At 71.3% G+C, this 57671-nt stretch carries 51 protein-coding genes and 1 pseudogene (1 of these 52 running past the window's edge); 34 read left to right on the top strand and 18 right to left on the bottom strand.

The features are described from left to right. Positions 1–384 precede the first annotated feature (384 nt). Complete coding sequence (rpsT, locus tag ACFRCG_RS36875) at positions 385–651, bottom strand: 30S ribosomal protein S20 (RefSeq protein WP_380039692.1); 267 nt, start codon at positions 649–651, stop codon at positions 385–387. Positions 652–1037: 386 nt separating this feature from the next. Here rpsT and lepA point away from each other — a divergent pair, with 386 nt between their 5' ends. The 3 genes from lepA (at position 1038) to hemW (ending at position 6472) form a co-directional block, all read left to right on the top strand. Next, positions 1038–2891 (top strand): translation elongation factor 4, encoded by a 1854-nt coding sequence (gene lepA, locus ACFRCG_RS36880; protein ID WP_126638507.1) that lies wholly within the window; start codon positions 1038–1040, stop codon positions 2889–2891. Between the two features lie 442 nt (positions 2892–3333). Continuing rightward, entirely contained in the window at positions 3334–5202 is a 1869-nt protein-coding gene (locus ACFRCG_RS36885; RefSeq protein ID WP_380039694.1) for an AMP-dependent synthetase/ligase, read from the top strand. Between the two features lie 49 nt (positions 5203–5251). Continuing rightward, the gene (gene hemW, locus ACFRCG_RS36890; RefSeq protein WP_380039696.1) at positions 5252–6472 is read left to right on the top strand and encodes a radical SAM family heme chaperone HemW; all 1221 of its coding nucleotides are present in this window, start codon (positions 5252–5254) and stop codon (positions 6470–6472) included. 300 nt (positions 6473–6772) lie between these two features. Here hemW and ACFRCG_RS36895 read toward each other — a convergent pair whose 3' ends face one another. The 4 genes from ACFRCG_RS36895 to ACFRCG_RS36910 form a co-directional block, all read right to left on the bottom strand. Then, positions 6773–8746 carry a dynamin family protein gene (locus ACFRCG_RS36895; protein ID WP_380039698.1) on the bottom strand — a complete coding sequence of 658 codons (1974 nt, stop codon included), beginning with the start codon at positions 8744–8746 and terminating at the stop codon, positions 6773–6775. A 70-nt stretch (positions 8747–8816) separates the two neighbouring features. Beyond that, positions 8817–11486, bottom strand: coding sequence for a dynamin family protein (locus ACFRCG_RS36900; RefSeq protein WP_380039701.1), 2670 nt, complete (start codon positions 11484–11486; stop codon positions 8817–8819). 43 nt (positions 11487–11529) lie between these two features. Then, positions 11530–12642: a hypothetical protein gene (locus ACFRCG_RS36905; RefSeq protein ID WP_380039703.1), complete on the bottom strand. Its 1113-nt coding sequence runs from the start codon at positions 12640–12642 to the stop codon at positions 11530–11532. Next, positions 12639–14684: a dynamin family protein gene (locus ACFRCG_RS36910; RefSeq protein WP_380039705.1), complete on the bottom strand. Its 2046-nt coding sequence runs from the start codon at positions 14682–14684 to the stop codon at positions 12639–12641. Before ACFRCG_RS36910 ends, ACFRCG_RS36905 begins: the two co-directional genes overlap by 4 nt. A gap of 295 nt (positions 14685–14979) precedes the next feature. On the opposite strand from ACFRCG_RS36910, the gene ACFRCG_RS36915 reads away from it, so the two are divergent. Next, positions 14980–15873, top strand: a complete 894-nt coding sequence (locus tag ACFRCG_RS36915; protein ID WP_380039707.1) for a phenylalanine 4-monooxygenase — start codon at positions 14980–14982, stop codon at positions 15871–15873. A 116-nt stretch (positions 15874–15989) separates the two neighbouring features. After that, positions 15990–16559 (top strand): Uma2 family endonuclease, encoded by a 570-nt coding sequence (locus ACFRCG_RS36920; protein WP_380039709.1) that lies wholly within the window; start codon positions 15990–15992, stop codon positions 16557–16559. Positions 16560–16639: 80 nt separating this feature from the next. Here the strand turns inward: ACFRCG_RS36920 and ACFRCG_RS36925 are convergent, their stop codons facing one another. The 3 genes from ACFRCG_RS36925 to ACFRCG_RS36935 are packed head-to-tail and all read right to left on the bottom strand — an operon-like array spanning position 16640 to position 19520. Beyond that, positions 16640–17845, bottom strand: a complete 1206-nt coding sequence (locus ACFRCG_RS36925; RefSeq protein WP_380039711.1) for a WD40 repeat domain-containing protein — start codon at positions 17843–17845, stop codon at positions 16640–16642. Between the two features lie 59 nt (positions 17846–17904). After that, entirely contained in the window at positions 17905–18735 is an 831-nt protein-coding gene (locus tag ACFRCG_RS36930; RefSeq protein WP_380039714.1) for a DUF3097 domain-containing protein, read from the bottom strand. Positions 18736–18764: 29 nt separating this feature from the next. Continuing rightward, positions 18765–19520, bottom strand: a complete 756-nt coding sequence (locus ACFRCG_RS36935; RefSeq protein WP_380039716.1) for an MBL fold metallo-hydrolase — start codon at positions 19518–19520, stop codon at positions 18765–18767. Between the two features lie 150 nt (positions 19521–19670). On the opposite strand from ACFRCG_RS36935, the gene hrcA reads away from it, so the two are divergent. The 11 genes from hrcA to era all read left to right on the top strand — a co-directional run bounded on the left by hrcA (position 19671) and on the right by era (position 30405). Further along, complete coding sequence (hrcA, locus tag ACFRCG_RS36940; RefSeq protein ID WP_026218791.1) at positions 19671–20687, top strand: heat-inducible transcriptional repressor HrcA; 1017 nt, start codon at positions 19671–19673, stop codon at positions 20685–20687. Positions 20688–20689: 2 nt separating this feature from the next. Further along, positions 20690–21823 (top strand): molecular chaperone DnaJ, encoded by a 1134-nt coding sequence (gene dnaJ, locus ACFRCG_RS36945; protein WP_126638496.1) that lies wholly within the window; start codon positions 20690–20692, stop codon positions 21821–21823. A 741-nt stretch (positions 21824–22564) separates the two neighbouring features. After that, positions 22565–23635 carry an NAD(P)H-dependent flavin oxidoreductase gene (locus tag ACFRCG_RS36950; protein WP_380039719.1) on the top strand — a complete coding sequence of 357 codons (1071 nt, stop codon included), beginning with the start codon at positions 22565–22567 and terminating at the stop codon, positions 23633–23635. After that, on the top strand, positions 23632–24372 hold the full coding sequence (locus ACFRCG_RS36955; RefSeq protein WP_380039721.1) for a 16S rRNA (uracil(1498)-N(3))-methyltransferase: 741 nt from the start codon (positions 23632–23634) through the stop codon (positions 24370–24372). The genes ACFRCG_RS36950 and ACFRCG_RS36955 overlap by 4 nt, the downstream gene beginning before the upstream one ends. 91 nt (positions 24373–24463) lie before the next feature. Next, positions 24464–24826: a histidine triad nucleotide-binding protein gene (locus tag ACFRCG_RS36960; RefSeq protein ID WP_380039723.1), complete on the top strand. Its 363-nt coding sequence runs from the start codon at positions 24464–24466 to the stop codon at positions 24824–24826. Positions 24827–24832: 6 nt separating this feature from the next. Continuing rightward, on the top strand, positions 24833–25744 hold the full coding sequence (locus ACFRCG_RS36965; protein WP_380039725.1) for a ribonuclease Z: 912 nt from the start codon (positions 24833–24835) through the stop codon (positions 25742–25744). A 214-nt stretch (positions 25745–25958) separates the two neighbouring features. After that, positions 25959–27011 (top strand): PhoH family protein, encoded by a 1053-nt coding sequence (locus ACFRCG_RS36970; protein ID WP_380039781.1) that lies wholly within the window; start codon positions 25959–25961, stop codon positions 27009–27011. Positions 27012–27016: 5 nt separating this feature from the next. After that, positions 27017–27490, top strand: coding sequence for an rRNA maturation RNase YbeY (gene ybeY / locus ACFRCG_RS36975; protein ID WP_380039727.1), 474 nt, complete (start codon positions 27017–27019; stop codon positions 27488–27490). Between the two features lie 51 nt (positions 27491–27541). After that, positions 27542–28870 carry a hemolysin family protein gene (locus tag ACFRCG_RS36980; protein ID WP_380039729.1) on the top strand — a complete coding sequence of 443 codons (1329 nt, stop codon included), beginning with the start codon at positions 27542–27544 and terminating at the stop codon, positions 28868–28870. Between the two features lie 142 nt (positions 28871–29012). Beyond that, positions 29013–29372, top strand: a complete 360-nt coding sequence (locus ACFRCG_RS36985; protein WP_380039731.1) for a cytidine deaminase — start codon at positions 29013–29015, stop codon at positions 29370–29372. An 82-nt stretch (positions 29373–29454) separates the two neighbouring features. Further along, complete coding sequence (gene era, locus ACFRCG_RS36990) at positions 29455–30405, top strand: GTPase Era (RefSeq protein WP_380039733.1); 951 nt, start codon at positions 29455–29457, stop codon at positions 30403–30405. Between the two features lie 39 nt (positions 30406–30444). On the opposite strand, the gene ACFRCG_RS36995 is transcribed toward era, so the two are convergent. Then, on the bottom strand, positions 30445–31152 hold the full coding sequence (locus ACFRCG_RS36995) for a hypothetical protein (protein WP_380039735.1): 708 nt from the start codon (positions 31150–31152) through the stop codon (positions 30445–30447). A 313-nt stretch (positions 31153–31465) separates the two neighbouring features. Between ACFRCG_RS36995 and leuA the strand changes: the two genes are divergently transcribed. From leuA to ACFRCG_RS37035, 8 genes are all read left to right on the top strand, one after another. Further along, positions 31466–33223: a 2-isopropylmalate synthase gene (gene leuA / locus ACFRCG_RS37000; protein ID WP_380039737.1), complete on the top strand. Its 1758-nt coding sequence runs from the start codon at positions 31466–31468 to the stop codon at positions 33221–33223. A 142-nt stretch (positions 33224–33365) separates the two neighbouring features. Then, complete coding sequence (locus ACFRCG_RS37005; protein ID WP_380039739.1) at positions 33366–34313, top strand: TauD/TfdA dioxygenase family protein; 948 nt, start codon at positions 33366–33368, stop codon at positions 34311–34313. A gap of 125 nt (positions 34314–34438) precedes the next feature. Further along, on the top strand, positions 34439–35110 hold the full coding sequence (locus ACFRCG_RS37010) for a TerB family tellurite resistance protein (RefSeq protein ID WP_380003025.1): 672 nt from the start codon (positions 34439–34441) through the stop codon (positions 35108–35110). A gap of 63 nt (positions 35111–35173) precedes the next feature. Further along, positions 35174–35926: a DNA repair protein RecO gene (recO, locus tag ACFRCG_RS37015; RefSeq protein ID WP_380003026.1), complete on the top strand. Its 753-nt coding sequence runs from the start codon at positions 35174–35176 to the stop codon at positions 35924–35926. A gap of 23 nt (positions 35927–35949) precedes the next feature. Next, complete coding sequence (locus ACFRCG_RS37020) at positions 35950–36810, top strand: isoprenyl transferase (protein WP_380003161.1); 861 nt, start codon at positions 35950–35952, stop codon at positions 36808–36810. 171 nt (positions 36811–36981) lie between these two features. Then, the gene (locus ACFRCG_RS37025) at positions 36982–38070 is read left to right on the top strand and encodes a permease (RefSeq protein WP_380039741.1); all 1089 of its coding nucleotides are present in this window, start codon (positions 36982–36984) and stop codon (positions 38068–38070) included. Beyond that, complete coding sequence (locus ACFRCG_RS37030; RefSeq protein ID WP_380039743.1) at positions 38067–38843, top strand: TIGR03943 family putative permease subunit; 777 nt, start codon at positions 38067–38069, stop codon at positions 38841–38843. Before ACFRCG_RS37025 ends, ACFRCG_RS37030 begins: the two co-directional genes overlap by 4 nt. 169 nt (positions 38844–39012) lie before the next feature. Beyond that, positions 39013–39564 (top strand): hypothetical protein, encoded by a 552-nt coding sequence (locus tag ACFRCG_RS37035; RefSeq protein WP_380039745.1) that lies wholly within the window; start codon positions 39013–39015, stop codon positions 39562–39564. Between the two features lie 27 nt (positions 39565–39591). On the opposite strand, the gene ACFRCG_RS37040 is transcribed toward ACFRCG_RS37035, so the two are convergent. The 4 genes from ACFRCG_RS37040 to ACFRCG_RS37055 are packed head-to-tail and all read right to left on the bottom strand — an operon-like array spanning position 39592 to position 42699. Further along, the gene (locus ACFRCG_RS37040; protein WP_380039747.1) at positions 39592–40011 is read right to left on the bottom strand and encodes a Fur family transcriptional regulator; all 420 of its coding nucleotides are present in this window, start codon (positions 40009–40011) and stop codon (positions 39592–39594) included. Next, a complete protein-coding gene (locus ACFRCG_RS37045) occupies positions 40008–40970 on the bottom strand; it encodes a metal ABC transporter permease (protein ID WP_380039749.1) in 963 nt (320 codons plus the stop codon). The genes ACFRCG_RS37040 and ACFRCG_RS37045 overlap by 4 nt, the downstream gene beginning before the upstream one ends. Further along, positions 40967–41743: a metal ABC transporter ATP-binding protein gene (locus ACFRCG_RS37050; RefSeq protein WP_380039751.1), complete on the bottom strand. Its 777-nt coding sequence runs from the start codon at positions 41741–41743 to the stop codon at positions 40967–40969. Before ACFRCG_RS37050 ends, ACFRCG_RS37045 begins: the two co-directional genes overlap by 4 nt. Continuing rightward, the gene (locus ACFRCG_RS37055) at positions 41740–42699 is read right to left on the bottom strand and encodes a metal ABC transporter substrate-binding protein (RefSeq protein ID WP_380039753.1); all 960 of its coding nucleotides are present in this window, start codon (positions 42697–42699) and stop codon (positions 41740–41742) included. The genes ACFRCG_RS37050 and ACFRCG_RS37055 overlap by 4 nt, the downstream gene beginning before the upstream one ends. Before the next feature lie 163 nt (positions 42700–42862). Here ACFRCG_RS37055 and ACFRCG_RS37060 point away from each other — a divergent pair, with 163 nt between their 5' ends. Beyond that, the gene (locus ACFRCG_RS37060; RefSeq protein ID WP_380003034.1) at positions 42863–44245 is read left to right on the top strand and encodes a glycine--tRNA ligase; all 1383 of its coding nucleotides are present in this window, start codon (positions 42863–42865) and stop codon (positions 44243–44245) included. A 113-nt stretch (positions 44246–44358) separates the two neighbouring features. Here the strand turns inward: ACFRCG_RS37060 and ACFRCG_RS37065 are convergent, their stop codons facing one another. Both ACFRCG_RS37065 and ACFRCG_RS37070 read right to left on the bottom strand, forming a co-directional pair. Continuing rightward, complete coding sequence (locus ACFRCG_RS37065; RefSeq protein ID WP_380039756.1) at positions 44359–45345, bottom strand: hypothetical protein; 987 nt, start codon at positions 45343–45345, stop codon at positions 44359–44361. Positions 45346–45359: 14 nt separating this feature from the next. Then, positions 45360–46070 carry an NADAR family protein gene (locus ACFRCG_RS37070; protein ID WP_380039759.1) on the bottom strand — a complete coding sequence of 237 codons (711 nt, stop codon included), beginning with the start codon at positions 46068–46070 and terminating at the stop codon, positions 45360–45362. Between the two features lie 101 nt (positions 46071–46171). Here ACFRCG_RS37070 and dusB point away from each other — a divergent pair, with 101 nt between their 5' ends. Continuing rightward, on the top strand, positions 46172–47368 hold the full coding sequence (gene dusB / locus ACFRCG_RS37075; RefSeq protein ID WP_380039761.1) for a tRNA dihydrouridine synthase DusB: 1197 nt from the start codon (positions 46172–46174) through the stop codon (positions 47366–47368). A gap of 57 nt (positions 47369–47425) precedes the next feature. Then, positions 47426–48007 (top strand): TetR/AcrR family transcriptional regulator, encoded by a 582-nt coding sequence (locus ACFRCG_RS37080; protein WP_380039763.1) that lies wholly within the window; start codon positions 47426–47428, stop codon positions 48005–48007. Positions 48008–48117: 110 nt separating this feature from the next. Here the strand turns inward: ACFRCG_RS37080 and ACFRCG_RS37085 are convergent. Continuing rightward, positions 48118–49029: pseudogene (locus ACFRCG_RS37085) on the bottom strand (M23 family metallopeptidase); the annotation flags it as partial. Between ACFRCG_RS37085 and rpsB the strand changes: the two are divergent. From rpsB to rlmN, 6 genes are all read left to right on the top strand, one after another. Beyond that, complete coding sequence (gene rpsB / locus ACFRCG_RS37090) at positions 49028–49945, top strand: 30S ribosomal protein S2 (protein WP_380039765.1); 918 nt, start codon at positions 49028–49030, stop codon at positions 49943–49945. The pseudogene ACFRCG_RS37085 and the gene rpsB sit on opposite strands and share 2 nt — an antisense overlap. Positions 49946–50148: 203 nt before the next feature. Beyond that, complete coding sequence (tsf, locus tag ACFRCG_RS37095; protein WP_380003040.1) at positions 50149–50982, top strand: translation elongation factor Ts; 834 nt, start codon at positions 50149–50151, stop codon at positions 50980–50982. Between the two features lie 80 nt (positions 50983–51062). After that, on the top strand, positions 51063–51872 hold the full coding sequence (gene pyrH, locus ACFRCG_RS37100; protein WP_078977400.1) for a UMP kinase: 810 nt from the start codon (positions 51063–51065) through the stop codon (positions 51870–51872). A 32-nt stretch (positions 51873–51904) separates the two neighbouring features. Next, positions 51905–52462 (top strand): ribosome recycling factor, encoded by a 558-nt coding sequence (frr, locus tag ACFRCG_RS37105; protein WP_380003041.1) that lies wholly within the window; start codon positions 51905–51907, stop codon positions 52460–52462. Then, positions 52462–53727 carry a phosphatidate cytidylyltransferase gene (locus ACFRCG_RS37110; RefSeq protein WP_380039767.1) on the top strand — a complete coding sequence of 422 codons (1266 nt, stop codon included), beginning with the start codon at positions 52462–52464 and terminating at the stop codon, positions 53725–53727. Before frr ends, ACFRCG_RS37110 begins: the two co-directional genes overlap by 1 nt. 119 nt (positions 53728–53846) lie before the next feature. Further along, positions 53847–54953 carry a 23S rRNA (adenine(2503)-C(2))-methyltransferase RlmN gene (gene rlmN, locus ACFRCG_RS37115; RefSeq protein ID WP_380003043.1) on the top strand — a complete coding sequence of 369 codons (1107 nt, stop codon included), beginning with the start codon at positions 53847–53849 and terminating at the stop codon, positions 54951–54953. A 393-nt stretch (positions 54954–55346) separates the two neighbouring features. Here rlmN and ACFRCG_RS37120 read toward each other — a convergent pair whose 3' ends face one another. After that, on the bottom strand, positions 55347–56681 hold the full coding sequence (locus ACFRCG_RS37120; protein WP_380039769.1) for a hypothetical protein: 1335 nt from the start codon (positions 56679–56681) through the stop codon (positions 55347–55349). A gap of 4 nt (positions 56682–56685) precedes the next feature. After that, complete coding sequence (locus ACFRCG_RS37125; protein WP_380039771.1) at positions 56686–57435, bottom strand: ABC transporter ATP-binding protein; 750 nt, start codon at positions 57433–57435, stop codon at positions 56686–56688. 177 nt (positions 57436–57612) lie between these two features. On the opposite strand from ACFRCG_RS37125, the gene ACFRCG_RS37130 reads away from it, so the two are divergent. Beyond that, positions 57613–57671 carry the beginning of a tyrosine-protein phosphatase gene (locus ACFRCG_RS37130; RefSeq protein ID WP_380039774.1) on the top strand. Its footprint extends 748 nt past the window's final position, so only the first 59 of its 807 coding nucleotides appear in the window; it begins with the start codon at positions 57613–57615; its stop codon lies off the right edge, out of view.

Raw genomic sequence — 57671 nt, forward strand, 5'->3', positions numbered from 1 at the left:
CCACCCTCCCCGCCCCCCGCAGCGCCCACCCCCGCCCCGCCCCCCCCCCCCCCCCCGACGGAGCGAAGCGGAGGAGAAACCACTCCACCACCACCCCGGCCCGGCGGCGCATCCGCCCCACCCCGGCCCGCCCCCCCTTCCGCCCCACCCCGGCCCGGCGGCGCACCCGCCCCCACCCCCACCCGCCGGCGCACCCACCCCCACCCCCACCGATCACCCCACGCGCCACCCATGCTCCACGCCCCGACGGCCAACACCCCATCACCGCCTCCCCCCTCCCCATACACAACAAAAGCGCCGCCCCCCAAGTGGGGAGCGGCGCCCTTGTAGGTGTGCTGAGCGCGGTGCGCTCGGGTGTCACGCCAGGGTGACCGGTGTTGCGAGTCAGCCCTTGGCCGTCGCGACACGCTTCGCCAGGGCCGACTTCTTGTTGGCGGCCTGGTTCTTGTGGATGACACCCTTGCTGACGGCCTTGTCGAGCTTGCGGGCCGCGAGGCGGGTCAGCGCCTCGGCCTGCTCGACATTGCCGGCCTCGGCGGCCTCGCGCGCCTTGCGCACGAAGGTCTTCAGCTCCGACTTGACGGCCTTGTTGCGCTGGCGCGCAATCTCGTTCGTCTTGTTGCGCTTGATCTGGGACTTGATGTTCGCCACGAAAGAGCCTTCTGAGTACTAGGTCGGGATCCGATCCAGGGAGAGGGCCCGTCCGGACGTTGACTTGCGTGGCAGAGACACGTACGCCACACGCGATCCATCAGATTACCAGCAGCCGGCGGTCGGCAAGGACACGGCCCACATTCCGACCCCGCCCGGCCCCGGCCCCGACCCGCCGAACACCCCCGACCCCCGCCGCCAACGCGGCGTACCCATGCCGCATGGGACGATATGGAGGACACCTGTGCTCCGGCGCGTGATCCGATCACGATCACCCGCGGCCCGCACAGGGCACTCGCGACATCCGAGCTTGACCTTTGCTTGACCTTCGCCCGACCCTCGTCCGACCCTCGCCAGTCCACCCGATCGAGAATCTGGAAGCCCGCGTGCCCGCGACCCCGCCAGTGAACGTGCCGGAGCCCAGCCGTACCGACCCGGCGCTGATCCGGAACTTCTGCATCATCGCCCACATCGACCACGGCAAGTCGACGCTTGCCGACCGGATGCTTCAGATCACCGGCGTGGTCGATGCGCGGCAGATGCGCGCGCAATACCTCGACCGCATGGACATCGAGCGTGAGCGCGGCATCACCATCAAGTCGCAGGCGGTGCGGCTGCCGTGGACGGCCCCCGACGGGCAGATCCACATCCTCAACATGATCGACACCCCCGGCCACGTGGACTTCACGTACGAGGTGTCCCGCTCGCTCGCGGCCTGTGAGGGCGCGATCCTGCTGGTCGACGCGGCTCAGGGGATCGAGGCGCAGACGCTCGCCAACCTCTACCTGGCCCTGGAGAACGACCTCCAGATCATCCCGGTGCTGAACAAGATCGACCTCCCGGCCGCCCAGCCCGAGAAGTACGCGGCGGAACTCGCGCACATCATCGGCTGCGACCCGGAGGACGTGCTCAAGGTCTCCGGCAAGACCGGCGTGGGTGTGCCCGAGCTGCTGGACGAGTGCGTACGCCTGGTGCCGCCGCCGATCGGGGTCAAGGACGCGCCGGCCCGCGCGATGATCTTCGACTCGGTCTACGACTCGTACCGCGGCGTGGTCACCTACGTCCGCGTGGTCGACGGCGACCTGAAGAAGCGCGAGCGCATCCAGATGATGTCGACGGGGGTGACCCACGAGCTCCTGGAGATCGGCGTCATCTCGCCCGAGCCCAAGCCGTCCGACGGTCTGAGCGTCGGTGAGGTCGGCTACATCATCACCGGCGTGAAGGACGTTCGGCAGTCCCGCGTCGGTGACACCATCACCTCCCTGCACAACGGCGCCACCGAGGCCCTCGGCGGGTACAAGGACCCGAAGCCGATGGTGTTCTCCGGCCTGTATCCGCTGGACGGCTCCGACTACCCCGAGCTGCGCGACGCGCTGGACAAGCTCCAGCTCAACGACGCCGCGCTGGTGTACGAGCCGGAGACCTCGGTCGCGCTCGGCTTCGGCTTCCGCTGCGGCTTCCTCGGGCTGCTGCACCTGGAGATCGTCCGGGAGCGGCTGGAGCGCGAGTTCAACCTGGAACTCATCTCGACCGCGCCCAGCGTGGTGTACCGGGTCGTCATGGAGGACGGCACCGAGCACACCGTGACCAACCCGAGCGAGTTCCCCGGCGGCAAGATCGCCGAGGTGCACGAGCCGGTGGTGCGGGCCACCATCCTGGCCCCGAGCGAGTACATCGGCACGATCATGGAGCTGTGCCAGACCCGGCGCGGCGTCCAGATCGGGATGGACTACCTCTCCGAGGACCGGGTCGAGCTGCGCTACACGCTGCCGCTCGCGGAGATCGTGTTCGACTTCTTCGACGCGCTCAAGTCCAAGACGCGCGGTTACGCGTCGCTCGACTACGAGACCACGGGCGAGCAGCAGTCCGCGCTGGTCAAGGTCGACATCCTGCTCCAAGGCGAGGCCGTCGACGCGTTCAGCGCGATCGTGCACAAGGACAAGGCGTACAACTACGGCGTCGAGATGACCAAGAAGCTGCGCGAGTTGATTCCGCGTCAGCAGTTCGAGGTGCCGATCCAGGCCGCCGTCGGGGCGCGGGTGATCGCCCGCGAGAACATCCGCGCGATCCGCAAGGACGTGCTCGCCAAGTGCTACGGCGGTGACATCAGCCGTAAGCGCAAGCTGCTCGAGAAGCAGAAGGAAGGCAAGAAGCGGATGAAGATGGTCGGCCGGGTGGAGGTGCCGCAGGAGGCCTTCATCGCGGCGCTGTCCACCGACGACAGCGGCGGGCGGAAGTAGGGCCTGCGGTAGGGCTGCGGACCGGGGTTTGGTCAGGGTTGCGGTTGTGGCCGCGGTCAGGACCGAGACAGGGCTGAAATAGGACATCCGGGCGACGTCGGTCGCCCGGAAGGAGAATCGATTACTCGATTCAGCAACTGATCCGAAAAAGCTACTACCGCGTAGCCCTCGAGCAGCGTACGTTGCGGGTGCATCGGGCAGAATCGATGCACCCGCTTCGTGTTTTGTCCGCGCTGTACCCCGAACCTGTCGGCCGAGCCGCGCACCGAACCAACCATGCTCCATCGTCTGATTCCCGCATCGCCGTCTTCCGCAGACCGGTTGGTCGGTTTCGATGCTCACCCCGGGCACGCGCATACCGGTACCGATACGGGTATGCGATCGCGACACCGCTCGGCACCACCACCACACCCCGGAAACCGCCCTGGACACGGAGGCCGAAGTGAGTTCAGAGTCCGCCGCCATCGAGAACCGTTCGCCGTCCATCGCGGTGGACTTCCTGGAACGGATTCGGGCCACGCCCGACAACGAGGCGTACCGCCACCCGGTCGCGGTGGGCGACGGCGACCGCGAGGAGTGGCGTTCGGTCACCTGGGGGCAGGCGGGCGAGCGGGCCAAGGCGATCGCCGCCGGGCTGGTGGCGCTCGGGGTCGAGGCCGAGGACCGGGTCGCGATCGTGGCCGAGACCCGGCTGGAATGGGTGCTGGCCGACTTCGGGGTGATCTGCGCCGGCGCGGCCACCACCACCGTCTACCCGACCACCAACGCCGACGAGGCCGCCTTCATCCTGACCGACTCCGGCAGCGTGATGGCGTTCGTGGCCGACGACGCCCAACTCGCCAAGCTGCGCGGCGCGCGGGCCGACCTCGCCGGGATACGCAAGGTGATCGTCTTCGACCCGCCGAAACCCGGGCCCGAGGGCGAGCCCGCCGACGACTGGGTGATCACCCTCGCCGAACTGGAGGACCTCGGCCGCGCCCGGCTGGTCGAGGAGCCCGACCTCGTGGAGACCCGCGTCGCCGCGATCACCCGGGACCGGCTCGCGACCCTCATCTACACCTCCGGCACCACCGGTCGGCCCAAGGGCGTCCGGCTCTCGCACGACACCTGGGCGTATCAGGCCGCCGCGCAGGTCGCGATCGGGGACAACGACGCCGACGAACTCCAGTACCTGTGGCTGCCGCTCGCGCACTGCTACGGCAAGGTGATGGTCTGCGGACAGATCCGGATCGGCTATCCGACCGCCATCGACGGCCGGATCCCCAAGCTGATCACCAACCTCCCGATCGTGCGGCCGACGTTCATGGCCGCCGCGCCGCGCGTGTTCGAGAAGGTGTACAACTCCGTGCACATGACGGTGCGCGCCGAGGGCGGCCTCAAGTACCGCGTCTTCCGCTGGGCGATCGGTGTCGGCCGGGAGATGTCGCAGGTCAGGCAGGCCGGCCGGACCCCGTCCGCGGTGCTCGACGCGAAGTATCGGGTGGCCGACCGGCTCGTCTTCGACAAGCTGCGCGCGTTGTTCGGCGGTCGGCTCAAGGGTTGTATCTCCGGCAGCGCGGCGCTCTCGCCCGACGTCGCCGAGTTCTTCGACGCGATCGGCATACCGATCCTGGAGGGGTACGGTCTCACCGAGGCCAGCGCGGGCAGCTCGGTCAACCGCTTCGACCGGCACCGGATCGGTACCGTCGGCCCCGCGCTGCCCGGCTCGGAGATGCGCATCGCCGAGGACGGCGAACTGCTGGTGCGCAGCCCGGCGGTGATGCAGGGCTATCACAACAACCCCGAGGCGACCGCCGACGTGCTCACCGAGGACGGGTGGCTGCGCACCGGCGACATCGCCGTGATCGAGGACGGCTATCTGCGGATCACCGACCGCAAGAAGGACCTGATCAAGACCTCGGGCGGCAAGTACGTCGCGCCCAGCGAGATCGAGGGCCGGTTCAAGGGCCTGTGCCCGTTCGTGAGCAACATCCTCGTGCACGGCGAGGGCCGCAATTTCTGCTCCGCGCTGATCACGTTGGACCCGGACGCGCTGCTGGGCTGGGCCGCGGGGCAGCCGGCGCTGCGGGGCAGGTCGTACGAGGAGCTGGTCGGCACCGAGGAGGTCCGGGTGCTCGTCGCGGACTATCTCGACCGGCTCAACGCCGACCTCCAGCGGTGGCAGACGGTGAAGAAGTTCGCCGTCCTGCCGCGCGACCTGAGCGTCGAACGCGGTGAGCTGACGCCCAGCCTGAAGGTGAAGCGGCGGGTGGTGGAGGAGGAGTACGCGGCGGTCCTGGACGACATGTACAAGGGCACGCTGGTCACCTGAGGGCGGTTGCCGTCGGCGGGTCGGTCGTGTGCTCGTGGACAATGGGGAGATGCCCTCCGCACCCCCCGACGGTCTGCCCGTGCCCGAAGACGGCTCGCTGCCCGCGTCCGCGCTCGCCGAGTTCGCCGGCGCGAGCCGTCCGTTCGGCTTCTATGTGCACGTGCCCTACTGCGCGTCGCGCTGCGGCTACTGCGACTTCAACACCTACACCGCGACCGAACTGGGCGGATCGGCCTCGCAGGGGTCCTACGCGGACGACGCGATCGCCGAGATCCGGCTGGCCCGGCGGCTGCTGGGGGATGTGGACCGGCCGGTGGAGACGGTGTTCTTCGGCGGCGGTACACCCACGCTGCTGCCGGCCGCCGACCTGGCCCGGATCCTGGGGGCGATCCGGGACGAGTTCGGGCTCGCGGCGGGGGCGGAGGTGACCACCGAGGCCAATCCCGAGTCGGTGGATCCGGCCTACCTGGACACGCTGCTCGCGGGCGGGTTCAACCGGCTGTCGTTCGGCATGCAGAGTGCGCGCGAGCACGTATTGCGGGTCCTGGACCGGCGGCACACCCCGGGGCGGCCCGAGCGGTGTGTGGCCGAGGCGCGCGCGGCCGGGTTCGAGCACGTGAACCTGGACCTGATCTACGGCACGCCGGGGGAGTCGGACGACGACTGGCGGGCCTCGCTGGACGCGGTGCTCGGCGCGGGGCCGGACCATGTCTCGGCGTACGCGCTGATCGTCGAGGACGGTACGCGCATGGCCGGGCGGGTGCGGCGGGGCGAACTGCCGATGCCGGACGACGACGTGCTCGCCGACCGCTACCTGATGGCGGACGAGGCGTTCGGGGCGGCGGGGCTCGGGTGGTACGAGGTGTCCAACTGGGCGACCGACGCGGCGGCGCGGTGCCGGCACAACGAGCTGTACTGGACCGGGGCCGACTGGTGGGGGGCGGGGCCGGGGGCGCACAGCCACGTGGGGGGTGTGCGGTGGTGGAACGTGCGGCATCCCGCCGCGTATGCGCAGCGGTTGGCGGCGGGTTCGTCCCCCGGGCAGGGGCGCGAGTTGCTTGGCGCGGAGGATCGGCGGGTCGAGCGGATCCTGCTGGAGCTGCGGCTGGTGGAGGGGGTTCCGCGCTCGCTCCTCACGGAGGTGGGGAAAAAGGCGGCGGATCGGGCGGTGGCGGATGGTCTGCTTGTCCGCGACGCGGGGGATCGGGTCGTGTTGACCTTGCGGGGGCGGCTGTTGGCCGACGCGGTCGTGCGGGATTTGGTCGACTAGCGCCGTTCGCCTCAAGCGCCGGCGGGGCTGGGTGGCCTCAAGCGCCGGCCGGGCTGTTTCGCCTCAGGCGCCGGCGGGGCTGGGTGGCCTCAAGCGCTGGCCGGGCTGTTTCGCCTCAGGCGCCGGCGGGGCTGGGTGGCCTCAAGCGCCGGCCGGGCTGGTTGGCCTCATGTGCCCGGCCGGGCGTTTTGCCTTGAGTGTTGGTCCGGTTGCTTGGGCTGAAGGGTTCTTGTGGGTGCTTGGTTCCGAGCGCCGGCCCGGTTGGGGTTTGCTCGGCCGGGGCTCGGAGGGGGTTTGCGTTTACATGGCTACGTCCATGATCAAGTCGGCCAAGGACTCGTCGACTCGGTTCAGTTCCTGGGCGTAGCGGCGCATTTCGGTGCTTTCGCGCTTTGCATCGGATTCGCCCTGTTCCTTCGTGCGCAGGGCCGCGCCGACCTCGTCGCGGATGGACTTGATTTCCGCGTCCAGGCCCTGGGCGATCGCGTCGCGCATCTTGCGGAGTTGTTTGACGACCTCTTCGCCCAGGTTGGTGACGTCGGTGTCGGCCTGCTTGCGCAGTTCCAGCTGCACCTGTTCGGCCACCTGCTCCTTGAGCCGGCGGTTGGCCTTGTTCAGTTGCAGCGCGCCCTTGAACACGGTCGAGCCGAGCACCGCGCCCAGGATCACGAACGGTCCGAGGCCGACCAGGAACGCCGCCGTGCCGACCGCGATCTGCGGGAGCAGCGCGGTGAGCATCGAGCGCAGGTTGAACTTGCCGCCGGAGACCGCCGTCGCCGGGTCGAGCACGAAGCTGACCGCGTCGGCGAGCAGTCGCTCGATCGGCGTCGAGGGTTTGCCGTCCTCCTCCGTGCCGACCGGTCCGGCGGTGAGCGAGGCCCGGATCTCGTCGATGCGCGTGACGAACTGCTTCACGTCGTCGTCGATCATCCGCTCCATGTCCTCGACACGGCGCGCGACGAGCGGTTTGAGTTCGTTCTCCTGCCACTGCGCGAACTCGACCTGGACCCGCCCGGAGAGGTGGTCGGTGATCTCCTTGACCGCCGCCTCCATCTTCTCCCTGGCGTTGAACGGGTTGGCGCCGATGGTGTTGCTCGGGTCGTATTCCTGCGCCCAGGTCGGGATGTTCGCGGCGACCCGGTCCATGAACCGTCGGGTCGCGCCCTCGACCTCGCCGCGGGTCTCGCGCAGGTGTTCCTCCATCTGCGCGACGATCACCCGCCGGTTCTGCTCCAGGCGGGTCAACGGACCCTGGACCCGCTCGTAGGTGGCGCGCAACTCCTCCACGTCCTGGGTGAGCAGCGCCTCCTTGCGGTCGATCTGCTCGCGCGCCTCGATCAGCAGGTACTTGAGCTCCCGGGCGGGGGACAGGATCTTGGCCCGGCCGCGCTCGCGGGTCAGGAACTCCTCCAGGCCGCGTTCGAGTTCGGGCATCCCGGACCCTGCCAGCAGGTCCGGGTCGCCCTTTTGCCGACCGGTCAGCGCGGCCCGGGCGTTGACGAAGAAGACCCGGTCCGGGCGGGAGAGGTAGGGCGAGAGGCGCTTGCGGATCTCCCGCCGCACGTCCTCGCGTTCCTCCTCCTCGACCAGGTTGATCTTGTTGCCGACGTAGAAGACGTCCTCGTGGCCGCGCGCCTTGACGTGCACGTCGAGGAACAGCTGCTCGCTGCGCGACATCGCGGCCTGACAGTCCACCACGAACACCAGCACGTCGGCCTGTTCGAGGTAGTTCAGGGTGACCTTCTCCCGCTCCGGTGCCTCGTTCAGGCCGGGGGAGTCGACCACCACCACGCCGTTGCGGCACAGTTCGAGCGGCCAGCGCACCACCGCCCGCTCGTAGGGGTTCGGGGTGTTGTCGTCGTCCGCGCCGATGGTGACGTAGTCGGCGATCTCGTCCACGCCGACGGTCAGCGGCTCACCGGCGCTGCCGTCCGCCTCCAGCGGGTAGATCAGCGCCGAGCGGGTGTCGCCCCACGTCACCTCGTTGATGATCGCGGTGCACGGTCGGGCGAAGGAGGGCAGTACCTTCTCGCCGAGCATCGAGTTGATCACGGTGCTCTTGCCGCGCTTGAACTCGCCGACGATCATCACCTTGAACGCCTCGGACGCGGCCCGCTGCTTCAGCGAGTCCAGCTTCTTGACGCCCGCGCCGATGCGCAGTCCGGCCACGATCGGCGTGAGCCGATCGATCAGGCCGACCAGGGTCTCCTGCCGTGCCCGCCACGCGCCGTACCCCGCGTAGGCCCCATCGGCCGCCCCGTGACCCGTGTCCACCTGACCGCTCCCCTCCTCGACGGCTGCCCGAGGCCGGGACCTGTTCCGGTCCCGGCATCGGCGTCCGGCACTAGCCTCTGGCGCCCAGCATGGTGTTGAGCTGAACCCCCAGCTGCTCGCTGCGCGAGACCAGATCCTGCCATGCGGGTCCATCGGCGCCGACCTTGGCCAGCGCGGTCTGCCGATCGGTGCGCCAGGCCCGCTGGCCGCGCACCGCCTCGTCCATCACTCCGGCGTACAGCGTGTGCAGCCGCTTGGAGACCTCCTCGGAGAAGCCGCCGAGGACTTCCTCGACCATCGGCTCCAGGGCCTTCATCGCCTGTGCGCGCTGTGCCTCGGTCAGCGAGGTCGACTTGACCTCGCCGAGCACCATGCCGCCGGCCGACGCCGCCATGCTCGCGCCCATCGGCAGCGCGGCGACGCCGCCGGTGAGCGGGATCAGCAGCGCGCCGAGCACGGCGAGACCGGTCGGGCCGATCCGCCAGGCGAGCTTGCGGCTCTTGAGGTCCTTCAGGCCCAGCGACTCCGCCTCGCCGAGTTCGAACTCGGTGGACAACTGCTCGACCTTCTCCAGGCGGTAGCCGCTGCCGCGCCCGAAGTGCAACTTCATCTTCGCGTCCAGCCACTGCACGTCGGCCTGCACGCTGGAGTGCAGCTGGGCCTCGAACTTCTTGGCCAGCGCGGTCAGTTCGCGGCGCAGTCGGAACGGCAGGTCGCGCTCCCACCAGGTCCGGGCGTCGGGCGCGCGCTCGAGTTCGTAGCGCAGCGTGTCCAACAGGTCCCCGCGCGAGAGCTGCAGGTGCTCGCGGAACTTCTCCGACGTCTGCGTGCGGCGCTGCTGGAGCTCGACCCGGACCCGGCCCCATTCGCCGGCCATGCGGTCGATCTCCACCTCGGACTCCTCGACGGCGCGCCGCCGTTCCGCCTCGCCGAGCGCCGCGGTGGCCAGTCCGTCCCGACCCAGGCCCGCCATCTCGTCGAGCAGCGCGAGCAGTTGGCCCGCCGTCTGGCGCGAGCGCATGCTGCGCCGGCCGCCGGAGGTGGTGTATTCGGTGATCCGCGCGTACACGCCGGCCGCGGGCGAGGCGTCCTCGCGATGCGGGCCGGCCAGTACCCGCAGGGTCGGCGAGATGCGTCGCACCCGGCCGCCGAGGTAGTCGACGATGTCCTCGCGCTCGTCCTCGTCGACGGTGTCCAGCTTGGACACCACCACGGTGATCCGCGGCACGTGCCGGGCGATCACCTCCTCCTCCAGGAACGCGGTCTCGGACAGGCCGAGCGGCGCGCTCGCGGAGACCACCATCAGCACCGCGTCGCTGGCCGCGACCGTACGCCGGACCAGGTCCTCGGTCCGGCGGTCCAGATCCTCCGCGTCCTCGCCCTTGCCCCGACCCGCGTTGACCCCGGGGGTGTCCACCAACTCGACGTCCAGGCGGGCCAGTTCGGGTTCGGCCACGAGCACGCGCACGCCGACCAGGCGGGGTGCGTCCGCGTCGTGGTCCTCGCTCAGCCGATACACCTCGTCCCAGGCCGCGGCCACCGCCGGACGCGGCTCGGCGCGCCCGTCGGCGAACTGCAGCTCCAGGCGCGGCTCGGGTCCGGCGACGACCACCAGGGGCACCGGGGTGTGCCGGCCCTCGGGCAGCACGGGGGCGCCGAGCAGCCGGTTGATCAGCGACGTCTTGCCGCGGCCGAACTCGCCGACCACCGCGATCCGCAGCCCCGGTCGGCGCATCCGCGCCCGCAACCGGTCCAGCTCGGCGGCGATCGCGTCCAGGCCGAAGTCGGTGGCGATGGTGTGCGCGTCGTTGATCCGCCGGCCGAGCGTGGTCGCCGAGGGCGCCTGCCGGACCAGGCTCGTCACCGAGCCCGGAGGCGTCGCGGCGGGGGCGGGCGGCGGAGCCGACACCGGTGCGGCGGGGGCCTCCGCGGCCGGCCGCGGCGCCGGCGGCCGAGGTGCGGCCGGCGCACCCGCGCCGCCCGCACCACCCGCGCCGGGCCCACCCCCGAGGCGCCCCGCCCATCCCTGGTTGGGCCCCGGTGTACCGGAAGAGTCGTCGCCCGCCGGGCGCGGACCCGGAGCCGGGGCCTGCCTCCGGTCCGCCGTCTGCCCCGACGGGCCGGGTCGGCCGGTGGGCGAGTCGCCCGAGTCGCGCCGCGCGCCCGCCTCACGCGGTGCGCCCGCGCGCAGCCACGAGGCGGTCGACGGCACCAGCCGGTGATACGCGGCCACGGCCCCCACGGGCATGACCCGCGCGTAGAGCCCGGCGAGGATCTTCGGTCCGCCGCGCGCGTCCGCCTCCGGGTCGGCCAGGAATCGGCCGAGCGACTGGAAGAAGCGGGCCCGCTCCGCCAGCGCGTCCGGCTGCATCGACAACGTCCAGGCGGACACGTCCGAGATGGTGCCCTCCACCGATGCGGCGACCTCGGGCAGCTCGCTCAGCTTGACGTGCCGCAGCACGTTCTCGCTCGGCCAGGCCCACTGGACCGCGCCCCACACCGGGTGGATCGGCAGCTCCCGCCGTCCCGGGGTGGCCTTGCCGACCCCGATCAGGCTCCACAACGTCCAGCCGTCGGCGGTCCGCTCCGGCACCGGCGGCAGTGCCACCGACTCCATGGTGACCCAGCCGCGCAGCTCGTCGCTGCGGTGGATCCCGCTCAGCAGACCCGCGACGCCCGGGCGGCGGCGTGGTTGTACCTGCGCGGCCTGGCGCAGCACGTGTTCACGATCGAACGACATGTGTGTTCCCTGCTCCCGTCGAATGTGTGGTGGTGTCGAACGATCAGGCATGCGTGGGGTGGGCCACGATCATCGTGGTGTCCCGGTCCTGCCACGCGTTGACGAAGTCGGCGAGCGGAATCGGCTCGACCTTGCCGAACGGCGCGCCCGGGTCGTTGAGCAGCACGTACGTCGACCCGTCGGGCCGGGTGTCGACGCCGGTGACCCACACCGCGTGCCCCATCGTGGGGTCCTGCTCCAGCGGCGCGCCGGTGGTCGCGTCGTGCAGCGGCGACCAGATCTCCTGCGCGTCGAGGGCGACGATCACCTGGTCGCCCTTCTGCAGGGCGTCGAGCATCTGCCGCATGTCCGCGCCCGGGACCATGTCCGTGTCCACGCCGTGCATTTCGAGCAGCTTGCCGATGTCGCTGGTCATGGTGCCGTTGGCGGGGTCGTAGATGCCCGCCTGCTGGGCCTCGGCCACCAGCGCGTTCTCGTCCATCGGCATGCCGGTGAGCTTCTCCAGGATCATGCCCTGGGAGACCACCGCGCAGCTGGTGTTGCCGGCCTGCTGGTGCCAGTACTTGGCGTCGCCGACCGGGTCGCCGGTGCCATGGAACTGCTCCGGAGCCCAGTCCGGCGCGTGGTAGGTCCAGTTGCCCTGGTCGTCGTAGACCGCGCCCCACGACGCGGGCGTCGCCTCGGCGTAGGTGCTCGGGTCGTACGAGGCCGGGTCGGCGTACGGGTCGGTGCCGTAGGGGTCGCCGTACGGATCGCCGTACGGGTCGCTGCCGTACGGGTCGCCGTAGGGATCGGTGAACGGGTCGCCGTACGGGTCCAGGTACGGGTTGTTGACCTGGTCGTCGTGCCACTGCTGACTGGGCGTGGGCTGGTTGCCGTCGGTCGGGTCGAACGCCTTCGGGTCCCACGCGTCGACCTTGCCGTCGCCGTCGCTGTCCGCCTGGAACGGGTCGTAGTTGGGGTCGTGCAGCGGATCGAAGTTGGGATCCGTGTACGGAAGGGTGGAGTTCGGGTAGGCGCCGTTGAATCCGCCGGACGCGTCGGTTTCCCACAGTGGTGCCGCCCCGACGCTTCCCCCGTCGGCGGTGTCCACTGTGTCGATGGTGTCGTCGGAGACCACCGCGAACAGGTCGTCGTCGTGCGTGTAGTCGCTCATCTGCCGAAATCCCCCCGGTGCGTGAGGCGTTCGCGTTGGCTGTTCACCGTGGCGCGACGCCGTTCCGTCTGCCTGTCCGCGTCCTGCAACAGGTTTCTGCGAGCCGCGAGAATATCCTCACGGCGTTGATGTTCGGCCACCAGTTCGGCGACCGTCGCCTCGTAGGTGGCCCGGTAGCGGTCCACGTGTTGCGAGACGTCCTGCGAGTAGTGCGTGGTGGCCGTGCGCACGGCCTCGTCGATCTGTCCGGACAAACCGTCCGCGACGGTTCGCAGTGTCTGATGCATTTCGGTGCGCGCGTGGTTCCGCAGGGCCGTCATGTCGGTGGATGACAACGAATCGGCCACTTTGGCGATGAATCCGCCGAATCCGATCCGTCCGGGAGGGGCGCCCTGGGAGCCGTTGCGGGCGCCGCCGAACCACTGGTCCAGGGCGCCGCCGATCCGCGCGCCCGGGGTTTTGGGCGCGGTCGGGTCGAGTCGGACGGCCCGGATCTGCTGGGTCACCCCCGTGACGGAGCTCTCGTACGCCCGCATCGCCGCGTCCGCGAGCTGATGCCCGGTCAGCACGGTGACCGCCTCCGATCCGGCCGGTCGGGCCACCGCGCCGAGGCGGGCGTAGGCGGCGGCGAACGCGGTGTCGGCGGCGGCGCGCGCGGTCTCGGCCGCGGTCGACAGCGCGCCGGTGACCGCCTGTTGCACGATGTCGCCGATCCGGGGCAGGCCGCGCCGGATCAGTTCGGGGGCCTGTTCGGCGAGCACCGCGCGCAGTTCGTCGGGGGTGTTCGCGCGCTCCAGGGCCCGATCGATCTCGTCCCGGGTGTAGCCCCACCACTGCGGGGCCATGCCGCCGACCGCCTGCTGGGCGCGCTGGGCGCCGGCGCCGAGCAGGCGCGCGGTCTCGCCGTGTTGGGCCCGGACGAAGGCGGCCATGTCGGCGATCCGCGCCTCGGCCAGTTCCGCCTCCTCGGCGTCGAGCCGCTGTTCGGCCAGCGTCACCTCGTGGCGCAACTCGTCGAGCAGGTCCTCCAGCAGTCGCAGCAGGTGGTCGGAGACCGCGACGATGCGCTGGCGCCGCATCAGGTCGCGCAGCCGGGCCACGGTGCGCGGAAACTCCTCCGCCCAGTGCTCCTGTTCGGGGCCGCGCAGCGGCCGTCCGGTGGCCAGTCGCACCACCGGCTCGGCGGCGACCGGTTCCAGGACCGGGTCGGGCACACCGAGCATCCGGGCGAACCGCTGTCGGACGTGGGCGAGCAGATCGTCCCGTTCGTCCTCGTCGATGTGGTCCATCTTGGTGACGAGGATGATGCAACGGCGCAATTGCCCCGGATCGAGCGCATCGGTGAGGAATTCGGTCAGCGACACCGGCGACGGCGACGTGGACGCGGTCAGTACGGCCGCCACGTCGGCGACGTCGCGCATCACCGCGCGCGTGATCTCCGTGTGACCTGCCCGGGCGTTGGTTCCGGGCGTGTCGATGATCACCAGGCCGTCGCGCAGCGCCGGCGCGGGGTGGCGGACCTCCAGGCTCTGCACCCGCGGGGCGATCGCCTCGTCGGCGGTGAGCAGGCGCAGGATGCCGGCGGTGTCCTCGGGGATCGGGGTGTCCGGCGCGAGGTGCGCGAGCATCCGGCCGAGCGGGCTGTCCGCCCCGGTGTAGCGCCCGGAGGGGTACACGTAGCGGATCCCGTGGCCGGTGAAGCGCACCTCGACGGAGAACTCCTCCCCGTGGGTGATCCTGGTGGCGGCGCCGGTGGTCGGCAGCGCCGAGGTGGGCAGCAGGTCGTCGGCCAGCAGTGCGTTGACGAAGGTGCTCTTGCCGGCCGAGAACTCGCCGATCACCGCGAGGTAGTAGCGGTCGTCCCGGAGCCGGGTCTCGATCTCGCGGATGCGGGCGGTCAGTTCCCCGAGTCGTTCCTGGTCGCCGACGATGCGGCGGACCATCGCCAGTGCGAAGTCGAGATGGTTGGAGGTCTCGGTCAGTGCCTCGACCACCTCGCGTCGCCTCGCCCGATCCCCGGCGATGCCGTGTGAATCCACCACCGCGCCCCCTCTCGACGGTGCCCTCCCCGATGTACGGGCGATCCTGTCACGCGGGCGGGAATCCCGTCTCGATCTGTGGACGGTGCGTTCGGCGTGACCGTCTGCACCCCTGTGCCCCTTGTGTGACGCCCGTCCGGATGATGCGATGAGGACGTCGAGGCGATCCCTCGCAGCTGATTCCCGTTGCCGTGGCCCCCGACCCGATCGGTCTGAATGGCATGAAAACGGCGCATACTGGTTGCGTGGGTGCCGCGACTTGTCCGGCGAGTCGATTCCGATGCGATCAGGAGATGGCATGTTCGAGGAGGCCCAGTATCTGGCCCCGGTCACCCGTAGGGCCGACGGCGGAGTCGAGGTCGAGCTGTCCCGCAGCCACCCCGGGTTCGCGGACGAGGTGTACCGCGAACGCCGGAACCGGATCGCCGCGCTGGCGCTGGACCACCACCGCGGCGACCCGATCCCGGAGGTCGAGTACACCGACGAGGAGCACGAGGTCTGGCGCCTGGTCTCCCAGGAGTTGTCCGCCTCGCACACGGAGTACGCGGTCGCGGACTACCTGGACGGCGCCGCGCGCCTGAAGCTGCCGACCGAGCGGATCCCCCAGTTGGAGGAGGTCAGCGAGGCGCTGCAGCCGCTCACCGGCTTTCGCTACCTGCCCGCGGCGGGCCTGGTCCCGCTGCGCGACTTCTACGGGTCGCTGGCCGACTCCTACTTCCACTCCACGCAGTACATCCGCCACCACAGCGTGCCGCTGTACACCCCCGAGCCGGACGTCGTGCACGAGGTGATCGGCCACGCCAACATGCTCGCCTCGGACCGCTTCGCGGCGCTGTACCGGGTCGCGGGCGAGGCGGCCCGCCGGGTGGAGAGCCGCGAGGCGCTGGAGTTCGTCTCCAAGGTCTTCTGGTTCACCCTCGAATTCGGCGTCATGCACGAGGGCGGCGCGCTCAAGGCCTACGGCGCCGGGATCCTGTCCTCCTACGGCGAGATCCGCGAGTTCCGTACGGTCGACATCCGCGACCTGGACCTGGTCGCGATGGGCACGATGCAATACGACATCACGCACTACCAGGACATCCTGTACGCCGCTCACTCGATGACCCAGCTGGAAGAGGTCGTCGGCACGTTCTGGGCGGACTGCACCGACGACACCATCGCCGCCCTGTCGGCCTCGGCGAAGACCCCGTAGCGCCGCTTCACGTAGTCGTTCACCCGTGCGGGTGACCCGAGCGAAAACGTTCGGATCACCCGCACGACGCGTCCCTATGCTCGCCTCGACTACGGAAGGGGTTGAGAATGTCTGTCATGGCACACGAGATCCCCGCGCAGGAAGACGTCATGCTCGACGGCTTCCTGGCGTTGGACACCCCCTTGGGCTTCCGCGCCGAGTTCATCGAGGGGGACATCGTCGTGACACCACCGCCGATGGGGAATCACGAGCGCATCATCAGTGCGGTGGTTCGCCAGATCCTGAGCCGATCGGCCGTGCCGATGGATTTCTCCGGCGGCAAGGGATTGGTGGTGGCCGCCGGTGGGGGACTCGCCCGCAACCACGTCATCCCGGACGGCACGTTCGCGCCCGAGGATCTGGACCTGTTCCTGGACGCCGAATCGTGGATGCCGTGCGCCGGGGTTGCCCTGGTCCTGGAGGTGACGTCGTATCGCGCCGGCTTCGATCGTGAACAGAAGCGACGGGCCTATGCCCGCAGCGGCATCCCGCTGTACCTGCTGGTGGATCGAGAGCAGAGCAAGGTCACGCTCTTCCTGACGCCGAAGGGTGACGACTACCTGGAGGGTCACACCGGTCCCTTCGGCAAGCAGATCGATCTTCCCGCGCCGTTCTCGATGACGTTGAGCACCAGCAGGTTCGTCTGACGAACCATGGTCCGGGCGTCACCGTTCGAGTGACGCCGTGCCGAAGCCGACGGGTTGTTCGGCGCGCCCGGGAGGATGTCCTACACCCGGCGGACGAAGACTCGGCCGAAGTCGCCGCCGGTGGCCAGGAGGGTGCCGTCGGCGGAGAAGGCCAGGCGGCGGACACGTTGTTCGTCGTGGCCGGGGAGGGCGACGGCGTCGCGCTCGCGCAGATCCGCGTCGTATACGCGCAGGGCGCTCGTACGATGACCGCCCACCGCGATCCGCCTGCCGTCCGGCGAGTAGGCCCACGCGTAACAGGTCGCCCAACCGTTCGGGTGGTGCGGATCGGCCAGGTGCCAGGCCGGCTCGCCGGTGTCGATCGAGATCGCGAACGGCCCGTGCACCCGGCCCCGGTTGACCAGGAGCAGCGTCTCGCTCGGGTCGAAGCCGAGGTCGCCGATCTCCCACTCCAGCGGCACCCGCGCGACCGGGCGGCCGGCGTCCACGTCCCACACCTCGACCTCGTTGGTCGGATCGGCGCTCGCGTCGCGGTGCCCGTACACCAGCCCGCGACTGACCCGCCACACCGCGAGCAGCCGACCCGAAGGGGACAGCGCGGCGCCCCGGCACTCGGTGGTCGGCGATCGGGTGGACACCTCGCAGACCGGGGCGCCGGCCGCGTCCAGGACACGCACCCGGTCGTCGGCGTCGAAGACCACCAGGCGGCGCCGGGCCGCGTCCCAGGCCGGCTGCACGGTGTGCGGATTGAACAGGGCGTTCTCGAACTGCCGGTAATCCGCCAGCGGTTCCTCGTGCAGCGTGCCCAGGTCCAGTCGCCGGGTCGAGCCGCCGACGGTGTAGACCACTGCCGATCCGGTCGCGTCGAACAGCGCGGTGTCGATGCCGGTCAGCCGCTCGGCCGCGGGCACCGCGTGCACCGTGCGGCGGACCCCGGTCGCCACGTCCACGAGCCGGATCGCGCCGTCGTAGGCGATCAGCACGGTGCGGCCGTCCGGATGCAGGTCCATGGCCCGGGAAGAGGTCTTGCCCGGCGGCATGAACTCCAGCACCACCGGATCCTCGGCCCCGCCCAGTCGCACGAACCCGGCGCGCATCGCCTTGCCCACCTCCCGGCGCAGCGCGATCACGGCGGCGGCCGGGTCGGCGAAGTCCTTGCGCGTCTCCCGGGCCGCCCCGTCACCCGAGCGGGCGGACCGGACGAACGTGGTGTCGAAGGCGCCGAACATCCGATACTTGGGTCCGGCCGAGTCCGGCAATACGAGGGTGATCTCTTCCTGCGCCATCGCCGTACGGTAGCGCCGCGGGTGGCGCGGCGAGGCCGGCCATCGCGTCGACCGGGGCCTCACCCCTCGGGCGGCGCCGTCACGAAGTCGATGAGTTCCTCGACCCGCCCGAGCAGGGCCGGTTCCAGGTCGCGGTACGAGTCGACCGCCGCGAGGACGCGGCGCCAGGCCGCGGGCGGGTTCACCGGCCAGCCGAGGGCCGCGCAGACGCCCTCCTTCCACGGGACGCCGCGCGGGACGTCCGGCCAGGCCGCGATGCCGACGGAGGCGGGGCGTACCGCCTGCCAGACGTCGATATAGGGGTGTCCCACCACGAGCACGTGGTCGCCGCTCACCCGGCCCGCGATCCGGCTCTCCTTGGAACCGGGCACCAGGTGGTCGACCAGCACGCCCAGGCGGCGACCCGGGCCCGGCGCGAACTCGCGGACCACGTCCGGGAGATCGTCGACGCCCTCCAGATACTCCACGACCACGCCCTCGATCCGCAGGTCGTCGCCCCACACCCGCTCGACCAACTCGGCGTCGTGGCGGCCCTCGACGTAGATCCGCCCGGCGCGCGCGACCCGGGCCCGGGCGCCCTGTACCGCGATCGAGCCCGACGCGGTGCGCCCCGGGACACGGGCCGGACCGGGAGCGGTCGGTCGGACCAGGGTGACCACCTCGCCGTCGATCAGGAACCCGCGCGGATCCATCGGGAACACCCGCAGCCGCCCGTGCCGATCCTCCAGCGTGACGGTGAAGCCCTCGGGGGTCCTCTCCACCCGGACCACCGCGCCGCAGAAGCCGGTGGACGCCTCCTCCACCACCAGATCGCGTTCGGCCGCGACCTCCGGGACGGGCTTGTCCTTCTTCCGTCCCGGGATCAGCGACTCGGGTCCATAGCTGCGCATGACCACGACGCTAACCGGGTGACGGTACGTCAGTCCGGTACGACGCGCCCGGCGGCCACCTCGGCCAGCCAACGGTTCTGCCGGATCACGAACTCCTCGTCGACCACCGCGCCGTGTCCGGGCAGCCAGACACTCGCGTCCAACGCCCGCACCCGGGCCAGCGAATCGCTCCACTCGGCGGCGAAGGCGTCCGAGCCGAAGACCGGCGGCCCGCTCTCCTCCACCATGTCCCCGGCGATCAGCACGCCGCAGTCCGGTACGTGGACGACCACGTCGTGGTCGGTGTGCCCACGACCGGGCGCGAACAGCACCACCTCGCGCCCGCCCAGGTCCACCGTCACCGGCGTGCCCGCGGACACCGGGCGGGTCGGCGGCACGATCCGCGCCGCGCGCATCAGCTCCGGGTCGAACCCGTGCGCGACGCCGCTCGCCCGCCCGGCCTCGGCCCACCGCTCCAGATACCGCGGCAGGTCCGCGTGTCCCCAGACCTCCGCGTCGGGGAAGGCGCGCAGCACCTCGTCGTTGCCGTAGCAGTGGTCGAAGTGACCGTGGGTGTTCACCACCGCGACCACCCGGTCGGGCAATCCGTGCCCGGGCAGTTCGCGGGCCAGCGAGGCCAGGATGTCGGCGGCCTCGTGGTCGTGCGAACCGGTGTCCACGAGCAGGACGCCGTCCCGCCCCGTGACGACCGCCACATTCAGTTCGAGGCCGGGCAAACGACGACGCAGTACGCCCGGCCCGATCGGCTCCCACGTGGCGTGTTTCGGCTGTTCGGCGCGTAGCATGCGTCAACCTTGGCACGGACGCAGGGGTACGGTCCGGATCGGGTGACCCGTACACTGGCACTCGGCGGGACGGAGTGCCAACCAGTGGGACGAACCACCGCCTACGCGACACGGCAACGGGTGGAAGAACGGGTCAGGGAGGTGCGCACCATGCTCGACGATCGGAAACAGGACGTGCTGCGTGCCATCGTGCAGGACTACGTGGCGACCCAGGAGCCGGTCGGCTCCAAGGCGCTCGCGGACCGACACAACCTCGGGGTCTCCCCGGCCACCATTCGCAACGACATGGCCGCGCTGGAGGAAGAGGGCTACATCACGCAGCCCCACACCAGCGCCGGCCGGGTGCCCACCGACAAGGGCTACCGGCTGTTCGTCGACCGCCTCGCGGGCGTCAAGCCGCTGTCCGGCGCCGAGCGCCGGGCGATCCAGACCTTCCTGGCCGGCGCGGTCGACCTGGACGACGTGGTGGGCCGTACGGTCCGGCTGCTCGCGCAGCTGACCCATCAGGTCGCCGTCGTGCAATACCCCTCGCTGACCCGCTCGACGATCCGGCACGTCGAGCTGCTCACCCTCGCGCCCACCCGGGTCATGCTGGTGCTGATCACCAGCACGGGCCGGGTCGAGCAGCGGGTGATGGACACGCCGGGCCCGGTCGGCGAGAACCTGCTCGCCGACGTCCGGGCGCGGCTGAACAGCCGCATCACCGGCAAGCGGTTCGCCGATGTGCCGTTGCTGGTCCAGGATCTCGCCGAGCCGTTCACCGCCGAGGAACGGCCGATCGTGGCGGGCATCCTGGCCACCCTGCTCGACACCCTGGTCGAGCACAAGGAAGAGAAGGTCGTCCTGGCCGGGACGGCCAACCTGACCCGTTTCGGCATGGACTTCCCGAACACGATCCGCCCGGTCCTGGAAGCACTCGAGGAACACGTCGTATTGCTGCGGCTGTTGGGCGAGGCGACCGACCCGGGCATGGTCGTGCGGATCGGACACGAGAACATGCACGAAGGACTGGCCGCGACCTCGGTGGTCGCCGTCGGATACGGCAGTGGGCAGGAAACACTGGCGAAGCTCGGGGTGCTCGGGCCGACCCGGATGGACTACCCCGGAACGATGGGAGCGGTGCGCGCCGTGGCACGGTACGTCGGACAGATCCTCGCGGAGTCGTAGAGTTGGCTACCGATTACTACGAGGTCCTCGGGGTACGGCGCGACGCCACCCCGGAGGAAATCAAGAAGGCCTTCCGCCGGCTCGCTCGGGAGCTGCACCCGGACGTCAATCCGGACCCGAAGACGCAGGACCGGTTCAAGGAGATCAACAACGCCTACGAGGTCCTTTCGGACCCGCAGAAGCGTCAGATGTACGACCTCGGCGGCGACCCGCTGTCCTCCGGGGGCGGCGGGGGCGGTGGTGGCTTCGGCCAGGCCGGCTTCGGGTTCAGCGACATCATGGACGCGTTCTTCGGCCAGGCCAGCCAGCGCGGACCGCGCTCGCGCACACGCCGCGGCCAGGACGCGATGATCCGGATCGAGATCACCCTCGAAGAGGCCGCGTTCGGCACCACCCGGGAGATCCAGGTGGACACCGCCGTCACGTGCAACACGTGCAACGGCGAGGGCGCGGCCCCGGGCACCACGGCGCAGACCTGCGACATGTGCCGCGGGCGGGGCGAGGTCAGCCAGGTCACCAAGTCGTTCCTGGGCCAGGTCATGACGTCGCGGCCGTGTCCGCAATGTCAGGGCTTCGGCACCGTGGTCCCGCACCCGTGCCCCGAGTGCGCGGGCGACGGCCGCATCCGCGCGCGGCGCACGCTCACCGTCAAGATCCCGGCGGGCGTGGACAGCGGTACGCGGATCCAACTCGCGGGCGAGGGCGAGGTCGGTCCCGGCGGCGGCCCGGCGGGCGATCTCTACGTGGAGATCGTCGAGGTCGCGCACGCCACCTTCCAGCGGCGCGGCGACGACCTGCACTGCACGGTCACCATCCCGATGACGGCGGCGTCGCTCGGCACGAAGGTGCCGCTGCAGACGCTGGACGGCACGGAGGAGATCGACATCCGCCCGGGCACCCAGTCGGGCCAATCGATCCCGCTGCACGGGCGGGGCATCACCCACCTGCGCGGCGGCGGCCGAGGCGACCTGGTCGTGCACGTCGAGGTGCAGACGCCGAGCAAGCTCGACCCCGAGCAGGAGGAACTGCTCCGCCGCCTGGCCAAGCTGCGCGGCGAGGAACGCCCGTCGGGACAATTCACGCCGGGCCAGCAGGGCCTGTTCTCCCGCCTGAAGGACGCGTTCAACGGCAGGTAGCGGGCGGGGGCGCGGGTGGGCGCGGCGGCGCGTCGTGACGTCGTCCCCGGGCGCCGGACGGGCGGCATCCGGCCGCGTCCGGCGCCCGATCCCGCGTCCTCGGGCCGCCTGCGGCGAGCGCCCTCACACGCCGGACGGGCCGGCATCCGACCGCGCCCGACAACCGAGCCCGGCCACGCGAAGAGGTCGCGACACGCCACGGCCGCGTAACGCCGAGGCCGACCAGGACCGTGCACCGAGCCGCCACCGGCGCGCGGGGCTCGGGGGCTCCGGGGTTCCGCGCAGCAGCGCCCCCGTCTCGCCGGAAGCCAGGGGCTCGGAGCCCCGCACGCCGGCGGCGGGCCACCACCGGCTCTGATCGGCCACGCGCAACCGAAGGCGCGACGCGCGCCGAAAGCACTCGACCGGGTCGGGGAGGATCCCGGAGGGCCCGACCCGCGTGCCCTTTTTGCCGGCCGGTTTTCGCCAAGTGAAACGCCCGTCTCGCCGGGGCCCTCCGTCTCGGAGCCCCGCGCGCCGGCGGCGGCCCGTCACCGACCCCGACCAGCCCCGCGCCGGCACCGCGCGGCCAAAGGTGCGGCGCGACCGCTCCGCGTCCCCCGTCCGTGTACCGGCCGCGATCGAGACGCCCGGTGGTGGTGGGGTGGTGGGTCCGTGGGCGGGAGTCGATTCGGGGGGACTCGGGGGGCGCCTAGGCTTGGGTGGGTTGTGGGTGTGCCGTCGATCGAGGGAACGGAGAGCATGATGGCGACGAACGTCGATCCGACCCGGCTGACCGAACTGCCGATCGTGCAGGCGCCGATGGCCGGGGCGAGCGGGCCCGCGTTGGCGGCGGCGGTCGCTCGTGCCGGGGGGCTCGGGTTCTTGGCGGCCGGGTATCGGTCGGCCGCGGCCTTGGGTGCCGAGATCGAGGAGTTGCGTTCGCTGGTCGGTGACGTGCCGTTCGGGGTCAACGCGTTCATGCCGCAGCCGCCGCCCACCCGCGCCGAGGACGAGCTCACCGCGCGCTATGCCCGCTCCTTGGCCCGGGCCGCCGCGCGCTACGGCGGCAGCGTCGGCACTCCCGCGCCGGGCGTCGAGCGCGACGACTGGGACGCCAAGCTCGACCTCCTCCTGGCCCGCCCCGTCCCCGTGGTGAGCTTCACCTTCGGCCTGCCCGACATCGAGGCGGTGGCCGCGCTGCGGGCGGCCGGGACGCTTACCGTCGCCACCGTCACCACCCCCGAGGAGGCCCGGCTCGCCGTCGCGCACGGCGTCGACGCGCTGTGTGTCCAAGGCGGCGAGGCCGGCGGCCACCAGGGCAGCTTCGACAACCCCGCCGCCCCCGCCCCGTACGGCCTGCTCACACTGCTCACCCTGATCGCCGCCGAGACCGACCTCCCGCTGATCGCCGCCGGCGGCCTGATGACCGGCCGGCAGATCGAGGCGGTCCGGCTCGCGGGGGCCGGCGCCGCCCAACTGGGCACCGCCTTCCTGCGCGGCCCGGAAAGCGTCGCCTCGACCGCGCACAAGGCCGCGCTCGGCGACCCCGCCTTCGAGCGCAGCGTGCTCACCCGCGCCTTCTCCGGCCGCTGGGCGCGGGGGCTGCACAACGGCTTCGCCGCCCGGCACGAGGGCGAGGTCCCCGGGGTCTACCCGTACGTCCACCACCTGGTCGCGCCGATCCGCAAGGCCGCCGCCGCGCGCGGCGAGGCCGACGGCCTGGCCCTGTGGGCCGGTCAGGGCTGGCGCCTCGCGCGCGAGGAGCCGGCCGCCGAGGTGATCCACCGGCTCGTCGACGAGATGGCCGCAGCCCGAAAGGCATCCGCTTGAGCGCCCCCGTCTTCCTCGCCCCCGGCGACACGATCCGGCACGGCCGGCAGGTCGTCCTGGACGGTGCCGAGGGCCGACACGCCGTCACGGTGCGCCGGCTCGCGGCCGGTGAGCCGATCGTTCTCGCCGACGGCGCCGGACTGGCCGTGTACGGCACGGTCAACCGCGCCGAGGGCAAGGACACGCTCTACATCGACGTCGACTCGCGCACCGAGGAACCCGCCCCCGCACCCCGGATCGTGGTGGTCCAGGCACTGCCCAAGGGCGATCGCGGCGAACTCGCGGTGGAGACGACCACCGAGGTCGGCGTCGACGTGATCGTGCCCTGGACCGCCGCCCGTTGCATCACCCAGTGGAAGGGCGAGCGCGGGGCCAAGGCGCTGGCCAAGTGGCGCGCCACCGCGCGCGAGGCGGGCAAGCAGGCCCGTCGGCTGCACCTGCCCGAGGTCACCGAGCCGATGAGCACCCGGCAGGTGACCGCGCTGCTCGATGCCGCCTCGTTCGCGGGCGTCCTGCACGAGGCGGCCACCGAGCCGATCGCGACCGCCGCCGTCCCGAGCGAGGGCGACCTGGTTCTGGTGGTCGGCCCCGAGGGCGGGATCACCCCGGACGAACTGGCCGCGTTCACCGCCGTCGGCGCGACCGCCTACCGACTCGGCCCGACCGTACTGCGCACCTCCACGGCGGGCGTCTCGGCCGCCTCGGTCCTGCTGGCCCGATCCGGCCGCTGGAGCTGAGCCGCCCCGCCGACCCGCGCGAACGAGGGGTTCGGCCCACTACGATCGACGGCGACCGCTCGTGATCGACCCGGACCCGATGGAGGCACCCATGGCTGCGGGGGAACCCCAGGCCGACTGCCTGTTCTGCAAGATCCTCGCCGGCGACGTCCCGGCCACGATCGTCCACGAGACCAAGGACGTGGTGGCCTTCCGCGACATCAACCCGCAGGCGCCCACGCACATCCTCGTCATCCCGCGCGCGCACTACGCCAACGCCGGCGAACTGGGCGCCGAGGCCCCCGAGCTGGCCGGCGCGCTGCTGGCCGAGGCCGCCGTGATCGCGGCCGCCGAGGACATCGCCGACTCGGGCTACCGGATCGTCTTCAACACCGGCGCCGGCGCCGGCCAGACCGTCTTCCACGTACACGCGCACCTCCTCGGCGGCCGCGGGCTGAGCTGGCCTCCCGGTTAGGCGTACGTGAGCACCAGGGAGTTCGTCGTCCTCGGCACCGCGAGCCAGGCCCCGACGCGGCAGCGCAACCACAACGGCTATTTGCTGCGCTGGGACGGCGAGGGGCTGCTGTTCGACCCGGGCGAGGGCACCCAACGCCAGATGTTGCACGCCGGCGTGGCCGCGCACGACATCACCCGGATCTGCGTCACGCACTTCCACGGTGACCACTGCCTCGGCCTGCCCGGCGTGCTCCAGCGGCTCTCGCTCGACCGGGTCCCGCACCCGGTGACCGCCCACTTCCCGGCGAGCGGGCAACACTGGTTCGACCGACTGCACCACGCCACCGCGTTCCACGAGGCCGCCGTGCTGGTCGAGCACCCGCTCGCGGGCGAGCACGTACACACCCCCGCCGGGCCGTTCACGCTGGAGGCCCGCCGCCTGTCCCACCCCGTCGAGTCCTACGGCTACCGCGTCGTCGAGCCGGACGGCCGCCGGATACTGCCCGATCGACTCGCCGCGCACGGCGTGGCCGGCCCCGACGTGGGCCGGCTCCAGCGCGAGGGCCGGATCGGCGCGGTGACCCTGGAGCAGGTGAGCGTGCCCCGACCCGGGCAGAAGTTCGCCTTCGTGATGGACACCCGGCGCTGCGCGGCCGCCGTCGAGCTGGCCCGCGACGTCGACCTGCTCGTGTGCGAGTCCACCTTCGCCGACGCCGACGCCGACCTCGCGCACGAGGTCGGCCACCTCACCGCCCGTGAGGCGGCGGCCATCGCGGCCGAGGCGGGCGCGCGGCGACTGGTGCTCACCCACTTCTCGCAGCGCTACCCCGACGTGGGCCCGCTCCTGGACCAGGCCCGCGAGGTGTTCCCGGACACCGTCGCCGCCCACGACCTCGACCGGATCACGATCCCGCGCCGCCGGCCGGCGCCGGAATAATCCCGAAGTTCGCGGGGGCCGGAGAGTTACCATTGAGCAGCATCGAACCGCTTCCCGAGCACGGAAATGAGGCGTGATCAGGCCGCCAAGGCCGCCCATGGCTCCCACGACGAACGCGCGAGGCGCGAGCTCCGAGAACACCCCGCGGGCCGACTCCCGGGCAACTCCGACCGCGCAGGCCCAGGCGAAGATCACGATCCCCGCCAAGCATCCGATGGTGGCGCTCCTCGGTTCCGGCGACTCGTTCCTGCGAGTGGTCGAGCAGGGCTTCCCCGAGGTCGACATCCACGTCCGCGGCAACGAGGTCACCGTCTCCGGCGACGAGGCCGAGGTCGCCCTCGTCCGCCGGCTCTTCGACGAACTCCTGGTCATCGTCCGCACCGGCCAGCCGCTCAACGAGGAGGCCGTGGAGCGCTCGGTGGCGATGGTCCGCTCGAACGACGGACACGGTCCCGCCGAGGTGATGACCCTCAACATCCTGTCCAACCGCGGCCGCACGATCCGTCCCAAGACGCTCAACCAGAAGAGCTACGTGGACGCGATCGACGAGCACACCATCGTGTTCGGGCTCGGCCCGGCGGGCACCGGCAAGACCTACCTCGCGATGGCGAAGGCCGTCCAGGCCCTGCAGTCCAAGCAGGTCACCCGGATCATCCTGACCCGGCCCGCGGTCGAGGCGGGCGAACGCCTCGGCTTCCTGCCCGGCACCCTCTACGAGAAGATCGACCCGTATCTGCGCCCGCTCTACGACGCGCTGCACGACATGATCGACCCCGACTCCATCCCGCGCCTGATGGCCGCGGGCACCATCGAGGTCGCTCCGCTCGCATATATGCGCGGCCGCACACTCAATGACGCGTTCATCATTCTCGACGAGGCGCAGAACACCTCGGCCGAGCAGATGAAGATGTTCCTGACCCGCCTCGGCTTCGGTTCGCGCATGGTGGTCACCGGGGACACCACCCAGGTCGACCTGCCCGGCGGCACCCAGTCGGGGCTGCGTGTGGTGCAGGAGATCCTGCGCGGCGTGGACGATATCGCGTTCTGCACGCTCACCAGCGATGATGTGGTCCGACACAAGCTCGTCGGCCGGATCGTGGACGCGTACGCGCGCTACGACATCCAGGTCGAGGCGGACGGGCGGCCGAACGGCAACGGTTCCGGAAACGGTGACGTGCCCAGGTCGCGCGGCCGGCGGCCGATCGACAAGAACGGCCGCGGCAAGCACACAGTGAACATGCAGACAGTGGAACGGGAAGTGAACTGAGGGCCATGTCCATCGACATCGCCAACGAGTCCGGCACGGGGGTGGACGAACACGCGATCGTGGACGTCGCCCGATGGACCCTGGACCGTATGCGCATCCATCCACTGGCGGAACTGTCCGTGGTCATCGTGGACGAACCCGCGATGGAGCAACTGCACATCCAATGGATGGACCTGCCCGGTCCGACCGACGTGATGTCCTTCCCGATGGACGAACTGCGTCCGGGCAAGGCCGACGAGGATCCCCCGCAGGGGCTGCTCGGCGACGTCGTGCTGTGCCCGACCGTCGCCGAGCGCCAGGGTGCGGCGGCCGGCCACACCATGGACGACGAGCTGCACCTGCTCACCGTGCACGGCGTGCTGCACCTGCTCGGCTACGACCACGCGGAGCCCGACGAGGAGCGCGAGATGTTCGCGCTGCAGAAGGAACTGCTCGAATCCTGGCGGGAGGCCCGCCGCTCCGCGGACGACCGCGGATGAGCCGGCCACGGGATATCCCCGCCCCCGGCCGAGCGCGCGTCGGGGGCGGCAGTGCCCGCTGACAGCGTGGTGCGCCTCGTGGTCGGCGCGATCGTCCTGGTCGTGGTGGCCGGTCTCTTCGCGTGCCTGGAGGCGGCCCTGTCGCGCATCTCGCGCGTCCGCGCCGAGGAACTGGTCCGCGCCGAACGCCGGGGCGCCAAGCGACTGCTGACGGTGGTTCAGGACCCCGCCCGATATCTCAACCTGGCCCTGCTCGTGCGGGTCGCGTGCGAGTTGTCGGCGGCCGTACTGGTCACCGTGGTGTGCGTGGACGACTTCGACGAGACCTGGCAGGCCGTACTGGTCACCATCGGCATCATGGTCGTGGTGTCCTACGTCGCCGTCGGGGTCTCCCCGCGCACCGTCGGCCGGCAACACCCCGTCATGGTGGCCACGATCGGCGCGCCCGTGCTGTTCGGGCTCGCGCGTGTGCTCGGGCCGCTGCCGAAGCTGCTGATCCTGCTCGGCAACGCGCTCACCCCCGGCAAGGGTTTTCGCGAGGGGCCGTTCGCCTCCGAGGCGGAGCTGCGCGCGTTCGTGGACCTCGCCGAGAAGGACTCGCTGATCGAGGACGACGAGCGCGAGATGTTGCACTCGGTGCTGCAACTGGGCGACACGATCGTGCGCGAGGTGATGGTGCCGCGCCCGGACATGGTCTTCATCGAGCGGCACAAGACGTTGCGGCAGGCGATGTCGCTGGCGCTGCGCAGCGGCTACTCGCGGATCCCGGTGATCGGCGAGAACGAGGACGACGTGGTGGGCATCGTCTTCCTCAAGGACCTGGCCCGGCGCAGCACGATGGGCGATCCGGGCTGGGCCAAGGAGAGCGTCGACTCGATCATGCGCTCCGCGACCTTCGTGCCGGACAGCAAGCCGGCCGACGACCTGCTGCGCGAGATGCAGTTCGAGCGCACGCACATGGTCGTGGTGGTCGACGAGTACGGCGGCACCGCCGGCCTGGTCACCATCGAGGACATCCTGGAGGAGATCGTCGGCGAGATCACCGACGAGTACGACACCGAGACCGCGCCGGTCGAGCCGCTGCCCGACGGCGCGTTCCGGGTCACCGCCCGGCTGCCCGTGGACGAGTTGGGCGAGCTGTTCGGGCTCGAACTCGACGACGAGGACGTGGAGACCGTGGGCGGCCTGCTGGCCAAGGCGCTGGGCCGGGTGCCGATCCCGGGCGCGACCGCGGTGGTCGAGGGGCTGCGGCTGGTCGCGGAGAGCCCGTCGGGGCGGCGCAATCGGGTCGGCACGATCGTGGTGCGCCGGACCGAGCGGGGCGAGGAGCGCTCGGCGGCGCCCGCCGAGGGGGGTTCCGCGGCCGAGCGGAACCGGTGACGCCGGGGCCGGCGGGGCCGGTGACGTCGACCGGGCGGGCCCGCGCGGTCGGCCCGGTGGGCCGGTTCGGACCGGTACATCGGGCGTCGGCGGCGGCAAGTTACTGTGTCGGCATTCGTACCGCGCCGAACAGGAGAGCCCCGTGAGCGCCGAGACGCCCGAGTTCGTCGTCGACCCCGAGGACGCCAAGATCGTCACGCTGGCCCGGGCCACCCGGGCGCGCAACGGGGCGAGCGAGGGGGCCGCGGTGCGGGACGAGACCGGGCGCACCTACACCGCGTCCACGGTCGCGCTGCCCTCGCTGGAGCTGTCCGCACTGCGCACGGCGGTCGCGATGGCCGTCGCCGGCGGCGCGCGCGGCCTGGAGGCGGCGGCGATCGTCGGGGCCGACGAGACCGTGACCGAGGCCGACCGGGACGCGGTGCGCGACCTCGGCGGCGCCGGCACGCCGATCCTGTCCGCCGGTCCGGACGCGGTCGTACGCACCATCGTGACGGTCTGAGGCCGCCCCCGGGGCCGCCTCCCCCGGCCGGCGCGACCACGACCGACCCGCGCGGCGAGGAACGCTCGCGGCTTGAGCGACAATGTCACCCATGAGTGATCGCCCCAACCCCTCCGCACCCGTCCACCGCTCGGGCTTCGCGTGCTTCGTGGGCCGCCCCAACGCCGGCAAGTCCACCCTGACGAACGCGCTGGTGGGCACGAAGGTGGCGATCACGTCGGGCCGCCCCCAGACCACCCGGCACACGGTGCGCGGCATCGTGCACCGCGCCGACGGCCAGCTCGTCCTGGTCGACACCCCCGGCCTGCACAAGCCGCGCACCCTGCTCGGCCAGCGGCTCAACGACCTGGTCCGGGCCACCTGGGCGGAGGTCGACGTGATCGGCTTCTGCATCCCGGCCGACCAGAAGGTCGGTCCCGGCGACCGGTTCATCGCGGCCGAGCTGGCCGAGGCCAAGCGCACGCCCAAGGTCGCGATCGTCACCAAGACCGACCTCGTGGACCCGCAGACGCTGGTCCAGCAGTTGCTCGCGGTGCAGAAGATGGGCGAGGACGTCGGCATCGAGTGGGCCGAGATCATCCCGGTCTCCGCGGTCGGCGACAGCCAGGTGACCCTGGTCGCCGACCTGCTGATGCCGCTGCTGCCGGCCGGCCCGCCGCTGTACCCGGACGGCGAGCTGACCGACGAGCCCGAGATGGTGATGGCCGCGGAGCTGATCCGCGAGGCCGCGCTCGAAGGTGTGCGCGACGAGCTGCCGCACTCGCTCGCGGTGGTCATCGAGGAGATGATCCCGCGCGAGGACCGCCCCGCCGACAAGCCGCTGCTCGACGTGCACGCGAACCTCTACGTCGAGCGCCCCAGCCAGAAGGCGATCGTCATCGGGCACAAGGGCGGGCGGCTCAAGGACGTGGGCACGCGCGCCCGCAAGCAGATCGAGGCGCTGCTTGGGACGCCCGTCTACCTGGACCTTCACGTGAAGGTGGCCAAGGACTGGCAGCGCGACCCCAAGCAGCTCCGCAAGCTCGGATTCTGACCCCGAGCCCGCCCCCGAGACCCGACCCGAAGGGGCGGGTCAGCGGCCGTAGGGGCCGGACTGGTTCCGCTTCGAGGCGATCAGGACGAAGGCGGCGGCGGCGATCGCGATCACCGCGCCGGCGAGCACCATCCACAGGCCCGCCTCGACCTTGAGGGTGATGTTCGAGTGTTCGAGCAACTGCTTGTAGCGGTCCTTCTTGTCGCTCGGGACGTCGTCCTTCTGCATGGGTAGCCGGTACTTGTCCGCGACGTTCCAAACGGCGAAGCCGAGGGCGACCAGGGCCGGGATACCGGCTCCGGCCGCGGCCGCGGCCTTACGCGTGGCGATGCCGGCGACGAACAGCAGCACGGCCACGATCCCGGCGGCCAGCGTCCACTTGCCGTCACCGTCCAGGCCCTTGATCGCGTCGCCCTTGCCATCGGCGCCGATCCAGGCCAGGCATGAGCCGATCGCCACGATCAGCGCGCCGATCGCCCCCGCGATCGCACCCGGCCCGAACGACGGAAGTCCGCCGCCCATGCCGCCTCCGCCCGGCGCGGGCGGCGGGTATCCACCGGGCTGCTGACCGTACGGGTTCGGCGCTTGGCCGTACGCGGGCGGCTGCTGGCCGTACTGCGGGGGCTGCTGTCCGTACCCGCCCTGCTGGGGCTGCTGTCCGTAGCCCGGACCGCCCTGCTGGGGGTATCCGCCGGGGCCGCCCTGGCCCGGCTGTGGTCCGTAGGGACCCTGGTTGTAATCGCTCATGGGGAGTGAGCGTAGGAGCATCGCGCCCGTCGGGGGGAGGGGGCCGGCCGAAAAGATCACATGTGTTCGTATGACGGACGCCGTCTCGACGTAATCGACCCGTCGGGTATGGTTGCCGACATCATGCGTCAGTGGCTGCTTCTCCTTAGCCGCCGCGCCGGGGGCTCATCCCTCTGACAGAGGTCAGACCGGCTCCCCCGTCGCGGGGATAGAGGCATGTCCGCACGTCGGAGCCTCCGGGATGTCGTTCCTCCCGTCGCCGGCCCATCTGCTCTCGCCGCAGTCCTTCCTCGCGTTCAGGAGACCCGCCCGCATGCCTTCCGTGAATCGCTCCACCCCGATCACCGCCGCGTCCGTGAGTCAGCAGCCGTCCGGGATGCCGATCCACAAGTACCAGCCGTTCCGGGGCGTCGATCTGCCGGACCGCACCTGGCCGTCGAAGACGATCACCGTCGCCCCGCGCTGGCTGTCCACCGACCTGCGCGACGGCAACCAGGCGCTGATCGACCCGATGAGCCCGGCCCGCAAGCGCACCATGTTCGACCTGCTGGTGCGGATGGGCTACAAGGAGATCGAGGTCGGCTTCCCGGCCGCCTCGCAGACCGACTTCGACTTCATCCGCTCGATCATCGAGGAGGGCGCGGTACCGGACGACGTCACCATCTCGGTACTGACCCAGGCCCGTGAAGAGCTGATCGAGCGCACCGTGGAGTCGCTGGTCGGCGCGCCCAAGGCCACGGTCCACCTCTACAACGCGACCGCGCCGACCTTTCGCCGAGTGGTCTTCAACGTCGACCGCGACCAGTGCAAGGCGATCGCGGTGACCGGCACCGAGCACGTGATGCGCTATGCCGAGAAGCACCTGGGCGAGGAGACCGCGTTCGGCTACGAGTACTCGCCCGAGATCTTCATCGACACCGAGCTGGACTTCGCGCTGGAGGTCTGCGAGTCGGTGATGGACGTATGGCAGCCGGAGACCGGTCGCGAGATCACGCTGAACCTGCCCGCGACGATCGAGCGTTCGACGCCGAACGTGTACGCGGACCAGATCGAGTGGATGAGCCGCAACCTGACCCGCCGCGAGTTCATCGCCCTGTCGGTGCACCCGCACAACGACCGCGGCGCCGCGGTGGCCGCGACCGAGCTGGCCGTGATGGCCGGTGCCGACCGGGTCGAGGGCTGCCTGTTCGGGCACGGCGAGCGCACCGGCAACGTGGACCTGGTCACGCTGGGGATGAACCTGTTCAGCCAGGGCGTGGACCCGATGATCGACTTCTCCGAGATCGACGAGATCCGGCGCACCGTCGAATACTGCACGCAGCTGCCGGTGCACCCGCGCCACCCGTACGCGGGCGACCTGGTCTACACCGCGTTCTCCGGCTCGCACCAGGACGCGATCAAGAAGGGCCTGGAGATCCTGGAGCGGGACGCGGCCGCGGCGGGCAAGTCGGTCGAGGAGATCGAGTGGGCGGTGCCGTACCTGCCCATCGACCCCAAGGACGTCGGCCGCACCTACGAGGCCGTGATCCGGGTGAACAGCCAGTCCGGCAAGGGCGGCGTCGCGTACGTGCTCAAGGCCGACCACCGGATGGACCTGCCGCGGCGCGCGCAGATCGAGTTCTCCCGGATCATCCAGACCAAGACCGATGCCGAGGGCGGCGAGGTGACGCCGGCTCAGATCTGGGCGGTGTTCCGGGACGAGTACCTGCCCACCCCCGACGCCCCGTGGGGTCGGCTGGCGCTGCGCGGCCACCGTACGGTCTCCGGCGCGGACGGCAAGGACGTGCTGACCGTCGAGCTGAGCGTGGACGGCGAGGTCCAGACGCTGGAGGCGATCGGCAACGGTCCGATCGACGCCTTCGTCCGGGCCCTGGGCGGGCTGGGCTTCGACACCCGGGTGCTGGACTACAGCGAGCACGCGATGAGCGGCGGCGAGGACGCGCGGGCCGCGGCCTACGTCGAGTGCGCGGTCGACGGCCGGGTGCTGTGGGGCGTCGGCGTGAACGAGAACATCGTGCGCGCGTCGCTGGAGGCCGTGGTGAGCGCGGTGAACCGGGCCGCCCGCGGGTGACCTCGACACGGTGAGGCGAGACGACGGCGGTTCCCGGGTGACCGGGGGCCGCCGTTTCGCTGTTTCCGACCGGTCCGACGCCATTCCCCATTTAACTCGGCTGGGTTAATGTGCGGCCCTCTACTTCAGGGAGGGCTCTGCCATGACGTCATCCACCGCCCCCGGTACGCCCGTCTCATCCGCCGCCCCCGGGCGTGGTCGGATCGCCGACCGCGGGCTGATGCCGGGGCCGCGACCGCTGCGCCGGCTGCCCGAGGGCGTCGGCTCCGAGCCGTACACCCGGTTCGAAGTGGTCCCCTGTGGCGACCTGATCGGCGCCGAGATACGCGGCGTCTCGCTCGCCGAACCGGTGGGCCCCGAACTGTTCGCCGAACTCGACCGCGCCCTCCTCGAATGGAAGGTGCTGTTCTTTCGGGACCAGCCGATCACCCCGGCGCAACACTGTGCCTTCGCGCGCCTCTGGGGCGAGTTGGAGGTGCACCCCTTCCTCGGGCAGGGGGATGTGCCCGAGGTGGTGCGATTCGCCAAGGACGCCGCCTCGGTGGGCGTGGAGAACATCTGGCACACCGACGTCACCTGGCGCGAGCGGCCCGCGCTCGGCTCGGTGTTGCGCGCGATCGAGGTGCCCGAGCGGGGCGGTGACACGGTCTGGGCGGACATGGGCGCCGCCTACGACGCGCTGCCGGCCGATCTGAAGGAGCGGGTGGCCGGCCTGACCGCCGTGCACGACTTCACCCTGGCCTTCGGGCACGGTCTCGACCCCGAGCAACTGGCGGCCAGGCGCCGGGAGTTCCCGCCGGTGGAGCACCCCGTGGTGCGCACCCACCCGGTGACCGGCCGGCGCACCCTGTTCGTCAACGGGATCTTCACCGACCACATCGTCGGGCTGCCCGAGGCGGAGAGCGAGGAACTGCTCGGGGTGTTGTTCCGGCAGGCGATGACGCCCGAATACCAGGTCCGGCTGCGCTGGGCGCCGGACACGGTCGCCTTCTGGGACAACCGGGCCACCCAGCACTACGCGGTCAACGACTACCACCCGCACGTGCGGGTGATGGAGCGGGCGGCGATCCTGGGCGACCGGCCCTACTGACGCCCGGCCGGCCTGTCCACCCCTGCCGGAACCCGCCGCCCCACCGGCTCCGATGCAGGTCGGCCCCGTTCCCCGCCGGGAAAAAGTAACCATCTGTCCGCTTTCGATGACGCTTCGTGAAATTCGTGGCAGCATCGAAGCAGGCGGACAGAAGGCTCTCCGCCGCGCGGGACGCAGGGGGCGGCACCATGTTCTTCGTCGTGGGCATCCGGACCATCCGATCGGCGATCGGTGACGGCGAGTTCCACTGTCCGGCGTGCGGAGGCGATCGGCGCTTTCGCAAGGGCGGCGGTCGGCGTCGGCTCGTGTTGTTCGGCGTCGCGCTGATCCCGCTCGGGCGGGCCGGCTCCGGCGTCGAGTGCGCGGTGTGCTGCACCCGGCACGACGTCGCGGTCCTCGAGACGCCGACCGCCCGGGCGCTGACCCTGCTCCTGCGCGAGGCGGTGCGCACGCTGGTGGTGGCCGTGGTGGCCGCCGTCGACGACGAGCCGCAGGAGGGGGACGCGGTCCGCGCGGCGGCGGTCGAGGCGGTCCGGGCCGCGGGCATGCCGAGCTACGACGCGTGCGCGCTCGCCGTCGACGTCGGCGCGCACCTGGCCCAGGACACCGCGTGGGCACTGGCCGAGATCGCCCCGCATCTCGCCGTCGCCGGGCGCGAGCACCTGGTCGGCGTCGCGGCCCGGGTGGCGCTGGCCTGCGGGGCGTACGACCCGGCGCATCGGGTGATCCTGTACCACGCCGGCGACCAGCTCGGGCTCGGCCGGGCCCGCGTCGACCACGTGCTCGCGGGCCCGTGACCCGCGGGCGCGCGAGGGGACCGGCCGACGCGGCACGTCGGCCGCGCGCGGCACAATGGGAGCATGAGCCTCCTCCGTGACGAGGGTGTCGTGTTGCGAGCCCAGAAGTTGGGTGAGGCCGACCGCATCATCACCCTGTTGACCCGCGACCACGGGATAGTGCGCGCCGTGGCGCGCGGGGTGCGCAAGACCAAGTCCAAGTTCGGCGCCCGGGTGGAGCCGTTCGCGCACGTCGACGTGCAGTTCTTCACCCGGGGCAGCGACTTCCCCGGGCGTGGCCTGCCGATCATCACGCAGGCCGAGACCCTGGGCGCGTACGGCGGTCGGCTCGCGCTCGACTACGCCGCGTACACCTCGGGCACGGCGATCCTGGAGACCGCCGAGCGACTGACCGACCACGAGCGAGGCCAGCCCGCGCTGCAGCAATACCTGCTGCTGATCGGCGCGCTGCGCACGCTGGCCTCGGGCGCGCACGAGCCCGGTCTGGTCCTCGACGCGTTCCTGCTGCGCTCGCTCGCGGTGGCCGGCTACGCGCCGAGTTTCGCCGACTGCGCCCGCTGCGGCCTGGACGGACCGAACCGGTTCTTCACCGTCCAGGGCGGCGGGACGGTGTGCGGCGACTGCCGGCCGGCCGGATCCGTCGTACCCTCACCCGAGACCCTTTCCCTGCTCGGTGCGCTGTTGACCGGCGACTGGGGCCGAGCCGACGCGAGCGAGCCGCGGCACCGGCGCGAGGGCAGCGGCCTGGTGGCCGCGTATCTGCAATGGCACCTGGAGCGGGGTATCCGCTCGTTGAGATTGGTGGAGAGATCGTGAGTCAGTCGCGTGGCCGCTTCGGCCTGTTCCCCCGCCGTCGGCGGGCCGAGTCGGCGCCCGCCCGGGCCGCTCGCGAGCAGCGGCACTACCGCGACCCCAAGCCGCACGCCGAGGGCGCGCTGCCGCCGGACATCCCGGCCGATCTGGTGCCGAAGCACGTCGCGCTGGTGATGGACGGCAACGGCCGCTGGGCCAAGGAGCGCGGCCTGGCCCGCACCGACGGGCACACCGCGGGCGAGGCGTCGTTGTTCGACGTGGTCGAGGGCGCCGCCCAGATCGGCGTCAAGTACGTCTCCGCGTACGCGTTCTCCACCGAGAACTGGAAGCGCTCGCCCGAGGAGGTGCGCTTCCTGATGGGCTTCAACATCGACACGATCCACCGCCGGATCGACGAGATGGACGAACTCGGTGTGCGGATCCGCTGGTGCGGCCGGCGGCCCCGGTTGTGGGCGAGCGTGATCAAGGAGTTGGAGATCGCCGAGGAGCGCACCAAGGACAACACCCGCCTGACCCTGGCGATGTGCATCAACTACGGCGGCCGGGCGGAGATCGCGGACGCCGCCGCGCTGATCGCCGAGGACGTCAAGGCGGGCAGGCTCGACCCGAAGAAGGTCGACGAGAAGACGTTCGCCAAGTATCTGGACGAGCCGGACATGCCGGATGTCGATCTGTTCATCCGCTCCTCCGGTGAGCAGCGCACCTCGAACTTCCTGCTGTGGCAGTCCGCCTACGCCGAGATGGTCTTCCTCGACGTGTTGTGGCCGGACTTCGACCGGCGGCACATGTGGCAGGCGTGCGAGACGTACGCCTCGCGCGACCGCCGCTACGGCGGCGCGCTTCCGAACGCGGTCGCCGAGCCGGAGCCGGTGCCGTCGGGCTCCTGAGGCTCGGGCCCGAGGCTCGGCTCCCAAGGCCCGGCTTCTGAAGGCCCGCGGCCCCGGGGTCCGAAATGTCGGCTCTCGGTGGGCCGGCTCCCGAAAGTCGCGGCTCGCGAAGCGTGAAAGCTTCGCAAAGCGGGGTGTGGAGCGAGCGGCGGCGCCGCGATCGATGCGAACATGACCATCATGTTCGAAAAGAGCGCGCCGCCGCGCCCCGCTGCCGCCGCTCGGGTGGCGCCCCCGCCACCCCGTGGCGCCCAGTCGTCGGCCGCGACCGCCGGGTCCGCGGCACACGGTCGCCCACCCGCCGAGCGGTGGCGGCCGGGCCAACTCGAATTCTTCGTACTCGCCCTGCTCGTGCTGCTGTTCGCCCAACCGTGGATCGTGGACCGGCTCGGCACACCCGCGGTGCAGACCTGGGCCACCGTGTTCGTGGCGATCTCCGTCCAGGCGCTGCCGTTCCTGGTCCTGGGCACCCTGCTGTCCGCCGCGATCACCGCGTTCGTACCGCCCTCGGTGTTCACCAAGGTGTTGCCCAAACGGCAATCCCTCGCGGTGCCGGTCGCGGGCGCCGCCGGGGCGATCCTGCCGGGCTGCGAGTGCGCGTCGGTGCCGGTGGCCGGCGGACTCATGGCGCGCGGGGTCGCGCCCGCCGCGGCGCTGGCGTTCCTGCTGTCCTCGCCCGCGATCAACCCGATCGTGCTGACCGCGACCGCGGTCGCCTTCCCCAAGCAGCCCGAGATGGTGCTCGCCCGCTTCGTCGCCTCGCTCGGCACGGCGGTGCTGATGGGCTGGTTGTGGGCCCGGTTCGGCCGGCCCGAGTGGATCAAGCCCATGCGCCGTCCGCACGATCACGGCGGCAACGGCAAGTGGGAGAACTTCCGGCTCGCGCTCCAGCACGACTTCCTGCACGCGGGCGGCTTCCTGGTGATCGGCGCGATCACCGCCGCGACGCTCAACGTCACGGTGCCCAAGCACGTGATCGACGCCGTCTCCGGCTCGCCGTGGTTCGCGGTGCTCGCGCTGGCCTTCCTGGCCGTGGTGCTCGCGGTGTGCTCGGAGGCGGACGCGTTCGTGGCGGCGAGCCTGATCGGCTTCTCGCCGACCGCGAAGCTGGCCTTCATGGTGGTCGGCCCGATGGTGGACGTGAAGCTGATCGCGCTCCAGTCGGGCACCTTCGGGCGCGGTTTCGCGGCCCGGTTCTCCTCGGCGACGTTCGTGGTGGCGATCGTCGCGAGCTACGTCGTCGGATGGTGGTTGTTGTGAGGCGGGACGTCCAGGCGGTGTTGTTGATCCTGATCGGCGGCGCGTTGCTGCGGATCTCGTTGACCGACATGTACCTGCGCTACGTCAAGGACGGCCTGCGGCCCGCGCTGATCGCGGCGGGCGCGATCCTGCTCCTGGTCGGCCTGGTCTCGGCGGTCCGGGACGGGATCCAGCGGCGGGCGGTGGAGCCGACGGCGGACGCCGGGCACGCACACGCGGCGGACGGGGAGCCTTCGGCGGTCGACGACGCCGGACACGGGCACGACCACTCGGCGGGCCCGCGCGCGGCCTGGCTGCTGTGTCTGCCGGTGCTCGCGCTGTTTCTGATCGCACCGCCGGCGCTCGGGTCGTACACCGCCTCGCGCTCGGACAACGTGGTGGCCAAGCCGGCCGCCGCGAACAACGACGCCGGCTTTCCCGCGCTGCCGCCGGGGGACCCGCTGCCGATGACCCTGGCCGACTTCCTGATCCGCTCGGTGTGGGACACCGCCGCACCGCTGAAGGACCGCGACGTCCAGCTCACCGGCTTCGTCACACCCGGCAAGAGCGCGGGCACCTGGTACGTGACCCGGATGGTGATCAGCTGCTGTGCGGCGGACGCGTTCGCGCGCAAGATCGAGGTGCACGGCGCCGCGGCCCCGCCGACCGACTCGTGGGTGACCGTCACCGGCCGCTGGCTGCCCAACGGCCAGGTCCAGGCCGACGACGCGATGCCGGCCCTGACCGCGACCAAGGTCGATCGGGTGCCGACGCCGAAGGAGCCGTACGAATAGGCCGCCCATGGTTGCCGGTCGGCCGCGTTGTGACGATGTCACCGTCCGGTCACCGCCGCGTTCGTGTCCTGCGAGCGCGGCGGCGCGGCAGGATCCGTTCCCCTAGCGTGAGTTCGCGGACGGATCGCCTGGGGAGGACGATCCGCCGAACCAATCGGGGGGAATCGTCATGGGCTGGGGAATTCGTCGTGCCGTCGTCGCGGCGGCCGTCGTGGGCGCACTCGTATCGGGTGCCACCGCGTGCCGGGAGGAGGACCGGGGAGCGGACGCCGACCGGAAGGGAAAGACGAGCGAGCCGGCCGGGACCACCGACGCGGACGGCAAGGCCGGCGACGGGGACCTCCGGGTCAAGGGCGTGTTCCTGACCGTCACGCCCGGCACGCTGGCCGGCGTCCGGTGCCGGACCGCGTTCATGGAGACGTACATCGGCACGATCACCTTCGCCGACGGACACCGGGGCGGCCGGATCACCATCTCCTACGGCGGATCCTCCGGCGGCATGAAGCAGGAGGAGATCGACGTGCCCGCGGGCAAGAAGTCGATCACCAAGACGTTCGCCTACTCGGAGTTCCTGTCCGGCGGCTCGATCGCGGCCGGGCAGCTCAACGTGCTGAAGCCGAATCCGGTCGGCTCGGCCACGGTGCGGCCCACGGGCACGTGCTCCGAGGGCGGGACGTGGGGCGGCACCACGACCGGCGCGAGCGGCGGCGGCAGCTGGTAGGCGACCCCGACGCCGACGCGGGCGGGATCAGTCCGGCGTGCCGGCGCACTGGGCGCACGTGCCGAAGATCTCCAGTTCGTGGGAGACGTCGCCGAAGCCGTGTTCGGCGGCGATCCGGTTCGCCCAGCGCTCGACCGCCGGGCCCTCGACCTCGACGGTGCGCCCGCACGAGCGGCAGACCAGGTGGTGGTGGTGCCCACGGCTGCATCGACGGTAGACCGACTCGCCGTCCTGGGTGCGCAGGACGTCGACCTCGTCCGCGTCCGCCAGAGCCTGGAGGGTGCGGTACACCGTGGTCAGACCGACCGCCTCGCCGCGCTGCTTGAGCAGGTCGTGCAGATCCTGCGCACTGCGGAAGTCCTCGATCTCGTCGAGGAGCGCGGAGACGGCGGCGCGCTGCCGGGTGGACCGACCCCGAACCGGGCTCGTGCCGTGAGCGGTGGTCACCTGGGTGCCTCCTCGATGGGTGCGGGCCGGACGACGACGCTGGGTGCCTGCCCCGCCATTGTGCCGGCGCCGGGGGCCTGCGCGTCCACACGCACGTCGTCGATCCGAGGCGCGTCCACCTCCCCCGCCGCCGCCTCCGCGCGTCGGGCCCGGCGCCGATTCAACGGCGTCGCGAGCACTCCCACCAGAACGAACAGACCGATCGCGAGCAACACGATGGTGGCCCCGGGCGGCGCGTCGACGTAGTACGTCAGCGCGGTGCCGGAGACCGAGACCAGCACGCCGACCACGATCGCGAGCGCCGCGGTCATCGAGAACGTGCGGGAGATCTGCTGCGCGACCGCGACCGGGACCACCATCAGCGCGCTGACCAGGAGCAGGCCCACCACTCGCATCGCGACCGTGACGGTGACCGCGGCGGTGACCGCGAGCAGCAGGTTCAGCGCGCGCACCGGCAGCCCGGTGACCCGGGCGAAGTCCTCGTCCTGGCACACGGTGAACAGTGCGCGACGCAGTCCGAGGGTGACCACGAGCACGGCCGCGGCCAAGATCGTGATCACCCGGATGTCCTCGGGCGAGACCGAGGTCAGCGAGCCGAACAGGTACGACTGGAGATTGGCGTTCGAGCCCTCGGGGGCCAGGTTGATCAGCATCACCCCGCCCGCGATGCCGCCGTAGAACAGCACCGAGAGCGCGACATCGCCGCTGACCCGGCTGCGTTCGCGGATCAGTTCGATCAACACCGCGCCCACCGACGCGGTGAGCACCGCGGTGAGCACGGGAGAGGTGCTGAGCAGGAAGCCGAGACCCACGCCGGTGAGCGCGACGTGTCCGATGCCGTCGCCCATGAACGCCTGCCGGCGCTGCACGAGGTATACGCCGACGGCGGGCGCGGTCATGCCCACGAGCAGGGCCGCGAGCAGCGCGCGCTGCATGAAGGGGAAGTCCAGGATCGTCACGAGAGCAGTCCCATCCCGGCGTGGTGCGCGGTGTGATCGTCGTGCGGATGTACGTGGTCGTGGCCGGGCAGCGCATGCCCGCCGACCGCACGCGGCGGCGGTCCGTCGTGGCACACGCAGCCCTCGCGCAGCACCACGGCGCGGTCGATCAGCGGCTCCAGCGGGCCGAGTTCGTGCAGGACGAGCAGCACCGCCCGGCCCTGCTCCTGCTGTCCGCGCAGGGTGCCGGCCAGCACCTCCTGGCTGCGCAGGTCCACGCCTGCCATCGGCTCGTCCATGATCAGCAGGTCGGGGCGGCGGGCCAGGGCGCGGGCGATCAGCACTCGCTGCTGCTGGCCGCCGGACAGGTGGGCGATGCCGTCGCGGGCGCGGTCGCGCATGCCGACCGCGTCGAGCGCCGCGTCCACCGCGGCCCGCCCCTCGCGGCCCGGCCCGAACAGCCGGCGGCCGTCGAGCAGACCCGAGGTGACCACCTCGCGCACGCTCGCGGGCACACCCGCCGCGGCCGTGGTGCGCTGCGGTACGTAGCCGATCCGGGACCAGTCGCGAAAACGCGCGAACGGGGTGCCGAACAGCTCGATCGTGCCGCCGGTGAGCGGGACCAAGCCGACCAGGGTGCGCACCAGCGTGGACTTGCCCGAGCCGTTGGCGCCGAGCAGCGCGACCACCTCGCCGGGGCGCACGGTCAGGTCCACCCCGCGCAGCACCGGTCGGCCGCCGAGGGACGCGGTGCCGCCGGTCAACCGGGCGACCGGGGTCCGAGAATCCGTCATGAGCAGCCCAGCCCCTTCCGCAGCGCGTCCAGGTTGGCGCGCATCACCGAGAAGTAATCGTCGTGCGCCTCGTCTTTTATGCCCTCGAGCGGGTCCAGGACCGCGGTCTGCACATGCAGGTCCTCGGCGAGCGTCTTGGCGGTCTTGGGTTCGGCCAGGGTCTCGAAGAAGATCGTGGTCACCCCCCGGTCCCGGGCCAGACGCTGGATGTCGGCCCGCCGCGCGGGGGAGGGCTCCGACTCCGGGTTGACGCCGTTCACCCCGATCTGGTTCAGGTGGTAACGCTCCGCGACGTAGCCGAAGGCGGCGTGGCTGGTCACCACGTCCCTGCGGGCGCAGGTGGCCAGACCGGCGGTGAACTCGCCGTCGAGGGTCTTCAGCCGCGCCACCAGCGCCGCGGCGCGCTCGCGGTAGTCGGCGGCGTTGGCCGGATCGGCGCCGGCGAGCGATTCGCCCACACCGGTCGCGATCGCGGACAGCCGGATCGGGTCGAGCCACACGTGCGGGTCGCCGTGTTCGGCGTCGGCGTGGTCGTGGCCCGCGTGCTCGTCCTCGGCACCCTGTACCTCGGTGCCGTGTTCCTCCAGCGGTGCGAACCGGCTCGCCTCGGCGATGTGCTTCGGCTTGTTCTGCGAGATCGCCTTGTCCACGGCGGGCTGCAGGCCCTTGAGATAGACCACCAGATCGGCCTGCGAGACGGCGCCGACCTGCTTGGGGGTCAGCTCCAGGTCGTGCGGCTCGGCCCCGGCCCTGGTCAGGTTGGTCACCTTCACATGCGGGCCGCCGACCTGCTGTGCGACGAATTTCATCGGGTAGAACGCGGCGATCACCCGCACCTTCGCACCCGCCCCGGTGTCCGCCTTCGCGTCGTCGGTGCCGGCGCATCCGGAGAGCAGCAGGGCGGATGCGGCGGCGGTCGCGAGCAGGGCAACCGGGGCGGAGCGGCATATCTTCATGACAATGATTCTCAACTAGAATGACAATCGTTGTCAATAATACGGGTTTGGGCCAACCGTGGCGGACCCGGGCCGGCAGTTATCGATTTACGGGGGTGACCAGCGCGCCGGTAGCCTGTGCCGACACTGTCACTGCCCGCATCGTCGCACCGAAGAGAGCATTGTGGCCGCCGACAAGATCGACACCATCGTCAGCCTGAGCAAGCGCCGAGGCTTCGTTTACCCCTGTAGTGAGATCTACGGCGGCCAGCGGGCCGCCTGGGACTACGGTCCCCTCGGCGTGGAACTCAAGGAGAACATCAAGCGCCAGTGGTGGCGCACGATGGTCACCTCGCGTGACGACATCGTCGGTCTGGACTCCTCGGTCATCCTCGCCCGCGAGGTGTGGGAGGCGTCCGGTCACGTCGAGGCGTTCGTCGACCCGCTGACCGAGTGCACCTCGTGCCACAAGCGCTACCGCGCCGACCACCTCGAAGAGGCGTACGAGGCCAAGCGCGGCCGGCTGCCGGAGAACGGCCTCGCCGACATCACCTGTCCCAACTGTGGGAACAAGGGCACCTTCACCGAGCCCAAGATGTTCAACGGTCTGCTGCAGACCTTCCTCGGCCCCACCCAGGACGAGTCCGGCCGCGCCTACCTGCGCCCGGAGACCGCCCAGGGCATCTTCGTCAACTACAAGGCCGTCGAGCAGACCTCGCGCAAGAAGCCGCCGTTCGGCATCGCCCAGACCGGCAAGAGCTTCCGCAACGAGATCACGCCGGGCAACTTCATCTTCCGCACGCGCGAGTTCGAGCAGATGGAGATGGAGTTCTTCGTCAAGCCGGGCGAGGACGAGCACTGGCAGGAATACTGGATGCAGCAGCGCTGGGACTGGTACATCGGTCTCGGCCTGAACCCGGACAACATGCGCTTCTTCGAGCACCCGAAGGAGAAGTTGTCGCACTACTCGAAGCGCACCGTCGACATCGAGTACCGCTTCAACTTCGGCGGCACGGAGTTCTCCGAGCTGGAGGGCATCGCCAACCGCACCGACTACGACCTGCGCACCCACTCGGAGAAGTCGGGCACCGACCTGTCGTACTTCGACCAGGACGCCAACGAGCGCTGGTTCCCGTACGTCATCGAGCCGGCCGCGGGCCTGAACCGGGCGATGCTCGCGTTCCTGCTCGACGCCTACTTCGAGGACGAGGCGCCGAACGCCAAGGGCAAGCTGGAAAAGCGCACCGTGCTGCGGCTCGACCCGCGCCTGGCGCCGGTCAAGGCGGCCATCCTGCCGCTGTCGCGCAACGCCGACCTGTCGCCGAAGGCCCGGAGCCTGGCCGCCGACCTGCGGCAATACTGGAACTGCGACTTCGACGACGCCGGTGCGATCGGCCGTCGCTATCGCCGCCAGGACGAGATCGGCACGCCGTTCTGCATCACCGTCGACTTCGACACGCTCGAGGACAACGCGGTGACCGTGCGCTCGCGCGACACGATGCAGCAGGAGCGGGTGTCGCTCGACCAGGTCGTGGGCTATCTCGCGGCACGCCTGCCGGGCTGCTGACCCGAAACCGGCCGTGGGCCGGGTGAACGCCGTGAGGGGCGCCGTCTCGGACGGCGCCCCTCACGTGCGTCCCGGGTCGGTCGTGGTGCTCCGCGATCCGGGTGTTCGGCGAACTACTTGAAGACGCCCGCCACGATGCGGTCGGCCATCCGGTAGTTCAGGTCGTTCAGTACGCTGCCCGCGGCCTTCGAGGCCTCCTCGCCCTGGCCCTTCATCGGCCCGCCGTCGGCCCGGCCGATGTCCAGGATCAGGACGTAGCGCCCGGTCGTGGTGGCGATGGCCGCGTGCTCGGAGCCGTCCTTGAAGGTGACCCCGCTCGACGCCGGCGGCTGGAGCCAGGCGATCGGGGAATTGGACAGCGCGATGGTGCCCAGTCCCTTCTTCGCCGCCTCGGCCTTCTCCTTGTTCGGCATCGAGATCACCGACAGCGTCACCGCGTACTTCCCGGCCGAGTCCTTGTACGACCCGCGCAGCACACCCACGCAGCCGTTCTGGGTGACCGCCGAGCCGCCGGCCGTGATCACCTTCGAGCAGTCCTTGGCCGCCGAGTCGTCGCTGCTCAGCTGCCGATACTTCGCGCCGGTGCGGCCCTGGAACTCGGCGGTGTCCTTGAAGAAGTAGTCGGTGGTGAAGGACAACTTGTCGGTCGACAGGTCGTCGATGGCCGAGTTGTTCGGCGGCGGCGCCGACTGGAACCCCTTGGGCTCGTCGGCGTTCGGTCCGGGCGAACCGCCGGTCGCCGGCAACGAGCCGCCGTTGGCGGGGCCGCTCGGGGACGTCTGCGCGGCGGGCTTCTTGTCGTCGTCCTTGTCCTTGGACAGGAAGAAGAACGCCCCGCCGCCGATCACCGCGAGCGCCACCACCGCCGCCGTCGGAACCAGCCACTTCGGCCGGCCCGACGGCGGAGGCGGCGGCTGGCCGTAACCCTGGCCGTACTGCTGGGGGTAGGGCTGCTGTCCATACGGCTGTTGCCCATACGGTTGTTGTCCGTACGGCTGTTGCCCGTAGGCCGACTGGCCGTTGTTCGGTTGTCCGTACGGCTGTTGCCCGTGGCCGTAGCCGGGCCCGTTCGGGGGCTGCGGGGGCGGGAAGGCACTCATGTGCGGAGGTTAGTTCATCCGGACGACGGCGCAGGAGCGGATTCCGACACCGCGTGATCGTGCCCTCCGGCCGACGCGGTCGAGCCGGGCGAGCCGGTCGAGCCGGTCGAAATGCCGGAGCCGGCCGCGTCGGCCAGCCGGGCGCGGGCCGCCATCAGCGCGAAGCCGAGCAGGTTCAGCCCGCGCCAGCGCTCGGGATCGCCCGCCCGCTCGTCGTCGGCGGCCAGCCCGATGCCCCAGATCCGGTCCAGCGGACTGGCCTCGACCAGGATCCGCCGCCCGGTGCCCAGCAAAAACGCGCCCATGTCCGGGTGCTGCCCGAACTTGGCCACGTTGCCGCCCACGATCAACTCGAACCGCTCGTCCACCCACCGCTGCTCGTCGAAACCGCGCACCTGGCGCCCGATCGTCTTGGCCGTCTTGGGGTGAGCGGCCGCCAGCACCCGGCGTTCCGCGTCGGCGTCGGCGAACATCCGGGCCTTGCCGGCCATCATCCAGTGCTCGGCGGTGCGATAGGTGATCCCGTCCACCTCGAACGGCGACGGATACCACTGACTCAGACAGCTCGCGTCCACGCCCCGGATCGGCTCGCGGTGCCCCCAGAAGAAGACGTACTGCAGCCGGGACTGTTGCCGGGCCCGCAGGATCAGGGACGCGACATCGAGCGGCTCACGGTCGGACTCGGCGGCGGCCCCGGCGGACGCCGGCGGGGAATCGGAGGTCATGCCCGCGATGCTGCCAGGACCCGACGACACCCGGAAACCACTTTTCCCGGTGGGGGACAATGGATCGGATCCATCCCCGCACCCCTCCTGGAGCACCGTCCATGGCACCCGCCGACGCACCAACGCCCGACGCCACCGGCAGCCCGTGGCCGCCGCTGCGCCTGGGCGCCTTCGGCGGCGCGCGGATTCGGCCGCCCGTGGTGCTGGCCCCCATGGCCGGCATCACCAACGCGCCGTTTCGCACGTTGTGCCAGGAGCAGGCCGAGGCGGCCACCACCGCGCGCCCGGCCGGGTTGTACGTCAGCGAGATGATCACCACCCGCGCGCTGGTCGAGCGGGACGCCAAGACGTTGCGGCTGATCCGCTTCGCCGAGACCGAGCGCCCGCGCAGCATCCAGCTGTACGGGGTCGACCCGCACATCGTCGGCCGCGCGGTCGCGATGATCGTGGACGAGGGCCTGGCCGACCACATCGACCTCAACTTCGGCTGCCCGGTGCCCAAGGTGACCCGCAAGGGCGGCGGTTCCGCGCTGCCCTACAAGCGCAACCTGCTGCGCGACATCCTGCGCTCGGCGGTCAAGAACGCGCGGGGCGTGCCGGTCACCATCAAGATGCGCAAGGGCATCGACGACGACCACCTGACCTACCTCGACGCGGGCCGAATCGCCGTGGACGAGGGCGTCACCTGGGTCGCCCTGCACGGCCGCACCGCCGAGCAGCACTACGGCGGCACCGCCGACTGGTCCGCCATCGCGCGGCTGAAGGAGGTCGTCACCGACATCCCGGTGCTCGGCAACGGCGACATCTGGGACGCCGAGGACGCGCTGCGGATGATGCGCGAGACCGGCTGCGACGGCGTCGTGGTCGGCCGCGGCTGCCTGGGCCGCCCCTGGTTGTTCCGCGACCTGGTCTCCGCCTTCGAGGGCAGCGCCGACCGGGCCCGACCGACCCTGGGCGAGGTCACCACGATCATGCGCCGGCACGCGGTGCTGCTCGCCGAGTGGATCGGCGACGAGACCCACGGCGTCACCGACCTGCGCAAGCACGTCGCCTGGTACATGAAGGGCTTCGCGGTCGGCGGCACCATCCGCCGCGGCCTGGCCACCGCGAGCAGCCTGGCCGAACTCGACGACTGGTTCGGGCAGCTCGACCTGGACCAGCCGTGGCCGACCGGCGCCGACGGCCCGCGCGGGCGCACCGCCGGCGGCAAGCGCGTCGTGCTGCCCGAGGGCTGGCTCGACGACCCCGAGTGCGCGCTGCCCCCGGTCGACGCCGAACTGGACCACTCCGGCGGCTGACCGGGGAATCGGGCAAGCTCCCCGATGGCACGCACGGTGACGTCGTACAGTGAGGGGATGCCCAAGATTCGAGCCTCCTCCGTCGCCGAGCACCGTGCGATGCAGCACGCCGCGCTGCTCGACGCCGCCCGGAGCCTGCTCGACGAGGGCGGCTTCGCCGCGCTCACCTTCCCCGCCCTGGCCGAACGCACCGGCCTGGCCCGCTCCTCGCTCTACGAATACTTCGCCTCGCGCGCGGCCGTGGTCGAGGAGCTGTGCGCCGTCGACCTGCCGGCGTGGGTGGCCGAGGTCGAGGACGCGATGGGCGCGACCGACGACCCGGCGCGGAAGATCGCGGCCTACGTCGCGCGCCAGTTGGAACTGGTCGGTGATCGTCGTCATCGCGTCGTCGTCGCGATCTCCACCGGCGAGTTGGACGCGAACGCGCGCGAGCGCATCCGGGCCGCCCACGGGCGGATCGTCGAACTGGTGGTGGACGCGCTGGCCGCGCTCGGCCACCGGGACCCGATGCTGGTCGCCACGCTGGTCCAGGGCATGGTCGACGCGGCGGTCCGACGGATCGAGTGCGGCGCCGACCCCGCCGAGGCCGCGTCCGCCACCCTGGCCCTGGTGCTCGGCGGCGTCGCCCGGGTCGCATAGCCCGCCGAACCCGACGAGCCCGAGCCCGGGCGGTTCGGGTACAACCGCACCCGCGCCCGACGCAGCAGCGTGAGCGGGTCGTGATACCCCGGCACCAGCAACCCCCAGTGCAGACACGGCACCGGCAGATGGAACGGCCCCGGCGTCAGCACCCCGATCGGTTCGCCCGCCGCGACCACCCGACCCGCCGCCACCGACGCGAGCACCGGCTCATAGGTGGTGCGCACGTCGCCGTGCCGCACGGTGACCACCCCGCGCCCGGCCACCGCGCCGGCGAAGACCACCACCCCCGCGCCCGCCGCGCGCACCGACTGGCCCACCGTCGCGGCCAGATCCACCCCGCGATGCCCGGCCAGCCACGCCGCCGCCGGCGGCTCGAACCCGCGCAGCACCACCGGCCGGGGATCCAGCGGCCACACCCAGCGCCGCACCTCCGGCGCGGCCCGCGCCGCCCCCGACGCGAGCGGCGCCGGGGAGGCGAGGGGCGATGCGACCGTCGACACCACGGCGGTGAGCAGCAGCAGACCCATCACGGCGGGCCCGCGAACCGATCTCGAATCGTTCATGCGCCCAGACTCACCGCCCGCGCCCGCCGCGGGCGCCGCTCCGCGTCGGCCTGTGGACAAACAGCCGTCCCGTGCGCGTAGACAACTTTTTCGTCCACAAGCGGTCGTCGATCGTCGAAGTGCGATACGCCGCGAAAAGCCGGTATACAAGCCGACGAGGCGGTGGAAAAGGGTGGCCGGAAGGCGAGTCGCCCGGCCGCGTACCGGTCCCGTACACTTCCCGGAGCGGCCCGGCCTTCCGGGTCGACTTCGCGCGCCCACCTTCGAGCCGCCGACGTCCCGCATGGCGAGACGCCAGTGAGCGGGACTCGATGGGGACACCTCTCGGTCCGGGAATCCGCAAGGACCTCGGCGTGGTGTCGCGGGCGTCAGGCGTGACGGCGACCCGTCGTCACGACACAACCGAGAGTCCCGGGCTCGATCGCCGGGACGAGAGTCCAAGGAGCGTACGGCCATGGCCGTCGTCACGATGCGGGAGCTGCTGGAAAGCGGCGTCCACTTCGGTCACCAGACCCGCCGCTGGAACCCGAAGATGAAGCGCTTCATCTTCACGGAGCGCAACGGCATCTACATCATCGACCTGCTCCAGTCGCTGTCGTACATCGACCGCGCCTACGAGTTCGTCAAGGAGACCGTCGCCCACGGCGGCACGATCCTGTTCGTCGGCACCAAGAAGCAGGCGCAGGAGGCGATCGCCGAGCAGGCGACGCGCGTGGGCATGCCCTACGTCAACCAGCGCTGGCTCGGCGGCATGCTGACCAACTTCTCGACCGTCTACAAGCGCCTCCAGCGCCTGAAGGAGCTCGAGCAGCTGGACTTCGACGACGTGGCCGGCTCGGGCATGACGAAGAAGGAACTGCTCGTCCTCAAGCGCGAGAAGGACAAGCTGTCGAAGACCCTCGGCGGCATCCGCGACATGCAGCGCGTGCCCTCGGCCGTGTGGATCGTGGACACCAAGAAGGAGCACATCGGCGTCGGCGAGGCCCGGAAGCTGCACATCCCGGTCGTCGCGATCCTCGACACCAACTGTGACCCCGACGAGGTCGACTACAAGATCCCGGGCAACGACGACGCGATCCGCTCGGTCACGCTGCTCACCCGCGTGATCGCCGACGCCGTCGCCGACGGTCTCATGTCGCGTGCCGGTGGCGCCGCCGCCGACACCAAGGCCACCGCCGGCGAGCCCCTCGCCGACTGGGAGCGCGAGCTGCTCGAGGCGGGCAAGAAGGACGAGGCCGCCCCCGCCGCCGAAGAGGTCGTCGAGTCCGGCTCGGTGACCGAGGCCGACGTCGCGGCCGAGCCCGTCGAGGCGCCGGCCGTCGAGGCCGCCGCCGCCGAGGCGCCGGCCGCCGAGGCCGACCCGCAGGCCTGACCCTGGAACGAGGGGTACGACGGCCAGGCCGGCGTACCCCTCGCCCTGTGCCGGGACCCGATCACGGTGCGTACGCATCCCGTATGTCCCCGTATGTGTCGGAATACCGCACGGACCCTTGACCTTCATCGGGTGGGGCGACACCCTCACCCGCAGTCGCTCGGGCAACCGGGCCGCTGACCGAGAGACGAGAGAATCAGGACATGGCGAACTTCTCCGCCGCGGACGTGAAGAAGCTCCGTGAGCTCACCGCCGCGGGCATGATGGACTGCAAGAAGGCCCTCGAAGAGGCCGAAGGCGACGTCGACAAGGCGGTCGAGATCCTTCGCGTCAAGGGCCAGAAGGGCGTCACCAAGCGCGAGGGCCGCTCGGCGTCCAACGGCGCCGTCGTCGCGCTGCTCGACGGCAACGCCTCCGGCGTCCTGGTCGAGCTCAAGTGCGAGACCGACTTCGTGGCCAAGAGCCCGAAGTTCATCGAGGCCGCCAACGCGATCGCCGCGCACGTCGCCAAGACCGCGCCCGCCGACATCGCCGCGCTGCTCGCGAGCGAGATCGAGGCCGGCAAGAGCGTCCAGCAGTTCGTGGACGACGCGAACGTCACGCTCGGCGAGAAGATCGTGCTCGACCGCTTCGCGCAGTACGCCGACGGCTTCGTCGCCGCGTACCTGCACAAGACCAGCCCCGACCTGCCCGCGCAGATCGGCGTGCTGATCGAGCTGGACGGCGCGAACGCCGAGGTGGCCAAGGACGTCGCGCAGCACATCGCCGCGTTCTCGCCCACCGTGCTCGCCCGCGAGGACGTGCCGGCCGAGACGGTCGAGACCGAGCGTCGTGTGGCCGAGGCCACCGCGCGCGAGGAGGGCAAGCCCGAGGCCGCCCTGTCCAAGATCGTCGAGGGCCGGGTGACCGGCTACTTCAAGGACAACGTGCTGCTCGACCAGGCGTTCGCCAAGGACAGCAAGAAGTCCGTGGGCAAGGTCCTGGACGAGGCCGGCGTCAAGGTCAAGCGCTTCACCCGCTTCAAGGTCGGCGTCTGATCGCCACTTGTGGCACCGCCCCGACCGGAAAGTGAACGCGGCCGGGGCATGTAGTAGGCATGAACGCAGTGAAAAGCAGTATGGCGAGGAGGCCGCAAGGCGTGGAGGGAACCGTGCAGGAAACCGAAACGAAGGCGGCCTCCTCGTCGTCCGCCGAGGGCGACGAGCCGAACCCCTACGCGCGCCGGGTGCTGCTCAAGCTCTCCGGTGAGGCGTTCGCGGGCGGCGGGGCCCTCGGTGTCGACCCCGACACCGTGCAGACCATCGCGCTCCAGATCGCCGACGTGGTCCGCCGCGGCACCCAGGTCGCCATCGTGATCGGCGGCGGCAACTTCTTCCGCGGCGCCGAGTTGCAGATCCGCGGCATGGACCGCGCCCGCTCGGACTACATGGGCATGCTCGGCACCGTGATGAACTGCCTGGCGCTCCAGGACTTCCTGGAGAAGCAGGGCATCGACACCCGCGTGCAGACCGCCATCACGATGGGCCAGGTCGCCGAGCCGTACATCCCGCGCCGCGCCGTGCGACACCTGGAGAAGGGCCGCGTGGTCATCTTCGGCGCGGGTATGGGCATGCCCTACTTCTCCACCGACACCACGGCCGCCCAGCGTGCGCTCGAGATCGACGCGGTCGCGCTGCTCATGGCCAAGGGCGTCGACGGCGTATACGACTGCGACCCGAAGTCCAACCCGGACGCGGTCATGTTCGATCGTCTGGATCACGCCGAGGTGCTCGCCCGCGGGCTCAAGGTCGCGGACGCCACCGCGATCAGCCTGTGCATGGACAACGAACTGCCGATCGTCGTCTTCAACCTGCTCGTCGAGGGCAACATCGCCCGCGCCGTGCGGGGTGAGAAGATCGGCACCCTGGTCAGCCGTACCGACGGCTGATCGACGGCGACAGGACCGGGACAGGAGCCGACATGATCGACGAGATTCTCCTCGAGGCCGAGGAAAAGATGGAGAAGGCCGTCGTGGTCGCCAAGGACGACTTCGCGGCGATCCGCACGGGCCGGGCCACCCCGGCCATGTTCAACAAGATCCTCGTGGACTACTACGGCTCGCCGACCCCGGTGAACCAGCTCGCGTCGTTCACCACCCCCGAGCCGCGGATGGTCCTGGTGACCCCGTTCGACGGCGGTTCGAGGAACGCGATCGTCAAGGCGATCCGCGACTCCGACCTCGGGGTCAACCCGACCGACGACGGCAAGGTCATCCGGGTCGTCTTCCCGCAGCTCACCGAGGAACGCCGCAAGGAGTTCATCAAGGTGGCGCGGAGCAAGGGCGAGGATGCGAAGATCTCGCTGCGGTCGATCCGCCGCAAGGCCAAGGACACGCTGGACAAGCGGGTCAAGGACGGCGAGTCCGGCGAGGACGAGGTGCGTCGCGCCGAGAAGGAACTCGACGACACGACCCACAAGTACGTCGCGCAGATCGACGAGTTGCTGAAGCACAAGGAAGCCGAGCTGCTCGAAGTCTGATGAACGACTCGACCTGGGGCGGTACGCCGCCGGCCGATCCGTCCGCGGGAGCGCACCCCGATCTGCCGCCCGGCCACGACCCGTACGGGTCGTACGGCGCGTGGCCGGAGCAGGTCCCGGACGCGCCGAACGGTCAGGAACCGGCCCACTACGATGCGGCACGGTCCGGCGGCCACGGCGGCGGCGCCACTCGTGCGCAGCAGCACTCTCCCGCCGGCGTCGGGGTACGGACACAGGATGACCACACGCAGGTGCTCTCACCGATCGCGGGTCACGACCCGGACGACGGGTCGCAATCCGACGCGGGCGGGCGGTTCCACGAGGAGCCCGTTCGACGGGATCCGGCGTACGCCGAGGCGCCACGCGGGGGCCGCGGGGTGACCGGGGACCAACCCGCGAAACCGGTCGGCAAGGCCGGACGCAACCTGCCCCAGGCGATCGGCGTCGGCGTCGCCCTCGGCGGGGTGATCGTGGCCTCGCTGCTCACCGTCCAGGTGTTGTTCGTGGGCGTCGTGCTGCTCGCGGTCCTGGTCGGACTGTGGGAGCTGGCGGGCGCCTTCGGCCGGGCCGAGGCGGTCGCCGACGCGGCCGGGCGGACCGCACAGGGCGCCACCGTCGGGCGGGGCATCAAGATTCCGGTGATCCCGCTGGCGGTCGGCTCGGCGGCGATGTTGATCGCCGCCTACGCGCGCGGTGCGCAGGGGTTGGCCGTGGCGACCGCGCTGACCGCCGTGGCGGTGATGATCTGGCGGATGACCGAGGGCCCCGAGGACTTCCTGCGGGACATGACGGCGGGTGTGTTCACCGTCTTCTACCTGCCGTTCCTGGCCGGCTTCGCGGTGCTCATGCTGGGCGACGACGACGGCGCGAAGCGGGTGCTGACCTTCATCATCCTGGTGGTGTGCGCCGACACCGGCGCCTACGCGGCCGGGGTGATCTCCGGAGGCCGGCACAAGATGGCGCCCACGATCAGTCCCGGCAAGAGCTGGGAGGGCTTCGCCGGCGGCGTGATCCTGGCCGCCGCCGCGGGCGCGCTGTGTGTGGTGTCCATGCTGGACGGCGCGTGGTGGCAGGGCGCCGTGGTCGGCGTCGCGGCCGCGGCGGTGTCCGCGCTCGGCGACCTCGCCGAGTCGATGATCAAGCGCGACCTCAAGGTCAAGGACATGGGCAGTCTGCTGCCCGGTCACGGCGGTGTGATGGACCGCCTCGACTCGCTGCTCGCCGCCGCCCCGGTGGTGTGGCTGCTGCTCGCCGTATTCGTATGACCCGGACCTGATCCGGCCCTTTCCGGACAGGCCCGGCAGACGCACGGAGCGGGGCCGGGCGGGTCTTCGGAACCCGTCGGATCCGGCCCCGCCCGTACACCTGCGACACTGGACGAGCCATGCCCAAACCTGGAGAACTCACCTTCACCGCGCCGCCGCGTCGTTCGAAGCCGCCGCGCCACCTTGCCGACCTCACCCTCGCCGAGCGCCGCGAGGCGGTGGCCGAGCTGGGCGAGAAGCCGTTTCGCGCGGCCCAACTGTCCAAGCACTACTTCGGTCACCTCTCGGACGACCCCGAGCAGTGGACCGACATGCCCGCCGCGACCCGGGCCAGGCTCGCCGAGGCGCTGCTGCCCTCGCTGATGACCTCCGTACGGGACATCTCCTGCGACGACGGGGCCACCCGCAAGTCGTTGTGGAAGCTCTTCGACGGCACCCTCGTCGAGGCCGTCCTGATGCGCTACCCCGACCGGGTCACGATGTGCGTGTCCTCGCAGGCGGGCTGCGGGATGAACTGCCCGTTCTGCGCCACCGGCCAGGCGGGTCTGACCCGCAACCTGTCCACCGGCGAGATCGTCGAGCAGGTGCTCGCCGGCGCTCGGGCCCTCGCGCGCGGCGAGGTGCCCGGCGGTCCGGGCCGGGTCAGCAACATCGTCTTCATGGGGATGGGCGAGCCGCTGGCCAACTACAAGGCCGTGGTCGGCGCGGTGCGCCGGCTGGTCGACCCGAGCCCCGAGGGCCTGGGTATCTCCGCCCGCTCGGTGACCATGTCCACGGTCGGCCTGGTCCCGGCGATGTACAAGCTCGCCGAGGAGCGGATCCCGGTCACCCTCGCCCTGTCCCTGCACGCGCCGGACGACGAGCTGCGCAACACGCTCGTCCCGGTCAACACCCGCTGGGACGTGCGCGAGGTGCTGGACGCCGCCTGGCACTACGAGGGCGTCACCGGTCGCCGGGTCTCCATCGAGTACGCGCTGATCAAGGACATCAACGACCACGGCTGGCGGGCCGATCTGCTCGGGCGTCGGCTGAAGAACCACAACGCGCACGTCAACCTGATCCCGCTCAACCCCACCCCGGGGTCGAAGTGGACCGCCTCCACGGCCGAGCGCCAGGAGGAGTTCGTCCGGCTGCTGACCAAGCACGGCGTGCCGGTCACCGTCCGGGACACCCGGGGCCGCGACATCGACGGCGCGTGCGGGCAGCTCGCCGCCGCAGAGGTCTGATTCCCCCGGCGCGATCGGCGGGCGGCCCACGCCGGCCCGCCGATCGACGGGGACACAGCCGGCAAGCGGGACAATCGGTGCAGGTCACGGGTGCGCGGCGCGGCGATATAGAACGGGTAACGAATCCTTATCGGATCCTTAGGCCGCACAGGGCAGACTGATCTCAGTGCCAGGCCGTCGGATCCTTTGATCCCCCCGTTCGAATGATCCGACGGTGGCACGCCCAAGCCGCCGGTCGAAGGGACACGATCCGGCGCACGGCTCGGGGTCGCGTGGCCCCCGAGACGAGAAGCACTTCGAGCCCGTCGCGGAAGGGGACGCCGCGCCGGGCTCGGAGTGTTTTCGCATGTCCGAGGGTTTTTTTACATCCGAGTGTCTTCCTATGGCCGGGGTTCAGGCCCGGCGGCGCCGCCGGGGTCGTTCGTCCCGCAGGATCACCGCCGCCGCCGCGATCAGCGCGGCCACCAGCAGGCCGACCGCCCAGACCGTGCCGAGCAGCGCGGTGCGGGTGGACACCGTCGGGAACGGATTGGCGCCCTCGTGTGCGGGCCAGGCCGCCAGCGCGCCGACGGTGATCGCCGTCGGCACGCAGACCAGGACCGGGACGGCGAGGGCGACCAGGGCCGCGCGGCGATCCGTCGGCGTGGCCGCGCCGATCGAGTGCAGGGTCCGCGAGGTCTCCCGGCGGGCCGGGCCGTACTCGACCACCACCGCGAACAACATCGCCGCCGCGCACAGCGAGACCGTGGCCACGGTCAGGAACAGTGGCGCGTCGGCCATCCGGACCGGCGTGCGCTCGCCCGCGAGCCGGCCGGTGGTGACCACCGCCAGCGCGATCGTGGTCAGGCCGAGCGGCAGCGCCAGGTCGTGCGCGCCGGCCTCCATCCGCCGGGCCGCGCACAACGTCCAGACCCGACCGGCCCGGGCCGCCCATCCGCCGCCGAGCCAGGCCACCAACCACGGCACGGTCAGCGCCGCTCCGATCAGCACCGCGGCGTATCCGCCCACCGCCGCCGGCAGCGCGCCGTGCGGCAACTGCTCCGGACGGGCCGGGTCGTCGATGAGGTACTGCGCGAGCAGCCCGGCCAGCACCAGGAGCGGCCCGACGTACGGCGGCACCCGGGGCAACGACCGGGCCGACGGCGCCCGCACCGCGCTCGCCGCCGCGATCGCCGCGATCGTGGGCACCACCACGAGCAGCGCCGCCAGGCCCGGCCAGTGCACCTCGGCGCCCACCGCGAGCAGTCGGCGCACCGCGGGCGGGAGCGAATGCCGCACCGAGCGCAGCACCAGGTGTGCCTGCATCCCGGCGATCGTGCCGACCAGGGCCGTGATCGCCGCCTCCGTCGCGACCGCCCCCCGCTCCGATCCGGGCCCCGTTCCGGGCCCCGTTCCAGGCCCGGTCCCGTGCCCCGGGGGCGGCGGCCCCTCGGCGGCCTCGGCGTGCGCGTGTCGGTCCCGATCGGCCCGGTCGTGCCGGTGCAGGACCGCGAGCCGGGTGCCGACCGCGGTCAGCACCGCCACGGCGGCCAACACCGGCAGCGCCGCGAGCAGCGGACCGGTCGGCGCCGGTGCCGCGCCCCCGCTCGGGCGGGCCCAGGCCAGCAGGCACAGCAGCACGATCGTGGCGCTGCCCGCCAGCGCCGCGCCGGCCAGCACTCGCGCCGCGTCGACCCGGGACGCGCCGTGCCACGCGTCGCGCAGGACCCGTGCGCCGGCCCCGGACATCGGCCTACCACCCCTCCGCGCGCGGGTCGGGACGACCCTCGCGCAGGACCAGGCCGTGGTCCGCGTGCGCGGCCACCCGCCGATCGGCGGTGGCCAGCACGAGGGTGATCTTGTGCGAGCGCACGGCGGAGACGAGGATCCGCATCAGATGGTCGAGTTCGGCGCCGGCCAGGCCGTGCGCCGGCTCGTCCGCGAAGACCACCGCCGGTCGGGTGACCAGCGCACGGGCGACCGCCGCCCGACGCAGCAGCGCCGGTCCCAGGCCCGGCGGCCGGGACTCGGCGTGCTCGGTGACGTCGAGCCGCTCCATCCAGTGCCGGGCGATCGCGAACGCCTCGGTGCGGCGCGTGCGATCCAGCAGCAGCGGCAGCGCCACGTTCTCCGCGACGGTCAACTCCGGCAGCAGCCGGGTCCGGCCGTCGACCAGGCCGAAGTGCCGGCGCCGCAGCGCGACGCGGCCCTTCTCGTCGAGCACGTGCATCGGGCCGCTGTTGAACCAGACCTCGCCGGCGTCGGGGGCGACCACGCCGGACAGGCACGCGAGGAGCGCCGACTTGCCGGCGCCGTCGGGCCCGGTGATCGCGAACGTCTCGTCGGCGCGGACCGCGGCCGAGACGTCGCGCAGCAACGTGCGGGGCCCCTGGGTGAGGGTCAGTCCGTGAGCGCGCAGCACGTCGTTGTCGGGCGGGGCGCTCGGCGCGTCGGCGACGGCGCGCCGGTCGGCGGGTCCGGTTGCGCGGGACGACAGGGACATGGCACACCTCCCGCAGAGTTGTGTTCGTTGCCACCCGTTCTCCTCCAACGAGCGTCGCGGCACGTGGTTTCGGCACGGGCGACAAACCCCCTGACTCGGGGAGCCCTGTCGGCGGGAGTTCGCACACATCATGATGAGGCGAACAGGTGTCTCGAACGCGTTCCGAACGGGGTGCACATGAACCGCCGACTCGATCTTCCAGATCTGCTCAATGCCCGCGACATCGGCGACCTACC

The sequence above is a fragment of the Embleya sp. NPDC056575 genome (genome assembly GCF_042793325.1).
Lineage (GTDB): Bacteria > Actinomycetota > Actinomycetes > Streptomycetales > Streptomycetaceae > Embleya.

Excerpts from the sequence above, each read along its gene's own strand:
- hemW (WP_380039696.1), top strand. The coding sequence starts at position 5,252 with ATGCCCTCCGCACCCCCCGACGGTCTGCCCGTGCCCGAAGACGGCTCG.
- ACFRCG_RS36900 (WP_380039701.1), bottom strand. The coding sequence starts at position 11,486 with ATGTCGTTCGATCGTGAACACGTGCTGCGCCAGGCCGCGCAGGTACAA.
- ACFRCG_RS36905 (WP_380039703.1), bottom strand. The coding sequence starts at position 12,642 with ATGAGCGACTACACGCACGACGACGACCTGTTCGCGGTGGTCTCCGAC.
- ACFRCG_RS36915 (WP_380039707.1), top strand. The coding sequence starts at position 14,980 with ATGTTCGAGGAGGCCCAGTATCTGGCCCCGGTCACCCGTAGGGCCGAC.
- ACFRCG_RS36920 (WP_380039709.1), top strand. The coding sequence starts at position 15,990 with ATGGCACACGAGATCCCCGCGCAGGAAGACGTCATGCTCGACGGCTTC.
- ACFRCG_RS36925 (WP_380039711.1), bottom strand. The coding sequence starts at position 17,845 with ATGGCGCAGGAAGAGATCACCCTCGTATTGCCGGACTCGGCCGGACCC.
- ACFRCG_RS36930 (WP_380039714.1), bottom strand. The coding sequence starts at position 18,735 with ATGCGCAGCTATGGACCCGAGTCGCTGATCCCGGGACGGAAGAAGGAC.
- ACFRCG_RS36935 (WP_380039716.1), bottom strand. The coding sequence starts at position 19,520 with ATGCTACGCGCCGAACAGCCGAAACACGCCACGTGGGAGCCGATCGGG.
- hrcA (WP_026218791.1), top strand. The coding sequence starts at position 19,671 with ATGCTCGACGATCGGAAACAGGACGTGCTGCGTGCCATCGTGCAGGAC.
- ACFRCG_RS36950 (WP_380039719.1), top strand. The coding sequence starts at position 22,565 with ATGATGGCGACGAACGTCGATCCGACCCGGCTGACCGAACTGCCGATC.
- ACFRCG_RS36960 (WP_380039723.1), top strand. The coding sequence starts at position 24,464 with ATGGCTGCGGGGGAACCCCAGGCCGACTGCCTGTTCTGCAAGATCCTC.
- ACFRCG_RS36970 (WP_380039781.1), top strand. The coding sequence starts at position 25,959 with ATGGTGGCGCTCCTCGGTTCCGGCGACTCGTTCCTGCGAGTGGTCGAG.
- ybeY (WP_380039727.1), top strand. The coding sequence starts at position 27,017 with ATGTCCATCGACATCGCCAACGAGTCCGGCACGGGGGTGGACGAACAC.
- era (WP_380039733.1), top strand. The coding sequence starts at position 29,455 with ATGTCACCCATGAGTGATCGCCCCAACCCCTCCGCACCCGTCCACCGC.
- ACFRCG_RS36995 (WP_380039735.1), bottom strand. The coding sequence starts at position 31,152 with ATGAGCGATTACAACCAGGGTCCCTACGGACCACAGCCGGGCCAGGGC.
- leuA (WP_380039737.1), top strand. The coding sequence starts at position 31,466 with ATGCCTTCCGTGAATCGCTCCACCCCGATCACCGCCGCGTCCGTGAGT.
- ACFRCG_RS37005 (WP_380039739.1), top strand. The coding sequence starts at position 33,366 with ATGACGTCATCCACCGCCCCCGGTACGCCCGTCTCATCCGCCGCCCCC.
- recO (WP_380003026.1), top strand. The coding sequence starts at position 35,174 with ATGAGCCTCCTCCGTGACGAGGGTGTCGTGTTGCGAGCCCAGAAGTTG.
- ACFRCG_RS37025 (WP_380039741.1), top strand. The coding sequence starts at position 36,982 with ATGACCATCATGTTCGAAAAGAGCGCGCCGCCGCGCCCCGCTGCCGCC.
- ACFRCG_RS37035 (WP_380039745.1), top strand. The coding sequence starts at position 39,013 with ATGGGCTGGGGAATTCGTCGTGCCGTCGTCGCGGCGGCCGTCGTGGGC.
- ACFRCG_RS37050 (WP_380039751.1), bottom strand. The coding sequence starts at position 41,743 with ATGACGGATTCTCGGACCCCGGTCGCCCGGTTGACCGGCGGCACCGCG.
- ACFRCG_RS37055 (WP_380039753.1), bottom strand. The coding sequence starts at position 42,699 with ATGAAGATATGCCGCTCCGCCCCGGTTGCCCTGCTCGCGACCGCCGCC.
- ACFRCG_RS37065 (WP_380039756.1), bottom strand. The coding sequence starts at position 45,345 with ATGAGTGCCTTCCCGCCCCCGCAGCCCCCGAACGGGCCCGGCTACGGC.
- ACFRCG_RS37070 (WP_380039759.1), bottom strand. The coding sequence starts at position 46,070 with ATGACCTCCGATTCCCCGCCGGCGTCCGCCGGGGCCGCCGCCGAGTCC.
- dusB (WP_380039761.1), top strand. The coding sequence starts at position 46,172 with ATGGCACCCGCCGACGCACCAACGCCCGACGCCACCGGCAGCCCGTGG.
- ACFRCG_RS37080 (WP_380039763.1), top strand. The coding sequence starts at position 47,426 with ATGCCCAAGATTCGAGCCTCCTCCGTCGCCGAGCACCGTGCGATGCAG.
- rpsB (WP_380039765.1), top strand. The coding sequence starts at position 49,028 with ATGGCCGTCGTCACGATGCGGGAGCTGCTGGAAAGCGGCGTCCACTTC.
- tsf (WP_380003040.1), top strand. The coding sequence starts at position 50,149 with ATGGCGAACTTCTCCGCCGCGGACGTGAAGAAGCTCCGTGAGCTCACC.
- pyrH (WP_078977400.1), top strand. The coding sequence starts at position 51,063 with ATGGCGAGGAGGCCGCAAGGCGTGGAGGGAACCGTGCAGGAAACCGAA.
- frr (WP_380003041.1), top strand. The coding sequence starts at position 51,905 with ATGATCGACGAGATTCTCCTCGAGGCCGAGGAAAAGATGGAGAAGGCC.
- ACFRCG_RS37110 (WP_380039767.1), top strand. The coding sequence starts at position 52,462 with ATGAACGACTCGACCTGGGGCGGTACGCCGCCGGCCGATCCGTCCGCG.
- rlmN (WP_380003043.1), top strand. The coding sequence starts at position 53,847 with ATGCCCAAACCTGGAGAACTCACCTTCACCGCGCCGCCGCGTCGTTCG.
- ACFRCG_RS37120 (WP_380039769.1), bottom strand. The coding sequence starts at position 56,681 with ATGTCCGGGGCCGGCGCACGGGTCCTGCGCGACGCGTGGCACGGCGCG.
- ACFRCG_RS37125 (WP_380039771.1), bottom strand. The coding sequence starts at position 57,435 with ATGTCCCTGTCGTCCCGCGCAACCGGACCCGCCGACCGGCGCGCCGTC.